General features: G+C 71.5%; 45 protein-coding genes, 1 tRNA gene, 1 rRNA gene and 1 pseudogene. 33 read left to right on the top strand and 15 right to left on the bottom strand.

Translation table 11 applies throughout. The annotated features are described in order from the left end of the window. Window positions 1-6 precede the first annotated feature (6 nt). The 12 genes from rrf to ACRDSK_RS07005 all read left to right on the top strand — a co-directional run bounded on the left by rrf (window position 7) and on the right by ACRDSK_RS07005 (window position 13,480). Window positions 7-123: ribosomal RNA gene (gene rrf, locus ACRDSK_RS06950) — 5S ribosomal RNA — on the top strand. 1,981 nt (window positions 124-2,104) lie between these two features. Beyond that, window positions 2,105-2,989, top strand: coding sequence for a hypothetical protein (locus tag ACRDSK_RS06955; protein ID WP_431439114.1), 885 nt, complete (start codon window positions 2,105-2,107; stop codon window positions 2,987-2,989). Beyond that, complete coding sequence (locus ACRDSK_RS06960) at window positions 2,986-3,945, top strand: HAD-IIA family hydrolase (protein WP_431439115.1); 960 nt, start codon at window positions 2,986-2,988, stop codon at window positions 3,943-3,945. Before ACRDSK_RS06955 ends, ACRDSK_RS06960 begins: the two co-directional genes overlap by 4 nt. Before the next feature lie 43 nt (window positions 3,946-3,988). Next, window positions 3,989-4,114, top strand: a complete 126-nt coding sequence (locus tag ACRDSK_RS06965; protein ID WP_431439116.1) for a hypothetical protein — start codon at window positions 3,989-3,991, stop codon at window positions 4,112-4,114. Window positions 4,115-4,117: 3 nt separating this feature from the next. Continuing rightward, window positions 4,118-4,915, top strand: a complete 798-nt coding sequence (locus ACRDSK_RS06970; protein WP_431439117.1) for a TlyA family RNA methyltransferase — start codon at window positions 4,118-4,120, stop codon at window positions 4,913-4,915. Further along, a complete protein-coding gene (locus tag ACRDSK_RS06975; protein WP_431439118.1) occupies window positions 4,912-5,799 on the top strand; it encodes an NAD kinase in 888 nt (295 codons plus the stop codon). The genes ACRDSK_RS06970 and ACRDSK_RS06975 overlap by 4 nt, the downstream gene beginning before the upstream one ends. Window positions 5,800-5,874: 75 nt before the next feature. Continuing rightward, window positions 5,875-7,641 carry a DNA repair protein RecN gene (gene recN / locus ACRDSK_RS06980; RefSeq protein ID WP_431439119.1) on the top strand — a complete coding sequence of 589 codons (1,767 nt, stop codon included), beginning with the start codon at window positions 5,875-5,877 and terminating at the stop codon, window positions 7,639-7,641. A 254-nt stretch (window positions 7,642-7,895) separates the two neighbouring features. Beyond that, complete coding sequence (steA, locus tag ACRDSK_RS06985) at window positions 7,896-9,080, top strand: putative cytokinetic ring protein SteA (RefSeq protein WP_431439120.1); 1,185 nt, start codon at window positions 7,896-7,898, stop codon at window positions 9,078-9,080. Further along, the gene (locus tag ACRDSK_RS06990; RefSeq protein WP_431439121.1) at window positions 9,077-10,018 is read left to right on the top strand and encodes a copper transporter; all 942 of its coding nucleotides are present in this window, start codon (window positions 9,077-9,079) and stop codon (window positions 10,016-10,018) included. The genes steA and ACRDSK_RS06990 overlap by 4 nt, the downstream gene beginning before the upstream one ends. A 294-nt stretch (window positions 10,019-10,312) precedes the next feature. After that, the gene (locus ACRDSK_RS06995) at window positions 10,313-12,010 is read left to right on the top strand and encodes a CTP synthase (RefSeq protein WP_431439122.1); all 1,698 of its coding nucleotides are present in this window, start codon (window positions 10,313-10,315) and stop codon (window positions 12,008-12,010) included. Further along, window positions 12,007-12,633, top strand: a complete 627-nt coding sequence (locus tag ACRDSK_RS07000) for an NUDIX domain-containing protein (RefSeq protein WP_431439123.1) — start codon at window positions 12,007-12,009, stop codon at window positions 12,631-12,633. The genes ACRDSK_RS06995 and ACRDSK_RS07000 overlap by 4 nt, the downstream gene beginning before the upstream one ends. A gap of 49 nt (window positions 12,634-12,682) precedes the next feature. Next, entirely contained in the window at window positions 12,683-13,480 is a 798-nt protein-coding gene (locus ACRDSK_RS07005; protein WP_431439124.1) for a DUF1206 domain-containing protein, read from the top strand. Window positions 13,481-13,514: 34 nt separating this feature from the next. Here the strand turns inward: ACRDSK_RS07005 and eat are convergent, their stop codons facing one another. Next, entirely contained in the window at window positions 13,515-14,957 is a 1,443-nt protein-coding gene (eat, locus tag ACRDSK_RS07010) for an ethanolamine permease (RefSeq protein ID WP_431439125.1), read from the bottom strand. Between the two features lie 156 nt (window positions 14,958-15,113). Here eat and ACRDSK_RS07015 point away from each other — a divergent pair, with 156 nt between their 5' ends. From ACRDSK_RS07015 to ACRDSK_RS07035, 5 genes are read left to right on the top strand one after another with little or no spacing between them, the layout of a single operon-like run. Next, window positions 15,114-16,478, top strand: a complete 1,365-nt coding sequence (locus ACRDSK_RS07015; RefSeq protein WP_431439126.1) for a glutamine synthetase family protein — start codon at window positions 15,114-15,116, stop codon at window positions 16,476-16,478. Further along, window positions 16,459-17,169 (top strand): gamma-glutamyl-gamma-aminobutyrate hydrolase family protein, encoded by a 711-nt coding sequence (locus tag ACRDSK_RS07020; RefSeq protein ID WP_431439127.1) that lies wholly within the window; start codon window positions 16,459-16,461, stop codon window positions 17,167-17,169. Before ACRDSK_RS07015 ends, ACRDSK_RS07020 begins: the two co-directional genes overlap by 20 nt. After that, window positions 17,166-18,521, top strand: coding sequence for an aldehyde dehydrogenase family protein (locus ACRDSK_RS07025; RefSeq protein WP_431439128.1), 1,356 nt, complete (start codon window positions 17,166-17,168; stop codon window positions 18,519-18,521). Before ACRDSK_RS07020 ends, ACRDSK_RS07025 begins: the two co-directional genes overlap by 4 nt. Window positions 18,522-18,523: 2 nt before the next feature. After that, window positions 18,524-19,288, top strand: coding sequence for a 3-oxoacyl-ACP reductase (locus ACRDSK_RS07030; RefSeq protein ID WP_431439129.1), 765 nt, complete (start codon window positions 18,524-18,526; stop codon window positions 19,286-19,288). 4 nt (window positions 19,289-19,292) lie between these two features. Continuing rightward, window positions 19,293-20,009 (top strand): FadR/GntR family transcriptional regulator, encoded by a 717-nt coding sequence (locus ACRDSK_RS07035; protein WP_431439130.1) that lies wholly within the window; start codon window positions 19,293-19,295, stop codon window positions 20,007-20,009. Window positions 20,010-20,022: 13 nt separating this feature from the next. On the opposite strand, the gene ACRDSK_RS07040 is transcribed toward ACRDSK_RS07035, so the two are convergent. Continuing rightward, on the bottom strand, window positions 20,023-20,514 hold the full coding sequence (locus tag ACRDSK_RS07040; RefSeq protein ID WP_431439131.1) for a DUF1707 domain-containing protein: 492 nt from the start codon (window positions 20,512-20,514) through the stop codon (window positions 20,023-20,025). Window positions 20,515-20,609: 95 nt separating this feature from the next. Between ACRDSK_RS07040 and xerD the strand changes: the two genes are divergently transcribed. Further along, on the top strand, window positions 20,610-21,545 hold the full coding sequence (xerD, locus tag ACRDSK_RS07045) for a site-specific tyrosine recombinase XerD (RefSeq protein WP_431439132.1): 936 nt from the start codon (window positions 20,610-20,612) through the stop codon (window positions 21,543-21,545). 345 nt (window positions 21,546-21,890) lie between these two features. On the opposite strand, the gene ACRDSK_RS07050 is transcribed toward xerD, so the two are convergent. After that, window positions 21,891-22,277, bottom strand: coding sequence for a VOC family protein (locus ACRDSK_RS07050; protein WP_431439133.1), 387 nt, complete (start codon window positions 22,275-22,277; stop codon window positions 21,891-21,893). A gap of 106 nt (window positions 22,278-22,383) precedes the next feature. Between ACRDSK_RS07050 and ACRDSK_RS07055 the strand changes: the two genes are divergently transcribed. The 6 genes from ACRDSK_RS07055 (at window position 22,384) to ACRDSK_RS07080 (ending at window position 27,820) form a co-directional block, all read left to right on the top strand. Beyond that, window positions 22,384-23,316, top strand: coding sequence for a ParA family protein (locus ACRDSK_RS07055; protein WP_431439134.1), 933 nt, complete (start codon window positions 22,384-22,386; stop codon window positions 23,314-23,316). Next, window positions 23,313-23,660, top strand: a complete 348-nt coding sequence (locus ACRDSK_RS07060) for a hypothetical protein (RefSeq protein ID WP_431439135.1) — start codon at window positions 23,313-23,315, stop codon at window positions 23,658-23,660. The genes ACRDSK_RS07055 and ACRDSK_RS07060 overlap by 4 nt, the downstream gene beginning before the upstream one ends. A gap of 6 nt (window positions 23,661-23,666) precedes the next feature. Continuing rightward, window positions 23,667-24,497, top strand: coding sequence for a segregation and condensation protein A (locus ACRDSK_RS07065; RefSeq protein WP_431439136.1), 831 nt, complete (start codon window positions 23,667-23,669; stop codon window positions 24,495-24,497). 470 nt (window positions 24,498-24,967) lie between these two features. Further along, entirely contained in the window at window positions 24,968-25,942 is a 975-nt protein-coding gene (gene scpB, locus ACRDSK_RS07070; protein WP_431439157.1) for an SMC-Scp complex subunit ScpB, read from the top strand. Then, complete coding sequence (locus tag ACRDSK_RS07075) at window positions 25,932-26,666, top strand: pseudouridine synthase (protein ID WP_431439137.1); 735 nt, start codon at window positions 25,932-25,934, stop codon at window positions 26,664-26,666. The genes scpB and ACRDSK_RS07075 overlap by 11 nt, the downstream gene beginning before the upstream one ends. After that, entirely contained in the window at window positions 26,663-27,820 is a 1,158-nt protein-coding gene (locus ACRDSK_RS07080) for a DUF1015 family protein (RefSeq protein ID WP_431439138.1), read from the top strand. Before ACRDSK_RS07075 ends, ACRDSK_RS07080 begins: the two co-directional genes overlap by 4 nt. Here the strand turns inward: ACRDSK_RS07080 and ACRDSK_RS07085 are convergent. Then, window positions 27,800-28,978, bottom strand: coding sequence for a cation:proton antiporter (locus ACRDSK_RS07085; protein ID WP_431439139.1), 1,179 nt, complete (start codon window positions 28,976-28,978; stop codon window positions 27,800-27,802). The two genes, ACRDSK_RS07080 and ACRDSK_RS07085, sit on opposite strands and share 21 nt — an antisense overlap. Before the next feature lies 1 nt (window position 28,979). Then, window positions 28,980-29,462 (bottom strand): cation:proton antiporter regulatory subunit, encoded by a 483-nt coding sequence (locus tag ACRDSK_RS07090; protein ID WP_431439140.1) that lies wholly within the window; start codon window positions 29,460-29,462, stop codon window positions 28,980-28,982. A 91-nt stretch (window positions 29,463-29,553) separates the two neighbouring features. Here ACRDSK_RS07090 and ACRDSK_RS07095 point away from each other — a divergent pair, with 91 nt between their 5' ends. After that, a complete protein-coding gene (locus tag ACRDSK_RS07095; protein ID WP_431439141.1) occupies window positions 29,554-30,912 on the top strand; it encodes a TrpB-like pyridoxal phosphate-dependent enzyme in 1,359 nt (452 codons plus the stop codon). Between the two features lie 210 nt (window positions 30,913-31,122). Here the strand turns inward: ACRDSK_RS07095 and ACRDSK_RS07100 are convergent, their stop codons facing one another. From ACRDSK_RS07100 to ACRDSK_RS07135, 8 genes are all read right to left on the bottom strand, one after another. Then, a complete protein-coding gene (locus tag ACRDSK_RS07100) occupies window positions 31,123-32,208 on the bottom strand; it encodes an acyl-CoA dehydrogenase family protein (RefSeq protein ID WP_431439158.1) in 1,086 nt (361 codons plus the stop codon). Between the two features lie 8 nt (window positions 32,209-32,216). After that, window positions 32,217-32,615 carry a RidA family protein gene (locus tag ACRDSK_RS07105; protein WP_431439142.1) on the bottom strand — a complete coding sequence of 133 codons (399 nt, stop codon included), beginning with the start codon at window positions 32,613-32,615 and terminating at the stop codon, window positions 32,217-32,219. Then, window positions 32,612-33,439, bottom strand: coding sequence for an enoyl-CoA hydratase family protein (locus ACRDSK_RS07110; protein WP_431439143.1), 828 nt, complete (start codon window positions 33,437-33,439; stop codon window positions 32,612-32,614). The genes ACRDSK_RS07105 and ACRDSK_RS07110 overlap by 4 nt, the downstream gene beginning before the upstream one ends. Continuing rightward, entirely contained in the window at window positions 33,436-34,128 is a 693-nt protein-coding gene (locus ACRDSK_RS07115) for an SDR family NAD(P)-dependent oxidoreductase (protein WP_431439144.1), read from the bottom strand. The genes ACRDSK_RS07110 and ACRDSK_RS07115 overlap by 4 nt, the downstream gene beginning before the upstream one ends. A 5-nt stretch (window positions 34,129-34,133) precedes the next feature. Beyond that, window positions 34,134-35,666 carry a benzoate-CoA ligase family protein gene (locus ACRDSK_RS07120; RefSeq protein ID WP_431439145.1) on the bottom strand — a complete coding sequence of 511 codons (1,533 nt, stop codon included), beginning with the start codon at window positions 35,664-35,666 and terminating at the stop codon, window positions 34,134-34,136. Then, window positions 35,666-36,406 (bottom strand): creatininase family protein, encoded by a 741-nt coding sequence (locus tag ACRDSK_RS07125; RefSeq protein ID WP_431439146.1) that lies wholly within the window; start codon window positions 36,404-36,406, stop codon window positions 35,666-35,668. Before ACRDSK_RS07125 ends, ACRDSK_RS07120 begins: the two co-directional genes overlap by 1 nt. Window positions 36,407-36,995: 589 nt before the next feature. Further along, a complete protein-coding gene (locus tag ACRDSK_RS07130; RefSeq protein WP_431439147.1) occupies window positions 36,996-39,074 on the bottom strand; it encodes an FAD-dependent monooxygenase in 2,079 nt (692 codons plus the stop codon). Continuing rightward, window positions 39,074-39,901, bottom strand: a complete 828-nt coding sequence (locus ACRDSK_RS07135; protein ID WP_431439148.1) for an LLM class flavin-dependent oxidoreductase — start codon at window positions 39,899-39,901, stop codon at window positions 39,074-39,076. The genes ACRDSK_RS07130 and ACRDSK_RS07135 overlap by 1 nt, the downstream gene beginning before the upstream one ends. A gap of 51 nt (window positions 39,902-39,952) precedes the next feature. Here ACRDSK_RS07135 and ACRDSK_RS07140 point away from each other — a divergent pair, with 51 nt between their 5' ends. From ACRDSK_RS07140 to ACRDSK_RS07150, 3 genes are read left to right on the top strand one after another with little or no spacing between them, the layout of a single operon-like run. Further along, window positions 39,953-40,777, top strand: coding sequence for a PaaX family transcriptional regulator (locus ACRDSK_RS07140; RefSeq protein ID WP_431439149.1), 825 nt, complete (start codon window positions 39,953-39,955; stop codon window positions 40,775-40,777). After that, window positions 40,774-41,580: a tryptophan 2,3-dioxygenase gene (locus ACRDSK_RS07145; RefSeq protein WP_431439150.1), complete on the top strand. Its 807-nt coding sequence runs from the start codon at window positions 40,774-40,776 to the stop codon at window positions 41,578-41,580. Before ACRDSK_RS07140 ends, ACRDSK_RS07145 begins: the two co-directional genes overlap by 4 nt. Continuing rightward, the gene (locus ACRDSK_RS07150) at window positions 41,577-42,761 is read left to right on the top strand and encodes a kynureninase (RefSeq protein ID WP_431439151.1); all 1,185 of its coding nucleotides are present in this window, start codon (window positions 41,577-41,579) and stop codon (window positions 42,759-42,761) included. Before ACRDSK_RS07145 ends, ACRDSK_RS07150 begins: the two co-directional genes overlap by 4 nt. 77 nt (window positions 42,762-42,838) lie before the next feature. On the opposite strand, the gene ACRDSK_RS07155 is transcribed toward ACRDSK_RS07150, so the two are convergent. Continuing rightward, window positions 42,839-43,408: a snapalysin family zinc-dependent metalloprotease gene (locus ACRDSK_RS07155; protein ID WP_431439152.1), complete on the bottom strand. Its 570-nt coding sequence runs from the start codon at window positions 43,406-43,408 to the stop codon at window positions 42,839-42,841. Window positions 43,409-43,584: 176 nt separating this feature from the next. Between ACRDSK_RS07155 and cmk the strand changes: the two genes are divergently transcribed. The 5 genes from cmk (at window position 43,585) to ACRDSK_RS07180 (ending at window position 47,347) form a co-directional block, all read left to right on the top strand. Then, the gene (cmk, locus tag ACRDSK_RS07160) at window positions 43,585-44,313 is read left to right on the top strand and encodes a (d)CMP kinase (RefSeq protein WP_431439153.1); all 729 of its coding nucleotides are present in this window, start codon (window positions 43,585-43,587) and stop codon (window positions 44,311-44,313) included. 6 nt (window positions 44,314-44,319) lie between these two features. Next, window positions 44,320-44,955, top strand: coding sequence for a lysophospholipid acyltransferase family protein (locus tag ACRDSK_RS07165; RefSeq protein WP_431439154.1), 636 nt, complete (start codon window positions 44,320-44,322; stop codon window positions 44,953-44,955). 11 nt (window positions 44,956-44,966) lie between these two features. Continuing rightward, the gene (gene der, locus ACRDSK_RS07170) at window positions 44,967-46,379 is read left to right on the top strand and encodes a ribosome biogenesis GTPase Der (RefSeq protein WP_431439155.1); all 1,413 of its coding nucleotides are present in this window, start codon (window positions 44,967-44,969) and stop codon (window positions 46,377-46,379) included. 50 nt (window positions 46,380-46,429) lie between these two features. Further along, window positions 46,430-46,503, top strand: a tRNA-Pro gene (locus ACRDSK_RS07175). A gap of 115 nt (window positions 46,504-46,618) precedes the next feature. Continuing rightward, a complete protein-coding gene (locus tag ACRDSK_RS07180; protein WP_431439156.1) occupies window positions 46,619-47,347 on the top strand; it encodes a tyrosine-type recombinase/integrase in 729 nt (242 codons plus the stop codon). Here the strand turns inward: ACRDSK_RS07180 and ACRDSK_RS07185 are convergent. Beyond that, window positions 47,317-47,427: pseudogene (locus ACRDSK_RS07185) on the bottom strand (IS5/IS1182 family transposase); the annotation flags it as partial. The gene ACRDSK_RS07180 and the pseudogene ACRDSK_RS07185 overlap by 31 nt on opposite strands.

Here is a 47,427-nt window from a genome sequence, read left to right on the forward strand (position 1 = left end):
TAGAGTTTCGGCGGCCATAGCGGTGGGGAAACGCCCGGTCCCATTCCGAACCCGGAAGCTAAGCCCACCAGCGCCGATGGTACTGCACTCGACAGGGTGTGGGAGAGTAGGACACCGCCGAGCATTCATTCCCGAAGAGCCCTCCGATACCCGGAGGGCTCTTCGGCGTGTTGAATGGTGGTCGGTGTGCATGTCCCAATCGGTGGAGGTTCAGGTGTCGCAACCCAACGACCCACGCGACGAGCGTGGTCGGGACGAGCGGCCGCGCCCTGAGCGAGGCAGTGGCTTCGGCCGCGCCCCGAGGCCCGCCGCCGGCGCCCCTGACAGGTCGGACCGCGACGCCCCCACCCAGCCGGGCCGCGGCGGCTCGGACCGTCGAACCCCCAGGTCAACGGGCCGTGACCGCGACAGCCAGCCCGGCTCGGGCCGAAGCTACCAACGCGGCAGCGACCGCAACCGAGACGCTTCGCGCCAGCCTTACCGAGGCGGCGACGACCGCAACCGCGACTCCCGTCCCCGCTACCGAGACGACAACGACCGCTCTCGCGACACCTCGAGCCGAGACCACCGCAACCGCGACGAATCGCGCCAGGGCTACCGAGGTGGCTCCCGCGACGACTCACGTCGGAACTTCCGGGGCGACGACCGCGGCCGCGATGACTCCCGCCAGGGCTACCGGAGCGGTTCCCGGGACGACTCTCGCGGGAACTACCGAGGTGGCGGCGACCGCGGCCGTGACGACTCGCGCCAGGGCTACCGGGGCGGTTCCCGAGATGATTCTCGCCGGGACTACCGGGGCAACGACCGCGGCCGTGATGACTCGCGCCAGGGGCACCGAAGTGGTTCCCGGGACGACTCTCGCCGGGACTTCCGAGGTGGCGACCGCGGCCGCGATGACTCCCGCCAGGGCTACCGGAGCGGTTCCCGGGACGACTCACGTGGCAACTACCGAGCTGGCGGCGACTCGCGCCAGGGCTACCGGGGCGGCTCGCGTGACGATTCTCGTCGTGACTTCCCGAGTGGCGACCGCAATCGCGATGACTCGCGCCAGGGGTACCGGGGCGGTTCCCGGGACGACTCTCGCCGGGACTACCGAGGTCGCAACGACCGCGATCGCGATGACTCGCGTCAGGGCCGAGGTGGCGACGGCCGCAACCGTGGCGATTCGCGGCCGAGCTACCGAAGCGGTTCTCGCGATGACTCGCAGCGGGGTTACCGCGGCGATGATCGCTCGAGCGGCGGGTCGCAGGGCTACCGCCGCGGCGACTCGCGGCCGAACCATCGGGGCGGCGAGGATCGTTCTCGCGATGACTCACGTCGAGACTTCCGGAGTGGCGGCCGCGACCGCGACGACTCGCGCCAAGGCTACCGAGGCGACTCGGGCCGAGGCTACGGACGTGGCGAGGAGCGCTCCGGCGACAACCGCCCCTCGCGCGACGACTCGAGCCGCGGCGGCTACCGAGACCGCCGCGGACCTCGAGACGACTCCGACCGACGTGGCTACGGTCGTCCCCGCGACGATGCCGACAGGCGCCGACCACGCGACGACTCCGATCGACGCAGGTCCGCTGCCCCGAACCGCCGCCACGATGGCGACCGCAAGCCTCCCGCCGACCGGCGGAACTCCAGGGACCGTCACGACGCGGGAGCCTCGCCGTACCGCGAGGTCACCAAGGCACCTGACGAAGCCACGAGGCACGCGACCGTCGACCCGACGACCGACTCGGTGACGGCACAGCCGATCCCCGAACGTCCCGACGAGCTGGCGGCCGACCAGGCCACTGTCCAGTCAGTTCCCGACCAGGTGGCCGCGGCACCAACGCCCGCCCGCCCCGCCGAACTCCACTCCGAGGACGACACTCGACCGGCACCAGCCGACGGCTCGACCGACCAAACGCGGGAGTCCGTGCCAGCGGCCCCCGATCCGGTGGAGCCCACCCCCGATCACATCGAGCCGGCGACCGACGAGGCTGAACTCGCGGCCGTCCAGTCCGAACTCGCATCTGCCGAGCCCGCACCCGACGCCGACCATGACCAGCCTGTGGCCAACCCGGCCGAGCCCGGACCGGACGCATCCGAACCCGGCGCCGGCCAGGCTCAGCCCGTGGTCAGTCTGGCGGAGCCTCGGTCCGGCGAACCCGATGGTGGCCAGGCCCGGCTCGGAGCCAACGCATCCGAACTCGCGTCCGAAGGGCCCAGCGCCGACCACGTCCTGCCTGGGGACAGCTCGGCTGAGCTCGCGTCCGGGGAGTCGACGGTCGGCGATTCTGAGGCCGCCTCCGAATCCGAGACCGAGCCGGACCGTGACGAGCGACGGAACCCCAGCGGCGAGCCCGAGCTCCCCGAGGACGTCCAGTTCTCCGACCTCGACGCCGATGCCCGCCGCGAGCTGCGCAGCCTCACCAAGTCGACCGCCGAGCTCGTCGGGCTGCATCTGGTCGCCGCGGGGCGGTTGATCGACGACGAGCCGGAGCTGGCCCTCGAGCACGCCCGCTTCGCTCGTTCCCGCGCCGCCCGGGTCGCGCTCGTTCGCGAGGCCGCCGGGCTCGCCGCCTACCACGCCGGCCACTGGGCCGAGGCTCTCGGCGAGCTGCGGGCCGCCCGCCGCATGAGCGGCGGGCAGGGCCACCTCCCCGTCATGGCCGACTGCGAGCGCGCTCTCGGCCGGCCCGAGCGCGCCCTCGAGCTGGCGGCCGAGGCGAAGGACCTGGACAAGGAGACCGCCGTCGAGCTCAAGATCGTCACGGCCGGCGCCCGGCGGGACATGGGACAGCTCGACGCCGCGGTCGTCGGCCTCCAGGGGCCTGACCTCGACCCCGCGATCCGCCGGCCCTGGAGCCCCCGCCTCTTCTACGCCTACGCCGACAACCTCGAGGCCGCCGGCCGCACCGACGACGCCATTCGCTGGTTCCTCAACGCCGCCGAGGCCGACCTCGACGAGGAGACCGACGCCGCCGAGCGGGCGTTCGCCCTGAGAGAAGCAGAATGACCCTTCTCGACCGCTACGACGCCTTCCTGTTCGACCTCGACGGCACCGTCTACCGCGGCGAGCACGCCATCGACGGCGCGGCCGAGGCGGTCGAGGCCGTGCGCGGCAGAACAGTCCGATTCGTCACCAACAACGCCTCCCGAGGGCCCGACGAGGTCGCCGCCCATCTCACCGAGATCGGCATCCGCGCGGCATCCGACGAGGTCAGCACCAGCGCGCAGGCCGCCGCGGCGGTCCTGGCCGAGAAGGTCGCCGAGAAGAGCACCGTCCTCGTGGTCGGCTCACCGGCACTCGAGCGCGAGGTCGAACTGGTCGGCCTCACCGCGACGCGCACGGCCGACGACGACGTGACGGCCGTCGTCCAAGGCCTGTCGAAGCAGACCAACTGGCAGGACCTCGCGGAAGCCACCGTCGCGCTCAACAGAGGCATGCTCTGGGTCGCCTGCAACGTCGACCCCACGCTGCCCACCGAGCGCGGCATGCTGCCCGGCAACGGATCGTTCGTCGCCGCGCTGCGGACGGCCACCGGTCGCGAGCCGATCGTCGCCGGCAAGCCCGCGACCCCACTGATGGACCAGGCCGTCCGCGCCGCGCACGCCACCCACGCCCTCGCGATCGGCGACCGGCTCGACACCGACATCGCCGGCGCCGTCGCGGCGGGGCTCGACTCGCTGCTCGTCTTCACCGGCGTGACCACGCCGGCCGAGCTCCTCGCGAGCGACATCAAGCCGACCTACCTCGCTGCGGACGTCCGCGCGGTCACCGAGGACCCAGAGCGGCTCGCGATCGGCGAGAAGCCCGGCTGGAAGATCGACAACGGCGTGGTCAGCGGTGACGGCGACCCGCTCGACCTGCTCCGCGCCCTCTGCGCGGTGGAACACAGAGACGCGAAAGCCGGTGACGACAACGCGGCCGCCGCACTTCGCCACCTCGGCCTCCCGCATGGGCTAGCGTGACGGAGTGCAGTTGGACGGCATGAATCCCCAGGATCCGACGGCCGTGATTGACGATGCCGTGGCCCAGACCGAGGCACTCGACGAGGTCCCACTCGCCGAGCACGTCGCCCGGTTCGACGCGGTCCACGGCGCGCTCAACGACGCGCTCTCGCGCATCGACACGGACTGAGCGGTGCCCCGCCGGACCCGGCTGGACGCGGAGCTTGTTCGCCGCGGCCTGGCCCGATCTCGCGAGCACGCTTCGCAACTCATCGCCGACGGCCGGGTGACCGTCCGCGGCACCGTCGCCGGCAAGGCGGCCACCGCTGTCGAGACCGACGCGCCGGTCGTCGTCCGCGAGCGTGCCGGCGACGACTGGGCCTCCCGCGGCGCACACAAGCTGATCGGCGCGCTCGAGGTGTTCGGCCTCGACGTCACGGGTCGACGGGTGCTCGACGCCGGCGCCTCGACCGGCGGCTTCACCGACGTCCTGCTGCGCCGCGGCGCCCGCGAGGTCGTCGCCGCCGACGTCGGGCGCGGGCTGCTGGTCTGGCGGCTGCAGACCGACGACCGGGTCCTCGTGCTCGACCGCACCAACGTCCGCTCGCTGACGCCGGAGCAGACCCGGGGACCGGTCGACCTCGTCGTCGCCGACCTGTCGTTCATCTCGTTGCGCCTGGTCCTGCCGGCGCTGCTCGCATGCGCGACGGCCGACGCCGACCTGGTGCCGATGGTCAAGCCGCAGTTCGAGGTCGGCAAGGAGCGGCTCGGCTCCGGCGGCGTCGTCCGCGATCCTGAACTCCGCGCGGCCGCCATCCGTAGTGTGATCATGGAGGCCGCCGGGCTCGGCCTGCGCGTGCACGGAGTGACCGCCAGCCCACTTCCCGGCCCATCCGGGAATGTCGAATACTTCGTGTGGTTGCGTCGCGGCGAACCCGGCGCCGACGTGGATGCACTCGTCGAGACCGCCGTGCTGGAGGGGCCGCGATGACCGGACGTGAGGTGCTCCTCGTCGTACACACCGGTCGGGCCGACACCCGGCACACGGCCGAGAAGGTCGCCGGCTGGTTCGCCGCGGCCGACGTCAAGCTCCGCGTGCTCGCCGACGAGGCGCCGCAGCTCGACAGCGCCTGCTACCAGAACGTCGTGCGCGGCGGGCCGGACGCGGCGGAGGGCACCGAGCTGGTGTTCGTCCTGGGCGGGGACGGCACGCTGCTGCGCGCCGCCGAGCTGGCGCGCCCGGCGGGCGTGCCGGTGCTCGCGGTGAACATGGGCCGGGTCGGGTTTCTCGCCGAGGCCGACACGGACGTCCTCGAGCAGGCGGTCGCACAGGTCATCGCGCAGAACTACGAGGTCGACGACCGGATGACCGTCGACGTCACCGCCTCGCTCGGCGGCCGGCAGCTCGCGCACACGTGGGCGCTCAACGAGGCCAGCGTGGAGAAGAGCAGCCGAGACCGCATCCTCGACGTGCGGATCGAGGTCGACGGCCGGCCGGTGTCGGCGTTCGGCTGCGACGGCGTGCTGTGCGCGACGCCGACCGGCTCGACGGCCTACGCGTTCTCCGCCGGCGGGCCGGTGGTGTGGCCGGACGTGCAGGCGCTGCTGGTGGTGCCGAGCAACGCGCACGCGATGTTCTCCCGGCCGCTCGTCGTGTCGCCGGGTTCGGTGGTGGCGGTCGAGGTCGACCCGGACGGGCACCCCGCCGTGCTGTGTTGCGACGGCCGGCGGACGTTCGTGCTGCCGCCGGGGGCGCGCGTCGAGGTGGTCGGCGGGACGAAGCCGACCCGGCTCGTGCGGCTGCGCGAGGAGCCGTTCACCGACCGGCTGGTGCACAAGTTCGAGCTGCCGGTGCAGAGCTGGCGCGATCGCTGAGCACTTTCTCAGCCAATCGAACACACGGTCGTTAGTTACGGGATTTAGTCGGTGCGAGCCGATAAGGTGCGCGCTGTGTTGGCCGAAATGCGCATCGAGGGCCTCGGCGTAATCGACGAGGCCACGCTCGAACTGGATCCGGGTCTCACCGTCGTCACCGGTGAGACCGGCGCGGGCAAGACCATGGTCGTCACGGGACTGCACCTGTTATCGGGTGGCCGGGCCGAGGCGTCCCGAGTGCGCAGTGGCGCACAGAGAGCGGTGGTCGAGGGCCGCTTCGACGCGCCGCCGGGCAGTCCCGCGGCCAAGGTCGCGGCGGACGCGGGCGCCGATCCGGACGAGGACGGCGCGCTCATCGCGCTGCGCACGGTCGGCACGGACGGGCGGTCCCGGGCACACCTGGGTGGCCGGTCGGTGCCGGTCGGTGTGCTGTCGGAGCTGTCCGAGCAGCTCATCGCGGTGCACGGGCAGAACGACCAGCTGCGGCTGCTGCGTCCCGCCGAGCAGCGGGCCGTGCTCGACCGGTTCGCCGGCGAGGAGCTGCTGAACGCGCTGTCGGAGTACCGGCGGGTGCGCGAGGAGTGGCACGCGGTCAGCACCGAGCTCGCCGACCGCACCGCGCGGTCGCGGGAGCTGGCCCGGGAGGCCGACCTGCTGCGGCACGGCCTCGCGGAGATCGAGGCCGTCGACCCGCAGCCGGGCGAGGACGACGAGCTGGTGGCCAAGGCCCGCCGGCTGGCCGACGCCGACCAGCTCCGGGAGGCCGCGACCGGTGCGACGTTCGCGGTCACCGGCTCCGCCGAGGGCGACCCGGACGCGCCGGGCGCGCTCGGCATGGTCGCCGACGCGCGCAACCGGCTCGCGTCGTCGGAGGATCCGCGACTGCGGGATCTCGCACCGCGGCTGGCCGAGGCGGAGGCGTTGCTGTCGGACGTCGGCAGCGAGCTCAGCGGCTACCTCGAGTCGCTGGACGCGGATCCGGCCGTGCTCGAGCAGGTGCTGGCCCGGCAGGCCGAGCTGAAGGGGCTGACCAGGAAGTACGCCGCCGACGTCGACGGGGTGCTGGCGTGGGCGAAGGACGCCCAGGAGCGGCTGGCCGGGCTCGACACGTCCGAGGAGGCGCTGGCCGAGCTCGACCGCCGGCGCGGCGAGCTGGCCGAGCAGCTGGCCGAGCAGGCGCGGGTGCTGACGTCGCTGCGGGTGAAGGCGGCCGACTGGTTCGCCCAGGCGGTCACGACCGAGCTGGGCGGCCTGGCGATGGGCCAGGCGAGTGTCGAGCTGGTGGTGAGTACCCGGTGGGCCGAGCCGGGCGACGCGCACGCGCTGCGGGTGGCCGGCGGTGGCGGTGGGGACGCGCTCGTGCACGCGGGTCCGGACGGCATCGACGAGGTCGAGCTGCGGATGTCCGCGCACGACGGCGCCCAGCCGCTCCCGGTGCACAAGGCCGCGTCCGGCGGCGAGCTGTCCCGGGTGATGCTCGCGATCGAGGTCGTGCTGGCCCACTCCGACCCGGTGCCCACGCTGGTGTTCGACGAGGTCGACGCGGGCGTCGGCGGCCGCGCGGCGGTGGAGATCGGCCGCCGCCTGGCCCGGCTGGCGACGAGCCATCAGGTCATCGTGGTCACGCACCTGCCGCAGGTGGCCGCGTTCGCGGACCGGCACCTGGTGGTCGACAAGTCCGCCAAGGGCGGCGTCACGCGCAGCGACGTGCGGATGGTCGCGGATCGGGACCGGGTCGTGGAGTTGGCTCGGATGTTGGCGGGCATGGACTCGACCGAAACCGGGCGGGCTCACGCGGAGGAGTTGTTGGAGGTCGCCAAGAAGGACAAGCGGAAGCGCTGACGGCTGGGGTGAGGTTGGGGCTCCGGGGGAGCGGAGGGGGTGGGGTGCGTGGGGGCGGGCCGGATTTGTTGGTGGTTCTGTTTGGGGTTGCCGGGTGCGGTTGGGCCGGGCGTTCGGCGGGGTCGGTTTCGTTGATGGTTCTGTTCCATCAAGCCAACCGACCTCACCCAGCACCTTCCTCAATTTGGTCATCCCGCGTTTCTTGACGGCGTGGCGGAGCGGAATTCCTCTGTCCATTTGTCACCATCAGTCTCATGAAGCTCACCGGCCTCCTGCTGCGACCAAATCGGAGTCGGCCTGGGATCACCGGGGTGGCCAGGGTTGACCGTCGAACCGGCGATTTGTTGCGTCGGGTCGACGTCGGAGAGATCGTCGTGCTCGATCAGGTCGATCTTGATCGGGCCACGGCCGATGCGCTCGTCGAGGCAGAGGTGGCGGGCGTGGTGAACGCATCGCCGTCGATCTCCGGGCGGTTTCCCAATCTCGGGCCCGAGATCGTCGTCGGTGCGGGGATCGTGCTCGTCGACGACGTGGGGCCCGAGGTGCTGCGCGCCGTCAAGGAGGGCAGCAAGGTCCGGCTGCACGAGGGCGGCGTCTACCTCGGCGAGAAGGAGGTCGGGCGCGGGACGGAACAGACCGTCGAGTCGATCGCCGACCTCATGATCGAGGCCAAGGCCGGCATGTCCGCCCAGCTCGAGGCGTTCTCCGCGAACACGATCGAGTTCCTTCGCCGCGAGCGCACGCTCATCCTCGACGGCATCGGCGTCCCGGAGCTGCGCAAGAGCCTCCACCAGCGCCAAGTGCTGATCGTCGCCCCCGGTCACGGGCACGCCGAGGACCTCGCGAGCCTCAAGCGCTACATCGCCGAGCACCGGCCCGTGCTCGTCGGCGTCGACGCCGGCGCGGACACCCTGCACGAACGCGGCTACCGCCCAGACCTGATCGTCGGCGACCCGGACCGGCTGTCGACCGACACCCTGCGCTGTGGCGGCGAGGTCGTCGTCCCCGCGTACCTGGACGGGCACGCCCCCGGCCTGGAACGCGTCCAGGACCTCGGCATCGGCGCGGTAACCTTTCCCGCCTCCGGCAACGCCGAGGACCTCGCGCTACTACTGGCCGACACGCACGGCGCGAGCCTCGTCGTCACGGTCGGCTTCCAGGCCACGCTCAGCGAGTTCCTCGACCGCGGCCGCTCGGGCTCGAACCCGTCGACGTTCCTGACCCGACTCAAGCTCGGCAGCAAGATCGTGGACGGCAAGGCGGTCGCGACCCTGCACCGCAGCCGCGTCTCGCTCGGCGCGGTCGTCGTGCTCGTCCTCGCCGCGCTCGTCGCCATGGCGGTCGCGGTGGCGGTGTCCGGGGTGGGCGGCGCCTACGCCGACTGGGCGGTCGACACCTGGCACAGCTTCACCACCTGGATCGAGGGGCTCTTCTCGTGATCTCCCTGCGCTACCACGTCATCTCCATCGCCGCGGTCTTCCTCGCGCTCGCCGTCGGCGTCGTGCTCGGCTCGAGCACGCTGTCGCGCTCGCTGCTGTCCGGCCTCAGCAACGACAACGACGAGCTCGTCCGGCAGGTCCACGACCTGGAGACCCAGCGCAACGGGCAGAACGCCCGCCTGGCCGACGCGGACAGCTTCGCCACCCAGGTCGGCCCGATGGCCGTGCGCGGCCAGCTCACCCAGCGCACGGTCGTACTCGTCACCACGGCCGACGCGGACCCGGCCGACCGCGACGCGCTGAAGCAGCTGCTCACCGACGCCGGCGGCCGCGTCACCGGCGAGGTCCAGCTCACCGACGACTTCGGCAACCCGGAGAAGGCCGACCAGCTCAAGGACATCGTCACCCGCCTGCTGCCGGCCGGCGTCCAGCTGCCGACGGCGTCGGACCCCGGCACGCTCGCCGGCGGCCTGCTCGGTCCGCTGCTGTTGATCAGCAAGACCGACAACAAGCCGCAGGCCTCCGCGGCCGAGACGGCCGCCGCGTTCGCCGGGCTCACCGACGGTGGGTTCGTCAAGGCCAGCCAGGGGATCCAGCCCGCCCAGCTCGCGGTCGTGCTCACCGGCGGCGCCGCGAAGGGCGACGGCGCCGGCGACCGCGCGGCCACCATCGCCCGGTTCGCCACGCAGGTCGACCGGTCCGGCGCTGGCGCGGTGCTCGCCGGCTCCGACGGCTCGGCGGACGGCACCGGCTCGGTCGGCGTCGTGCGGGCCGACACCGCCGCGACGTCCATTCTGTCCACTGTGGACAACGTGAGCTCGCCGGCGGGCCGTGTGGTGACCGTGCTGGCGCTGCGCGAGCAGCTCGAGGGCGGCTCCGGCCGCTACGGCAGCGCCGGCAACGCACAGGGCCCGGCGCCAGGCGCACCGGCTGAGTGAGCGCGCCATCTACACCGTGAGCGAGAGCGACGGAGCGTTCGCCGTCTGGACTGAGGAGCGCGCGCAGGCGCGCCAGCGCCGAGCACGCGACGAGGGAAGACGGCGAGTAGCGCAGGAGCGAAGCGAGCCATCTACACAGCGTCATGGGTGTGGGCTGGACCGCGTGTCGGGCGAGGATCGGCCGAACAGGTGATACGGTGAAAACCCGTGGAGAGTCAGGCGGGTAGTCCCGCTGCGAACGGTATCGCCGGTGACGGTCACGGACCGAAGGTCAGTCCACGGGGAGCATCGCTGGTGCAACACTCACTCACGACGAAGTACGTGTTCGTGACAGGTGGGGTCGCCTCGTCCCTCGGCAAGGGACTCACCGCGTCCAGTCTTGGACAGCTGCTCACCGCCCGCGGGCTGTGGGTCACCATGCAGAAGCTCGACCCGTATCTCAACGTCGATCCCGGAACGATGAACCCGTTCCAGCACGGCGAGGTGTTCATCACCGAGGACGGCGCCGAGACCGACCTCGACGTCGGCCACTACGAACGCTTCCTCGACCGCGACCTCGTCGGCCGGGCGAACGTCACCACCGGCCAGGTGTACTCGACGGTGATCGCCAAGGAGCGCCGCGGCGAGTACCTCGGCGACACCGTGCAGGTCATCCCGCACATCACCGACGAGATCAAGGCGCGCATCCGCGGCATGGCCGAGCCGGGGGAGGACGGCAACGCGCCGGACGTCGTCATCACCGAGATCGGCGGCACCGTCGGCGACATCGAGTCGCTGCCCTTCCTCGAGGCCGCCCGGCAGGTGCGCCACGACGTCGGCCGGGACAACTGCTTCTTCCTGCACGTGTCGCTGGTGCCCTACCTCGCGCCGTCCGGGGAGCTCAAGACCAAGCCGACCCAGCACTCGGTGGCGGCGCTGCGCAACATCGGCATCCAGCCAGACGCCGTCGTGTGCCGGGCCGACCGAGAGGTGCCCAGCGGGCTCAAGCGCAAGATCGCGCTCATGTGCGATGTGGACCTCGACGCGGTCGTGGCCGCCCCGGACGCCCCGTCGATCTACGACATCCCGAAGGTGCTGCACAGCGAGGGCCTGGACGCCTACGTGGTGCGCCGGCTCGGGCTGCCGTTCCGCGACGTCGACTGGACCGTGTGGGGCGACCTGCTGTCTCGCGTGCACAGTCCCAAAGAGACGGTGCGGATCGCGGTCGTCGGCAAGTACGTCGACCTGCCGGACGCGTACCTGTCGGTCACCGAGGCGTTGCGCGCCGGCGGGTTCGCCCACTGGGCCAAGGTCGAGGTCGTCTGGGTCCCCTCGGACACCTGCGAGACACCGGCCGGCGCGGCCGCCCAGCTGTCCGGGTTGGACGGTGTGCTGATCCCAGGCGGCTTCGGCGTGCGCGGCATCGAGGGCAAGATCGGCGCGATCCACCACGCCCGCCTGCACGGGATCCCGGTGCTGGGTCTGTGCCTCGGCCTGCAGTGCATGGTGATCGAGACCGCGCGGAACCTGGCCGGCATCGCGGGCGCGAACTCCTCGGAGTTCGACGAGACCACCCGGCACCCGGTGATCAGCACGATGGCCGACCAGCAGGACGTGGTCGCCGGCGAGCGGGACATGGGCGGCACGATGCGCCTGGGCGCCTACCCGGCGAAGCTCACCGCCGGCTCGGTCGTGGCGCATGCGTACGGCACCCGTCAGGTGTCCGAGCGGCACCGGCACCGCTACGAGGTCAACAACGCCTACCGGGCCAAGCTCGCGAAGGCCGGCGTCGTGTTCTCCGGCCTGTCGCCCGACGAGCACCTCGTCGAGTTCGTCGAGCTGCCGCCCGAGACGCACCCGTTCTTCGTCGGCACGCAGGCGCACCCGGAGCTCAAGAGCCGCCCGACCCGCCCGCACCCGCTGTTCGCCGGCTTCGTCAAGGCGGCGTTGGCCTACCGGGCGGCCGAGCGGCTGCCGGTCGAGCTGCCGGAGCCGCTGGGGGCCCGCTCTTGAGCGTGCCGGGCCAACACGACTTCGAGGTTCTGGGCACCGAGGACGTCTACCAGGGGCGGGTCATCGCCGTGCGGGTCGACGAGGTGGCGATGCCCGGCGGTGGGCGGGCCAAGCGCGAGGTCGTCGAGCACCTCGGCGCGGTCGCGATCCTCGCGCTCGACGAGGACGACCACGTCACGCTGATCCACCAGTACCGCCACCCGATCGGCCGGCGGAACTGGGAGCTGCCCGCCGGGCTGATCGACAAGCCGGGGGAGGACCCCGTGGAGACCGCCCGGCGCGAGCTCGTCGAGGAGGTCGGGCTGGCCGCGGCGGACTGGTCGGTGCTGGTGGACGTGGCGGCGTCACCGGGGTTCACCGACGAGGTGGTGCGCGTCTACCTGGCCACCGACATCGCGGCGGTCGAGCGGCACGTCGAGGGCGACGAGGAGGCGGACCTGGTGGCTCGCCGTTTCCCGCTCGAGGAGGCGGTGCGCATGGTGCTCACCGGCGAGATCGTGAACGCCTCGTCGATCGGTGGCCTGCTCGCCGCCCACGCGGTGCGCACGCTCGGCGTGCGGCCCAGGCCCGCCGACGCGCCGTGGCGCGACCTGCCGAAGAGGATGCCGAACCGGCGCCGCTGATCATGTGTGGCGGCCAGGGCGAAGGTAACGTCCCGCTCATGGTGAAGTTGTGAGCAGGACAAGTGCGCCCCATCCCCATCAGGTCACCAAGAGCAAGCCGTTCCAGCTGCTCGCGCGCGTCGGCCTGATTACCTACGGGGTGGTTCACCTGCTCGTCGCCTGGCTCGTGGTGCAGGTGGCGACCGGCGACAGCGAGAAGGCGGACAAGACCGGCGCGCTGCAGGAGCTCGCCGGCGCGGGTGGTGCATGGCTGCTCTGGCTGCTCGCGGTCGGGCTGGGCGCGAGTGCGTTGTGGCAGCTCACCGAGGCGTTGTTCGGCAAGGGCCGGCCGACGCGGGCGCGCGTGGTGAACTTCGGTGAGGCGGTGCTGTTCGGCTACCTGGCCTACAGCGCGGGCAAGCTGGCGGCCGGCTCGGCGGCGTCGTCGACCGACTCCGCGCAGCTCGGGCTGATCGGTGAGCTGCTCAGCAAGGAGTGGGGCAAGCCAGTGGTGATCGCCATCGGGCTCGCGATCGTCCTCGCCGCCCTGTTCATCGTCCGGCACGGTCTCACCCGCCGCTTCGCCGAAGAGCACGACTACAGCAACGCGAACCCGAAGACGCGCCAAGGAGTGGTGCGGCTGGGGCAGGTCGGCTACGCCGCGCTCGGCGGTATCTACGGGATCGCCGGCGCGCTGGTCGTGGTGGCGGCCGTGCAGTCCGAGCCGGACAAGGCGACCGGCCTGGACGTCGCGCTGAAGACCCTGGCCGCGCAGCCGTACGGCCAGGTCATGCTGTTCGTGATCGCCGCCGGCCTGCTGGCCTTCGCGGTGTTCTGCTTCTTCGACGCCCGCTTCCGGCGCGCCTAGCCAGCAGGCCCAGTCGGCGAACTCAGTCGGCGAACTAGTCGGCCAGTTCGGACTCCGCCTGCTTGATCGCCGCGAACTCCTCCTCCGGGACGTTGCCCACCAGGTGGTGGCGGCTGTAGAGGAAGAAGTAGGCCAGCGCGACCAGCAGGATGCCGGCGGTGATGGCGGCCGCCAGCTCGTCGACGAAGAACGTCGCGACCACCGCGGCCACGGCCAGCACCGCGGCGACGCCCGTGGTCACCACGCCGCCCGGGGTGCGGTACGGGCGCTCCAGGCCTGGCTCGCGGATCCGCAGCACGATGTGCGACACGTTCAGCAGCACGTACGACACCGTGGCGCCGAAGACCGCGATGTTGATCAGCAGCGCGCCGTCCATCGTCGCCGTGGCGAGGATGAAGCCGATCGTGCCGGGCACGATCAGTGCCAGGTACGGCGTCTTGCGCTTGCCGGTCACCGACATCCAACGCGGCAGGTAGCCGGCCCGCGACAGCGCGAACAGCTGGCGCGAGTACGCGTAGATGATCGAGAAGAAGCTCGCGATCAGCCCGGCGAGGCCGGCGTAGTTGACGAACTGGGCCAGGAAGTTGTCTCCGCCATAGGCCGCCCGGATCGCCTCCGGCAGCGGGTTGTCCGACCCCGCGATCGCGTTGGAGCCCGCCGCCCCCGGTGCGATGAGCAGCATCAGCGCGGCGAACACCAGCAGGATCGCCATCGCGGCGATGATGCCGCGCGGAAGGTCGCGCCGCGGCTCGCCGGCCTCCTCCGCGGCGAGCGGCACGCCTTCGACCGCGAGGAAGAACCAGATGCCGTAGACGAACGCCGCGAGCACGCCCGCGACCCCGAACGGCAGGAACGTCGAACCGCCCGCCTCCGGCGCGATGTCGAACAGCTTGTCTCCGTCGAACTTGCCGACCATGCCGATCGCGAACACGATGAGCGCGACGACCGCGATGCCGGTGATCACGAACATGACCCGCAGGGCCTCCCCGACGCCCCACAGGTGCAGGCCGATGAAGATCAGGTAGCACACCAGGAACACCGGCCACCCGCTGGTCATCCCGAACAGGCCCAGCGCCTCGACGTAGCCGCCGATGAACACGGCGATCGCGGCCGGTGCGATCGCGTACTCGATGAGGATCGCGGTGCCGGTGGCGAACCCGCCGGTCGGGCCGAGCGCGCGGCGGGCGAAGCCGTAGCCCGCGCCGGCGACCGGCATCGCCGAGGCCATCTCGGCCAGGCCGAACACCATGCAGGTGTACATCACGGCCATCAGCACGGTCGCGATCATCAACCCGCCCCAGCCGCCCTCGGCGAGGCCGAAGTTCCAGCCGGCGAAGTCCCCGGAGATGACGTAGGCGACGCCCAGCCCGGCCAGCAGCACCCAGCCGGCGGCACCCTTGCGCAGCTGGCGGTGCTCGAGATAGCTCGCCTCGACCGTCTGGTACTCGACGTTCTCACGTGAATGCGGAGTCGACACGGAAACTCCTAATGGGCCGTTACCAGTCCTTTGGGTGCTGACGAGAGTGATCCTGTTCGCCTGGCGTTGTCAAGGTTCACGGGCGTTTGACACCTTCTCCGCTGGACGTGTGAAATGGCGTCAATGGGTCAGCACTGGTCCTTTGGAGGACGTCTCATGGGACACCGCGACGGCATGCTCACGCTCGAACGCCTCAGCGCGCTGGTCGAGGAGGGCACGGTGGACACCGTGCTGGTGGCGATCACCGACATGCAGGGCCGGCTGCAGGGCAAGCGGTGCGCCGCCGAGTACTTCCTCAACGAGGTCGTCCCGCACGCCACCGAGGCCTGCAACTACCTGCTCGCGGTCGACGTCGACATGAACACGGTCGACGGCTACGCGATGTCGTCCTGGGACCGGGGCTACGGCGACTTCGTGCTCCGGCCGGACATGACGACGCTTCGCCTCGTGCCGTGGCAACCCGGGACCGCGCTGGTGCTCGCCGACATCGAGTGGGTGGAGGGCGGCCCGGTACCGGCCTCGCCACGCCAGGTCCTGCGCCGCCAGCTCGACCGGCTCGCCGAGCGGGACCTCGCCGCCTACGTCGGCACCGAGCTCGAGTTCATCGTGTTCGACGACTCCTACGAGCAGGCCTGGACGAAGGCCTACCGCGACCTGACGCCCGCCAACCAGTACAACGTCGACTACTCGATGCTCGGCACCGGCCGGCTCGAGCCGTTGCTGCGCGACATTCGCAACGGCATGACCGGCGCCGGCATGTACGTCGAGTCCGCTAAGGGCGAGTGCAACCCCGGCCAGCACGAGATCGCCTTCCGCTACGCCGACGCGTTGTCCACATGCGACAACCACAGCATCTACAAGACCGGGGCCAAGGAGATCGCCTCGCGGCACGGCAAGAGCCTCACGTTCATGGCGAAGTACAACGAGCGCGAGGGCAACTCCTGCCACATCCACATCTCGCTGCGCGGCACCAACGGCTCGGCCGTGCTCGCCGGAGACGGCCCGCACGGCTTCTCGAAGCTGATGGAGCACTTCCTCGCCGGCCAGCAGGCGCTGCTGCGCGAGCTCACCTACCTCCTCGCCCCGAACGTCAACTCCTACAAGCGGTTCCAGCCCGGCAGCTTCGCGCCGACCACGGTGGCGTGGGGCATCGACAACCGCACCTGCTCGCTGCGCGTGGTGGGCCACGGCGAGTCGCTGCGGGTGGAGAACCGGGTGCCGGGCGGCGACGTGAACCCCTACCTCGCGACCGCTGCGCTCGTCGCGGCCGGGCTGCACGGCATCGAGAACGAGCTGCCGCTGGAGCCGGAGTTCACCGGCAACGCGTACGCGGCCGACAAGCCGCAGGTGCCCTCGACGCTGCGCGCGGCGGCCGAGCTGCTCGCCGAGAGCAAGCACGCCAGGGCCGCGTTCGGCGACGAGGTCGTCGACCACTACCTGAACAACGCGCGCGTGGAGCTCGCCGCCTACGACGCGGCGGTCACCGACTGGGAGAAGATCCGTGGGTTCGAGCGCCTCTAGCCCGCTGATCGGCATCAGCACCTACCTGGAGCGTAGCCGGTTCGGGGTCTGGGACGTGCCGGCCGCGGTGCTGCCGCGAGGTTACCTCGACGGGGTGGTGCACGCGGGCGGCACGCCGGTGCTGCTGCCGCCCGTCGGGGACTGGGAGTCCGGTCATCTGTCCAATCTGGACGGTCTGATAATCGCGGGCGGTGCGGACCTCGACCCGTCGTGCTACGACGCCGACCGCGACCCGGCGACCGGGCCGGCGCGGGAGGACCGGGACACCACGGAGTGGAAGCTGATCAACCTCGCGTTCAAGCTGCGCATCCCGCTGCTCGGGGTGTGTCGGGGGATGCAGCTGCTGAACGTCGTGCTGGGCGGCACTCTGCACCAGCACCTGCCGGACCGCACCGGCACCGACGCCCACCTGCCGCGGCCCGGCACGTTCGGCCGCGTGCCGGTGACCGTCGCACCGGGCAGCACGCTTTCGGCGGTCGTCGGCGAGCGGGTCGAGGTGCACTGCCACCACCACCAGTCGATCGACCAGCTCGGTGACGACCTGGTGGCCGTCGCGTGGGCGGCCGACGGGACGATCGAGGGCATCGAGCTGCCGGGAGAGCCGTTCCTCGTCGGCGTGCAGTGGCACCCGGAGGAGGACGGAGTGGACCGGCGGCTGTTCGAGGCGCTGGTCGGGGAGGGGAGAGCATGACCGAGGTGATCAACCCGGCCACCGAGCAGGTGGTCGCGACCGTGCCGGCGACGTCGGCGGCCGACACCGACGCGGCGATCGAGCGGGCGCACCGGGCGCTGCCCGCGTGGCGCGCCGTGGCCCCGGGCGACCGCGCACGGCTGCTGCGCCGGTTCGCCGACGCCGTCGACTCCGATGTGGACAATCTGGCTGCCTTGGAGGTGGCCAACTCCGGGCACACGATCGGCAACGCCCGGTGGGAGGTGGGCAACGTCCGCGACGTGCTGCACTACTACGCGGCCGCGCCGGAGCGGCTGTTCGGCCGGCAGATCCCGGTGCCGGGCGGGGTCAACATCACGTTCGCCGAGCCGTTGGGTGTGGTCGGCGTGATCGTGCCGTGGAACTTCCCGATGCCGATCGCCGGCTGGGGGTTCGCGCCCGCGCTCGCCGCCGGCAACACCGTGGTGCTCAAGCCGGCCGAGCTGACCCCGATGACCGCGGTGCGGCTCGGCGAGCTGGCCCGCGAGGCCGGCCTACCGGCGGACGTGTTCCAGGTCGTGCCCGGCAAGGGATCGGTCGTGGGGCAGCGGTTCGTCGAGAACCCGTTGGTGCGCAAGGTCGTCTTCACCGGCTCGACCGAGGTCGGTCGGCAGATCATGGCGGGCTGTGCCGCGCAGGTGAAGCGGGTGACGCTGGAGCTCGGCGGCAAGAACGCCAACGTCGTGTTCGCCGACGCAGACCTCGAGGCCGCGGCCGCGAGCGCGCCGTACGGCGTGTTCGACAACGCCGGCCAGGATTGCTGCGCCCGGTCGCGGATCCTGGTCCAGCGCAGCGTGTTCGACCGCTTCCTCGAACTGCTCGAGCCGGCCGTGCACGGCGTGGTCGTCGGCGATCCGGCCGACGAGCAGACCGAGATGGGCCCGCTCATCTCGGCGTCCCACCGCGCCTCCGTCGAGTCCTATATGGACGAGACGGTCGCCTTCCGCGGCAGTGCGCCGGCGGGTCCCGGCTTCTGGTTCCCGCCGACCGTGCTGCTGCCCCGCACGCCGACCGACCGCGCGGTCGTCGAGGAGGTGTTCGGCCCGGTCGTCACCGTGCAGGCGTTCGACGACGAGGCCGACGCCCTGCGGCTGGCCAACGACACCGAGTTCGGGCTGTCCGGCTCGATCTGGACCCGGGACGTCGGCCGGGCGATGCGGGTCGCTCGCGGCGTGGAGGCCGGGAACCTGTCGGTGAACTCGCACTCCTCGGTGCGGTACTGGACGCCGTTCGGCGGCGTGAAGCAGTCCGGGCTCGGCCGCGAGCTCGGCCCGGACGCGCTGGACGCGTTCACCGAGACCAAGAACGTCTTCATCGCGACGGAGGGGGAGTAGCCGTGGAACGACTGAAGGACCGGGTGGCCGTGGTGACCGGGGCGGCGAGCGGGATCGGGCTCGCCACCGCCCGGCGGTTCGCCGACGAGGGCGCCCGCGTGGTCGCCGTCGATATCGCCACGGACGCCATCGAGACGCTGGCCAAAGAGGTCGACGGCGACGCGATCACCTGCGACGTCACCGACGAGGCGGCCGTCGAGGCGATGTTCGACCAGGTCGTGCGGAGGCACGGCAGCGTGGACGTCGCGTTCAACAACGCCGGCATCTCCCCGCCCGAGGACGACTCGATCCTGACCACCGGCATCGACGTGTGGGAGCGGGTGCAGCGGGTCAACCTCACCTCGGTGTACCTGTGCTGCAAGTACGTGCTGCCGCACATGCGCCGGCAGGGCCGCGGGTCGATCGTCAACACCGCGTCGTTCGTGGCGGTGATGGGCGCGGCCACCTCGCAGATCGCGTACTCGGCGTCGAAGGGCGGCGTGCTGTCGATGACCCGCGAGCTCGGGGTGCAGTTCGCCCGCGAAGGGATCCGGGTGAACGCGCTGTGCCCCGGTCCGGTGAACACGCCGCTGCTGCGGGAGCTGTTCGCCTCCGATCCCGAGCGGGCGCAGCGCCGGCTGGTGCACGTCCCGATGGGACGGTTCGCGGAGGCGTCGGAGATCGCGGCCGCGGTGGCCTTCCTGGCGAGCGACGACGCCTCGTTCATCACCGCGTCGTCGTTCCTGGTGGACGGCGGCATCTCCGGTGCCTACGTCACGCCGATCTAGTGCCGTGGCCGCCACGGTGCGGTCCGCGTCAGCCGCCGTGTTCCGTCCGGTCCGCACGCGGAACGCCTTCGAGGAGACAGTCGAGCGGCTGTTGCAGGCGATCCGGTTGGGGGTGGCCGGGCCGGGGGAGCGGCTGCCCGCCGAGCGGGAGCTGGCCGGACGGCTCGGAGTCAGCCGGGTGACCCTGCGCGAGGCGATCCGCGCGGTCGCCGACGCCGGCTACTTGGAGTCCCGGCGCGGCCGCTACGGCGGGACGTTCGTGGCGGAGACGCTGCCCGGGCCGCCCCGCCACGATCCGTCCGATGTGGACTTGGAGGACGCCCTGACGCTGCGCCGGGTGCTGGAGACCGGCGCCGCCGAGACGGCCGCCGCGCGCTCGCTGGCCCCGGCCGAGCGTCAGCACCTGATGGCCGCGCTCACCGAGGTCGACGGGGTCGACCCGGCCTCGGCGCCGGAGTACCGGCGCCGCGACTCCCGGCTGCACCTGGCGATCGCGGAGGTCACCGCCGCGCCGTCGCTGACCACGGCGGTGGCCGAGGTGCGGACCAGGGTGAACGAGCTGCTGGACGCGATCCCGTTGCTGGCGACCAACATCGAGCACTCGAACGCCCAGCATCGCGCGATCGTCGCGGCCATCCTCGCCGGCGACCCCGTGGCCGCGCGCACGGCGATGGACGAGCACCTCGAGGGCACCGCGGCCCTGCTGCGCGCATTCCTCTAGATGGCGCGGTCCGCTAGATGCGCAGCGGGCGGCCGTAGGCGTCGGTGCCGCCGCCGATCAGCAGCACGATGCCGTCGATGATCGACCAGAGCACCCCGACCCCGATGAACACGGTGAACAGCTGTGCCAGGGCCACGGCGGTGTGCCCGGTGTAGAACCGGCCGGTGCCGAAGGGCAGCACGATCTGCAGCACGCCCGCGACGACGCGGTACCGGTCGGACGGCTCGTACGGCTGAACTCCCGTGTACTGCGGGTACATCGGCACCGGAACCGGCTCGACCGGACGCACGGGCGGCACCATGAAGGCTGGGTAGGGCGTCGGCAGGTCGTCGAACAGCGGGCGCAGCTCCCCGCGGGTGCGGGCCTCGACGGCCATGCCGACACGGTCCTCGTACTCGTCGACGGCGAGTCGACCCTCCGCGAAGTGGTCGCCGAGGATCCTGACCGCCTCCTCGCGCTCCGCCGTACCGATGCGGAGCTGGTCCGACCCGACCGGTTCGCCCACGAAATTCACGATACGTGAGTCGCGCCACGCCACGCCCGGTTCCGCCCCGCGGCGCGGAGACCGGAATAGGCTGGGCCGCCTCCCAGGGAGGTGCCATGATCGAGCATGCGGTCGCACCGGCACTCGCCGCCGCGGTCGCGGGGTATCTCGATCACCTCGCCGTCGAGCGCGGCACGTCGCGCAACACCCTCGACGGGTACACCCGGGACCTGCGCCGGTACGCGTCGCATCTCACGGTGTCCAGCCTGGCGGACCTGTCCGCGGTGACCGAGGAGCACGTGTCGGCGTTCCTGGCCGTTCTTCGCGAGGGCGACGAGGCGCACCCGCCGCTGGCCGCGTCGTCGGCCGCCCGGGCGCTGGTCGCGGTGCGGGGGCTGCACAAGTTCGCCGTGCGGGAGGGGCTCGTCGACCTCGACCCGGCTCGTGAGGTGCGCCCGCCCGCCGCGCCGCGCCGTCTGCCGAAGGCGCTCCCGGTCGACGACGTCGTGCGGCTGCTGGACACCCCCGGCGACGGCGCCGGGCCGTTGCGGGACCGGGCGCTGCTGGAGGTGCTGTACTCCACCGGCGCCCGCATCTCGGAGGCGGTGGGCCTCGACCTGGACGACGTCGACTCCCACGAGCGCACCGTGCGGCTGGATGGCAAAGGCGGCAAGCAGCGCCTGGTGCCGGTCGGGCGGCCCGCGCTGGACGCGCTGGACGCGTACCTGGTGCGGGCCCGTCCCGGGCTGGCCGCCCGCGGGCGCGGCACGCCGGCGGTGTTCCTGAACGTTCGCGGAGGCCGGTTGTCGAGGCAGAGCGCGTGGCAGGTGCTGAAGGTCGCCGCATCGCGGGCGGGCATCACCGCGCCGGTGTCGCCGCACACGCTGCGCCACTCGTTCGCGACGCACCTGCTGGAGGGTGGCGCGGACGTACGGGTGGTCCAGGAGCTGCTCGGTCACGCCTCGGTGACCACGACGCAGATCTACACGCTGGTCACGGTGAACACGCTGCGCGAGGTCTACGCGACGGCACACCCGCGAGCCCGCGGCTGACCAGAGGGTTCTCTCGCCGCTGATCCGCCAGCTCCTGCGCCCGCGCCGCACCCCGGCCCCTGCGCTCAGCCCCGCTGCTTGGCCGACGCCTGGGCTCCGCACCTGGCTGTGGTCGGCCTTCACGTCCGGTCAACCCCGCGCGGCCCATCCCAGCCCGGCCACCACGGCTCGGGCCCAGCACATCCGTCCGAAACGACCCGCGCGCACGCGCACGCGTGCAGAACGCAAGAAACCCAACGCCCCCACCCTCTCCGGGGGCCACCCTCGATGCCAGCCTATCGCTGAACACCGACAATCCCAGGTCAGACCGCCAGCCTGTGGACAAGCCGGCCACCTGTGGATGGGTCAGTCCATCTGGAAGAGGGTCAGTTGGAGGCCGGCCGGGCCGTTGAGACGGGCGTTCGTCGAGCGGAACGGCGTCCGGCGGGGCTCGGCCAGCACCTCGGCGCCCGCGTCCGCGAGGGCGGCCGTCACGGTCGCGGTGTCGGTGACCTCGAAGGCCACCCGGATGTGGCCGGCCACCCGGCGGCCGACCTCGACCTGGTCGATGTACTCCGCCGTCGCCGGTTCGGCGAGCTCGAGGGTGGCCTGACCTGCATCGAGGATCATCACGCGGCCGTCGGGGGACTGGACGGCATCCCGTTCACCGAGGCCGAGGACGTCGCGGTAGAAATGCACCGCCTCGTCGTAGTCGGTGGCGGTGACGACCAGGCGTAGTTGGCGGACTGGCACGACTCTCAGGATAGGTCCCGCCCTCATCGGCGAGCCTCTTTGCTGCCCGCACCAGGCAATCTCTAAGCTTCGGCGCACAGCGCGGACGACAAGGAGCTAGGTCCATATGTCGACATTTCATCCTTCGGAGCTCAGCATCGCACCGCGGGCGGCCTCCGACGAGGACGAGGCGCTCGACGAAAGCCCCAACGGCGCACTCGGACCCACCGGCCGACCGAAGCGACACATCCCGGAACCGCCCCTGCTCAACGGGCACGGCCCGGCGAAGGTGCTCGCGCTCTGCAACCAGAAGGGCGGCGTCGGCAAGACGACGTCGACGATCAACCTGGGCGCCGCGCTGACCGAGTTCGGCCGCCGCGTGCTGATCGTCGACTTCGACCCGCAGGGCGCGCTGTCCGTCGGCCTCGGCATCCCCGCCCACCAGCTCGACCGCACCATCTACAACATCATCATCGAGCGGTCCGCGAGCGTCACCGACTCCGTCATCCGGACCGGCGTCGACAACATGGACTTGCTGCCGAGCAACATCGACCTGTCGGCGGCCGAGGTGCAGCTGGTGGCCGAGGTCGGTCGTGAGCACACGCTGGTCCGCGCGCTGCGCCCGGTGGTCGCCCACTACGACTACATCCTGATCGACTGCCAGCCCTCGCTCGGCCTGCTCACGGTCAACGCGCTCGCGGCCGCCGACGGCGTGCTGATCCCGCTGGAGTGCGAGTTCTTCAGCCTGCGCGGCGTGGCCCTGCTGATCGACACCATCGAGAAGGTGCGCGAGCGGCTGAACCCGAAGCTCGAGATCACCGGCATCCTCCCGACCATGTTCGACCCGCGCACGCTGCACTCGCGCGAGGTCATCCAGCGCGTGGTCGAGCGCTTCCAGGACACGGTGTTCGACACGGTGATAAACCGGACGGTCCGGTTCCCGGAGACCACGGTCGCCGGCGCGCCGATCACCGTGTGGGCGCCGCGCTCGGCCGGTGCCAAGGCCTACCGTCAGCTGGCCCGCGAAGTGATCGCCCGCGAAGTGGCGCACGCCCGGTGAACCGTCGAGCCTCGTTGCCGGGGGCGGCGGAACTGTTCAGATCCACGGGAGGGCCGACCGACGAGGGCTGGTTCGAACGCCGGCCCAACAACCACCACGCGGCGGCCAGCCCGCGTCGCGGCACACCGCGGCAGAAGCACACCGCGAAGATCACCGTGTACGTCTCCGACGAGGAGCTTCTCGCCCTCGAGCACGCCCGACTGGCGCTGCGGGCGACGCATGGGCTGGCGGTCGACCGCGGCCGGGTGGTGCGCGAGGCCATCGCCGTCGTGCTCGCCGACCTGGAGGAGCGCGGTGAGGACTCGGTGCTGGTGCGACGATTGCGTCATGACACCGGGAAGTAGTGCTTGTTGATTTCCTCGTCCTCGGACGCTCCGGAAGAGTCGGCGCCCGCGCGGTTCACCGTGCGGTTGTCGAACTTCGAGGGCCCGTTCGACCTGCTGCTGCAGCTGATCTCCCAGCACGAGCTGGATGTCACCGAGGTTGCGCTGCACCGGGTCACGGACGACTTTATCGCCCACCTGCGCCAGGCGGGCGACGACTGGAACCTGGACGAGACCACGGAGTTCCTCGTCATCGCGTCGACGCTGCTCGACCTGAAGGCCGCGCGGTTGTTGCCAACCGGCGACGTCGAGGACGAGGACGACCTGGCACTGTTGGAGGCGCGCGACCTACTGTTCGCGCGGTTGCTGCAGTATCGGGCGTACAAGCAGGTGGCGGCGCTGTTCGCGGAGCTGGAGCAGGGTGCGCTGCGGCGGTACCCGCGGTCGGTGGCGCTGGAGGACAGGTTTGCGTCGCTGCTGCCCGAGGTCATGCTGGGCGTGAGCCCGGACCGGTTCGCGGAGATCGCCGCGGCGGTGTTCCGCCCGAAGCCGCCGCCGATGGTGTCGATCGAGCATCTGCACATGGGCAAGGTGTCGGTGCGCGAGCACGCGGCCGTGCTGCGGGTGCGGCTGGCGTCGACGGGCCGGGCGTCGTTCAGCGAACTGGTGGCCGACTGCGAGCACAGCATCGAGGTGGTGGCCCGCTTCCTGGCGCTGCTGGATCTGTACAAGGAAGACGCGGTCACGTTCCTGCAGGAGGAAGCGCTGGCGGACCTGCACGTGCAGTGGATCGGCGGCAGTGTCGAGAACGCGGCGAGCGTCGCCGAGAACGGCGGCGAGGAGGAGGAGTACGGGTGAGCCAACCGCAGGACCCGAGGCCGGAGCCGGCCCCGGTCGCGGACGCGGACCCGCCGACCGAGGCGGTCCCGGAGCCGGCGGACACGGAGAAGCCGCCCGAGTCGCCGCCGATGGAGCGGCCGGATTCGGCTGGCCAGGAGGAACTCCACGACGCGGACCCGCCGACCGCCCCGGACTCGCCGGCTGCGCTGGACGCGGATCCGCCCACCACGCCGGATACAGAGCCGGACTCGCCCGAGCCGCTGACGGAACCACCCGCCCGGTCGGAGACTGAACCGCCGGTCTCGCCGACCGCACCGATGGCGGGCTCGCCGGATGTGGCGCTGTCGGTCGAGGCAGAAACCGACTCGCCGGCCGCGCAGGTCACGGAATTGTCGGCGGACTCGCCGGCCGAGTCAGCGGCGGTGCCACCGGCCGAGCTGGAGACGAAATCGCTGGCCATGGCACCGCCCGAACCGCCCACCGCGGCGATGACGGATTCGTCAGCCGAGCAGGAGACTGAAACGCCCGAGGTGGTGGCGAAGTCGCCGACAGGGGGGACGGCGGAACCGCCCGCCGCCGCGGCGCCGCCGACGGAATCACCCGAGCCGGATGCCGAAAAGCCTGTTTCGCTGGTGACGGACTCGCCGACGGAGCTGGCGGCGGATTCTTCGGCCGCGGTGGCGGGATCGCTGGATACGCAAGGCGATCTGTCTGCCGAGTCGGCGGGGGAGTCGCCGTCCGAGTCGGAGGCCGAAATGCCTGATCGGGCGGTCGCGGAGTCGCCGGCTGCACCTGTGGCGGAAGCCGGGTCGGCGCCGGAGACCGAACCTTCGGTTGGGCCGGCTGACGCGGATCCGCCCACCGACGTCCTCGACGGCGCTGACCAGGCCGGCGAGGAGGTCGAGACCGACGAGCTGCCTGAGCTGGATGACGCCGAACTCGAGAAGGCCCTCGAAGCCCTCCTCCTCGTCGTCGACTCGCCCGTCGAGGAGGACGTGCTCGCCGGCGCCGTCGGGGCGGGGCTCGATCGTGTCGTCGCGACGCTTGGGCGGATGGCGGCCCACCTCGGCGAGCACGAGCGCGGGCTGGACCTGCGCCGCGTCGGCGGGGGCTGGCGGTTCTACACCCGCGACAAGTACGCCCCCTACGTCGAGAAGATGCTGCTCGACGGCCAGCGCGCCAAGCTCACCCGCGCCGCCCTCGAAACCCTCGCGGTCATCGCCTACCGGCAGCCCGTCACCCGGGCCCGGGTCGCGGCCGTCCGCGGCGTCAACTGCGACGGCGTCATCCGCACACTGCTCGCCCGCGGCCTGGTCGAGGAGATCGGTACCGACGTCGAGACCGGTGGCTTTCTCTACCGCACAACGGAACTGTTCCTCGAGCGTCTCGGTCTGTCCTCCTTGGAGGATCTACCGCCGATCGCGCCGCTACTGCCGGAAGTGGACTCCATCGATGACGTCTAACGAAGGAATCCGCCTCCAGAAGGTGCTCGCGCAGGCCGGCGTCGCGAGTCGCCGGGCCGCTGAGGAGCTGATCGCCGCGGGGCGGGTCAGCGTGAACGGCACGGTGGTCAGCGAGTTCGGCCGCCGCGTCGACCCGGAGACCGCGGTGATCCACGTGGACGGCGTCCGCGTCGTTGTCCGTACCGATCTCGTCTACCTCGCGCTCAACAAACCGCGCGGCGTGCACACCACGATGTCCGACGACCGCGGCCGGCCCTGCGTCGGCGACTACGTCCGCGACCGCAGGGAACGCCTCTTCCACGTCGGCCGCCTCGACGCCGACACCGAGGGCCTGCTGCTGCTCACCAACGACGGCGACCTCGCGCACCGCCTCATGCATCCGTCCTTCGTCGTGCTCAAGACCTACCTCGCCGAGGTGCCCGGACCCGTCGGACGCACGGTCGGCCGCCAGCTGCGTAACGGCGTCGAGCTCGACGACGGCCCGGCCAAGGTCGACGGCTTCCGCGTGGTCGACACCAACGGCGGCAAGGCGCTCGTCGAGGTGGTGCTGCACGAGGGCCGCAACCACATCGTGCGCCGGATGCTGGCCGAGGTCGGCCACCCGGTCCGCAAGCTCGTCCGCACCCAGGTCGCCGACGTCCGCCTCGGCAGCCAGCGCTCCGGCACGCTGCGCGGGCTCACCCGAGCCGAGATCGGCTCGCTCTTCGCGGCCGTCGGCCTGTGACCGGCTGGGTTGGACCGATCGAGCGCGGCTGGGTGGTGCGCAGCGAGGTGCCCGGCCCGGACGTAGACGAGTTCGCCGAGCCGGACCGGATCGTCGCCGCGTTGCGCCGGGCCAACTCGCGCACGTTGCTCGCGATCCAGCACCCGCACCGCACCCCGGCCGCGCGCGCTCGCGGCCTCGGGCTGCTCGACGCCCTGCCCGACGCCCGCAACACACTCGCCGTACTGCTGCGCACCGACTACCGCGCGGTCACCGACGTCGTCGCGCCGTACGAAGTGGACGGTCCGGACGGGACGGCGTGCGGACTGCTGTGCATGGTCGACCCGGCCGCGGTGGACGCCGAGGGGATCGGCCGGGTGCGGCACAGCGAGGAGGTCTACCCGGAGGTCGTCGCCGAGCGGGCCGAGGCGCTGACCGGGCTGGGCTACGCGACGAGCGCGGCGATGCTCGTGCCGGTCGGGCGGCAGGACGACCTCACCGCGGCCGTCCGCCGGGTGACGACGGGCACGGACGCCGCGGTATCGACTGTGGACTCCAGCGGCCGGCGGCACCGGCTGTGGCTGCTCGGTCCCGGTGCGGAACGTGAGCGGATCCTCGCCGTGGTCGCGGCGAACCCACTGATGGTGGCCGACGGCAACCACCGCGTCGCCGCCGCGGCGGCGGCCGGGCTGACCGGGATGCTGGCGCTGGTCACCGCCGGCCCGGCGCTGCGGATCGGCGCCTTCCACCGCGTGCTCACCGGGACCGGCCGCACGCTCGCCGACCTCGAGCGGGCCTGGCGCGAGCTGGGTCTCGACGTCGAGCGCACCAGCCTCGCGGACCCGCCGCAGCGCACCGGCACGCTGGTGGCCCGCTGTCCACAAGGGACGCTCATGGTCGGGCTGCCCGACGGGATGGACCACGCCGTGGTGGAGGAGCAGCTGATCCGCGAGGCACTCGGCGTCGACCCGGAGGGCTCGCACGTCCGCCCTCTCGCGGGCGACCGGACCCCGCCGGCCGGCGCGGACGCCGTGCTGCTGCTCGCCCCGGTGCCGCTCGCGGACGTCCTGGCCGTGCACGCCGGCGGCGGGCGGATGCCGCGCAAGAGCACCTACTTCACCCCGAAGCCCCGCTCCGGCCTGCTCCTCGCCGACCTAGGCGGTGGCCGGCCGTAACCGCTGCGCGACCAGGCGCACGACCGGTTCGACGAGCCGCGCGGCCAGTGGTCCGGAGATGGCCATGACCAGCACGTACGCCGTCGTGAGCGCGGCCAGCTGGGCGTCGACGGCGCCGGCGGACACCGCGAGCCCGGCGATGACGATCGAGAACTCGCCGCGCGCCACCAGCGCCGCGCCGGCCCGCGCCCGGCCCATCCGCCCGATGCCCTGCCGCTTCGCCGCCCACCAGCCCGTCACGAGCTTCGTGACCGTCGTGACCAGCGCCAGCAGCACGGCCGCGCCCAGCACCGGCGGGATGGTCGACGGCACCGTGTTCAGCCCGAACACCACGAAGAACATCGCCGCGAACAGGTCCCGCAGCGGCTCCAGCATCCGGGTGGCGTTCTCCGCGGTCGACCCGGAGATCGCGATGCCGAGCAGGAACGCGCCGACCGCGGCCGACACCTGCAGCTGCTGTGCCACACCCGCGACCAGCAGGGCGGCGCCCAGCACGCGCAGCAGGAACACCTCGGGGCTCTTGCTGTCCACGACGGCCGACACGTACCGGCCGAACCGGAGCGCGAGCACCAGCACCAGCGTGACGACCACGAGCGAGATCCCGGTCGCGGTCAGCCCGCCGAGCAGCGTCGCGCCGGCCAGCACGGCGGTGAGGATCGGCAGGTAGACGGCCATCGCGAGGTCCTCGAAGACGAGGATCGACAGCACGACCGGGGTCTCCCGGTTGCCCAGCCGGCCGAGGTCGCCGAGCACCTTGGCGATGATCCCGGACGACGAGATGTAGGTGACGCCGGCCATCGCGAGCGCGCCGACCGGCCCCCAGCCGAGCAGCAGCGCGACCGCCGCGCCGGGTGCCGCGTTCAGCACGAGGTCCACCAGCCCGGCCAGCCACGACCGGCGCAGGCCGGTGACGAGCTCGGCCGCCGAGTACTCCAGGCCGAGCAGCAGGAGCAGGAGGATCACGCCGATCTCGCCGGCCAGCGTGGTGAACTCCTCGATGCCGGAGAGCGGCACGAGCCCGCCGCTGCCGAACGCGAGCCCGCCGAGCAGGTAGAACGGGATGGGCGAGATGCCGATCTTCCACGCCACCCGGCCGAGGATGCCGAGCCCGAAGAAGATCGCGCCCAGCTCGATCAGCGCGACCGCGGATTCGTGCACGTCACCCCCGGTCGAGCACGTCGGCCGCCTTGGCCAGGCCCTCGCCCGTGCCGACGGCGACCAGCGAGTCGCCACCGCCGAGCATGAAGTCCGGCCGAGGCGACGGGTGCACGGTGCCCGCGCGCACGACCGCCACCACGGAGACCGCGGTGCGGGTGCGTAGCTGGGTGTCGCCGAGCGTGCGGCCGTCGTAGGGCGAGCCGTGCAGCAGCGACAGGTGCTTGGTGTGCACGCCGGCCAGGTCCTCGTTCTCCCGGCGCAGGTCGGCGACCAGCTGTGGCGCGCCGAGCAGGCCGGCGAGCGCGCTCGCCTCCTCGACGGACAGCGGGATCGACGCGGTACAGGTGTCCGGGTCGTCCTCCCGGGAGACGATCAGCTCGAAGCGGCCGTCGCGGTAGGTGATCACGCCGATGCGGCGTCCCGCGCGAGACACGAAATCCTGGCGCGTGCCGATGCCTGGTAAGGGGGTCACCTCGACGTTCACCACGTCAGGGTAACCGCGTGTACCCGAGCTTTCTTCCCGGCACAAGCGGTCCTAACGTGGTGTGGATCTAGTTGCCGATCAAGGAGCCACCATGTCCGGACGTACCAAGTTCGTCCTCGATGAAGCCGACATGCCAACCCAGTGGTACAACGTGGTGGCCGACCTGCCCGAGCCGCCGCCCCCGCCGCTGCACCCGGGCACCGGCGAGCCGGTCGGGCCCGATGACCTGGCGCCGCTGTTCCCGATGGCGCTGATCCAGCAGGAGGTCAGCGGCGAGCGGTACATCCCGATTCCGGACGAGGTCCAGGAGGTCTACCGGCTGTGGCGGCCCTCGCCGCTGTTCCGGGCGCATCGGCTGGAGAAGGCGCTGGGCACGCCGGCGCGGATCTACTACAAGTACGAGGGCGTCAGCCCGGTCGGCTCGCACAAGCCGAACACCGCCGTGCCGCAGGCGTTCTACAACGCCGCCGAGGGCGTCACCAAGCTGACGACGGAGACCGGTGCCGGCCAGTGGGGGAGCGCGCTGGCGTTCGCGTGCGCGCAGTTCGGCCTGGAGTGCGAGGTCTGGCAGGTGCGCGCGTCGTACGACCAGAAGCCGTACCGCAAGATCATGATGGAGACCTTCGGCGCGACCGTGCACCCGAGCCCGTCGGACCTGACGAACTCCGGGCGGGCGGTGCTCAAGGAGCACCCGGACTCGACGGGCTCGCTGGGCATCGCGATCAGCGAGGCCGTCGAGATGGCCGCCGCCGATCCTGCCGCGAGGTATGCGCTCGGCAGCGTGCTCAACCACGTGCTGATGCACCAGACGATCATCGGCGAGGAGGCGTTGCGGCAGTTCGAGCTGGCCGGTGACACTCCCGATGTGATCGTCGGCTGCACCGGCGGCGGGTCGAACTTCGGTGGACTCGCGTTCCCGTTCCTGCGGGAGAAGCTCGCGGGCCGCATCTCGCCGTCGATCCGCGCGGTCGAGCCCGCCGCGTGCCCGTCGCTGACCCGCGGCACGTACACGTACGACTTCGGTGACACCGCGGGGCTGACGCCGCTGCTGAAGATGCACACGCTGGGCCACGACTTCATCCCGGACCCGATCCACGCCGGCGGGCTGCGGTACCACGGGATGTCGCCGCTGCTGTCGCACATCGTGTCGCTGGGCCTGGTCGACGCCGTGGCGGTCGGCCAGAACGAGTGCTTCGCGGCGGGGGTGCGCTTCGCGCGGGCGGAGGGCATCGTCCCGGCCCCCGAGCCGACGCACGCGCTGGCCGAGTGTGTGCGGGAGGCGTTGCGCTGCAAGGAGACGGGTGAGGAGAAGGTCATCCTGACCGCGCTGTGCGGGCACGCGCACCTGGACCTGCCGGCGTACGAGAGCTACCTGGCGGGCGACATGGTGGACCGAGAGCTCACGGACGAGGAACTACAGACCGCCATGTCGACGATCCCGGCCCGCTGACCCGCCGGCTCATCGCTCGGTGGCGAGTTGTCCACAACCGACCTGGTTGTCCACAGCTCGCCGCCGAGCCCCCGATCCCGTCGGTGCTCGCGACTAGGCTGAAACCAGGGGTCCCCCAGGGCGAGACGGGTACGTCTGAGCAGCAACGTTTGCATGTGCACTCGCCCGCCCACGATCCGCCGGGCTCGAGGGCCGGCCGTCGGTGTGGGATCAGCGGTACAGGTGGCGGGCGATGATCTCCCGTTGGATCTCGCTCGCGCCCTCATAGATTCGGGGTGCGCGGACCTCCCGGTACAGATGCTCCAGCAGGTGCCCGCGCTCCAGCGCACGCGCGCCGTGCACCTGGATCGCCACGTCCACGGCCTGCTGCGCGGTCTCCGTCGCGAACAGCTTCGCCATCGCCGACAGGTGGCCCGTTCGGCCGCCGCCGTCGTAGGCCGCCGCCGCGTCGTGGACCAACAAGCGGGCGGCGTGCAGCCGGGTCGCCACGTCGGCCAACTGGTGGGACACGGCCTGGAACTCGCGCAGCGGACGCCCGAACGCCTGCCGCGAAGCGGTGTGCGCCACCGCCGCGTCGAGCGCCGCCTGCCCCATCCCCAGCGCGAACGCCCCCACGCTCGGCCGGAACATGTCCAGCGTCCGCATCGCGACCCGCCAACCTTCGTCGACCGAGCCGAGCACCGCGGACGACGGCACGAAGACGTCGGCGAACACCAGCCGACCGATCGGGTGCGGCGACACCATCTCCTGCCGCGAACCGGTCAGGCCGCCCGCCGAACCAGGCACGGCGAACGCCGTGATGCCCCGCGAGCCCGCGTCCGACGTGCGCGCGAACACCGAGTACACCGCCGCGTCCGGCGCGTTCGAGATGAACGCCTTCTCGCCGGACAGCCGGAACCCGCCCTCGACGGGCTCGGCCGCGAGTGCGAGGGAACCGGCGTCCGAGCCGGCGTCCGGCTCGGTGAGCGCGAACCCCACCGCGACCTCGCCCGCCGCGATCCGCGGGATCCATTCGTCCACAATAGACACAGAACCGGCAAGCAGGATCGGGTACGCGCCCAGCCCCTGCAACGCGAACGCCGTCTCCGCCTCCGTGCAGTGCCGGGCCAGCCCCTCGCGGATCAGGCAGAGCGCCATCGCCGACGTCGGCTCGTAGCCGGGGCCGGACCGTCGGAAGATCTCGTCGAGCAACCCCGAGGAAGCCAGCGCCGACAGCAGCTCCCGGTTCACCCGCCCGGGCTCGCCGGCCTCGGCGACCGGCGGCAGCGTGCGCGCGACCTCCTCGGTCCGCGCCATCAGGTTGGTCACGCCGGGATCACCGCCGTCCCGACCAGCTCGACCTTCGCGTCGTCGTCGAACAGGGCGGCCACGCCGAGCAGCGCGACCGCGGGGTAGTGGCGGCCGAAATGCCTGCGCCACACCGGTCCCAGCTCGCCCAACGACGCCCGGTACTCGGCCACATCGGTCGTGTAGATGATCAGCGACACCAGCTGGTCCGGCTTGGCGCCGGCGGCGGTCAACGCGGTCACCACGTTGCCGGCGGCCACGTCGAACTGCTCGACCATCGTCGCGCCGACGATCGCGCCGTCTCGGCCCTGCGCGGTCTGCCCGCCCAGGTACACCGTGTCGCCCGGCCGGGCGACCACGGCGTGTGCGAACCCGACCGGCTCGGCGAGCCCCGGCGCGTTGACGATTCGGTTCACTTGCCACTCCATTGTGGACGACGGCCGGCGGCCCACGCCGCGTAGAACTCCGCGTGGTCGTCGCTCTTCATGAGCAGGGCCTGCGTCATCGCCTCCAGCTCGATCGCGCTGCCCAGGTCCATGTCGAGCTCCCGGGTCAGCAGCACCTTCGTCGTCGAGTACGCGAGCGCCGGCCCGTCCGCCAGTCGCCGCGCAAGCGTCGCGGTGGCCGAGGGCAGCTCGTCGTCCGGCACCACGGAGGTGGCCAGCCCGATCGCGTCCGCCCGCTCCGCGGTGACCTTGTCCCCTAGCACCAGCAGTTCGGTGGCCCGGCCGAGCCCGACCAGCCGGGGCAGCAGGTACGCCGAACCCATGTCCGCGCCGGCCAACCCGACCCTGGTGAACAGGAACGCGAACGACGCCGACGAGGCCAGCAGCCGGAAGTCCGACGCCAGCGCGATCACCGAACCCGCGCCGGCCGCGACCCCGTTGATCGACGCGATCACCGGCAGCGGGCACTCGCGCAGCGCCTTCACCACCGCGCCGGTCATCCGGGTGAACTCGAGCAGCTGTGCGGGCGCCATCTTCTGCAGCTCGCCGATGATCTCCTCGACGTCGCCGCCGGAACAGAACCCGCGGCCCTGCCCGGTCAGCACGACCGCCCGCACGTCGCCGCGGTGCGGCAGCTCGGCCAGCACGTCGCGCAGGTCGGCGTAGACGTCGAAGGTGAGCGCGTTCAGCTTCTCCGGCCGGGAGAACGTCACCGTGGCGACCCCGTCGACCACCGCGAAGTCGAAGTGCTCCCACTTGTCGGTGAAACCGGGCGACGCCCGGAATGGACTCATGCCTGTATGCCTCCTCCGTCGAGGACGATCGTCTGGCCGTTGATCGCGCCCGCTTCTGGTGCGGCGAGGAAGGCCACCGCGAACGCTACCTCCTCGGGTTCGAGCAGCCGGCCCAGTGGCGAGAGCCCGGCGATCGACGCCTCACTGTCCTGCTCGGACTTGCCGGTCCGCTCGGCGATCCGCGCCACGGTGCGGGCGGTCATCTCGGTGCGCACGAACGTCGGGCAGACGGCGTTCGCGGTCACACCGCTGCCGGCGACCTCGGCCGCGACCGTCCTCATCAGACCAACGGCCGCGTGCTTCGACGCCGTGTAGCCGGCGGTGTACGGGGCGCCGAGGTGCGCGGCGGTCGAGGCGACCGTGACGATGCGGCCGCGGTCGCGCGCCCGCATGCCCGGCAGTACTGCCCGCGTGCACAGGAACGCGCCGGTCGCGTTCACCTCCAGCTGCGTTCGCCAGACCGCCAGGCTGGTGCGGTGCACCGGCGCGCTGGCGGACACGCCGGCGTTGTTGACCAGCACGGCGACGTCGCCGAGCGAACCGAGCACCTCGGACACCGCGGCCTCGTCGGTGACATCGAGGTCGGCCCGGCCGAGCGCCACGACCTTGTCGCCGGCGTCGGCGAACCGCCGGGCGACCGCCGCGCCGATCCCCTTGGTCCCGCCGGTGACCACGACCAGTCGGCGCACGCCGCTCACAGGGCCCTCAGCGCACGCCGGTCCAGCTTGCCGTTGCTCGTACGCGGCAGCTCGGTGACGAAGACGACCTCGTGCGGCCGCTTGTGCCCGGACAGCCGCTCGCCCACGTACTCCCGCAGGGCCTCACCCTCCGGGGCGGCGCCCTCGCGCAGCACCACGTACGCGCGCGTGCGCACGAGCCCCTCGGACTCCTGGCCGACCACGCCGCACTCCACGACGTCCGGGTGGCCGATCAGGCAGTGCTCGATCTCGCCCGGCGCCACCCAGATGCCGCCGACCTTCAGCAGGTCGTCGGCGCGGCCGTGGTAGGTGAAGAAACCGTCGGCGTCGCGGCTGAACATGTCTCCCGTGTGGACGGTGTCGCCGCGGAAGGTCGTCGCCGACTTCGCCGCGTCCTGGTAGTACTCCCGCGCGATCGTGCCGCCGGTGACCTCGAGCGTGCCGACGTCGCCGTCCGGCAGCTCCTTGCCGTCCTCGTCGACGATCCGCGCGGCGTAGCCGGGAACGGCCTGCCCGCAGGTGCCCCGGCGAGCCGCGCCGGGCCGGTTGGAGATGTAGATGTGGTAGGCCTCCGAGGAGCCGATGCCGTCGACGACCTCGACGCCGAACGCCGCGTCCCACTTGCGGTGCAGCTCGGCCGGCAGCGCCTCCCCGGCCGACGTGCATACTCGCAGGCAGCTGAGGTCCTGTGTGGACGCTTCGGGGTGGGCGACCATCGCACTCATCATCGTCGGCACGTTCACCAGGATCGTGGGGCGGTGCCGGGCGATCAGCTCGAAGATCCGCTCCGCGGTGGTGCGCTCGGGGAACGCGATGCCCGCGCCGCCGACGCCGAACGGGTAGAGCGCGGCGAGGTCGCGGGCGTAGCCGAAGAACAGCTTCGGCACCGGCAGCACGATGTCGTCCGCGCCGATGTCCAGCACGTCGCGGGCGTAGCAGTGGTGGCTGAGCACCGGGCTCGCCACCGGGTGCACGCACGCCTTGGGCGCGCCGGTACTGCCGGTGGTGAACTTCCAGATCGCGACGTCGTCTCTGGTGGTCGGCGCGGCGTCGAGGGTGTCGGGCGCCTGCTTGGCGAGCGCGGCGAGGTCGTGCTCGTTCGAACGCGGCTCGGCGTCGCCGACGACGAGCAGGCGGTGCCGACCACCGGAGGCCTCGCGCATCCGCTCGAGCGTCACCGGGTCGACCACGACGACGTTCGCGCCGGTGTAGTCGAGGAAGTAGCGGTAGTCCTTCGCCGGCAGGAAGGTGTACACCTCGGCGGTGACCGCGCCGATCTTCTGCGCCGCGTACCAGGTGGCGACGAACTCGACGCCGTCCGAGAGCGCCAGCAGGACCCGGTCGCCGCGCCGGACGCCGAGCTCGAGCAGGACGTTGCCGATCCGGTTCACGAGGGCGGCGAGCTCGGCGTAGGTCGTGGGGCCGGCGGCGGTGAGCAGGGCTTGCCGGTCGCCGCGGCCGTCGGCGAGGTTGCGGTCGACGAAGTAGTCGGCGACGTTGAGCCGCTCGGGGAGGTCCTCGTACCGCATCAGGCGCGCCCCACTTCCCGGATGAGTTCGACGAGCAGGTCGGTCAGCGTGTCGAAAGTGGACTTTCCCTCGGCGGCCGTGGCGCCGGCCGGGGTGCCGCAGTAGGCGGCGTCCATGCCCATCTCGACGAAGTCCTTGTGCCCGGCGGACATCGCCGCGGGCATGTCGACGAGGACCGGTGGCAGCTCGCGCTGTACCGCGGTGTCGACCAGCTCGGGCCGGTCGGCGAGGACGAGCGAGGTCTCGTACTGCCCGGCGTGGCAGGAGCCGGACCGGAACTCGTCGGTCAGCCGCGCGACGTTGGCCCGGCGCAGCAGGTCGAGGTAGGCCACGCCGGCGTCCTTCGTGGCGGTTCGCAGGGCGGTCACGTGCGCGGGCTCGTAGTGGTTGTTGACGACGACGATCCGGTCGAGTCCTTGCCGTTTCAGTGATGCGCACACGTCCTTGATGAGCGCGCACAGGGTTTCGGGGCTGATCGAGATGACGCCGGGGAAGGAGGCGCCCATGTCGGTGACGCCGTAGTCGAGGGCGGGCAGGACGAGGACGCGGAGGTCGTCGTCGCCGGCGAGCCGGTCGGCGGCGCGCTGGCACATGCCGGCGGAGATGAGCAGGTCGGTGGCGAGCGGCGCGTGCGGCCCGTGCGGCTCGACCGCGCCGACCGGCAGCAGGAGGACGGGCTTGCGCGGCCCGTCTCGCAACTCGGCGATCTGGGGCGAGGTGAGCTCGGCGAAGGCGGTCATGGTCGGCCTCCGGCCCCCGTTTTCCAGCCTAGCGCCGAGAACCGACTGTTTCTCGTGCCGCGGGGCGGGGCTGTGGACAGGTGGCGGCCAGGACGCCGGGGCCGGCTCGGTTCGTCGATCACGCCCGATTCTCGCGCTTCGAGGCACAACGCGGAATCTCGCGATGTGCTGAGTAGCGCGCCGAACCGTCCGGCCGGGCCCACGACTGCTTGTCGCAGAATGCGGAATCGCTCAGCCTGGCGCGCATCCAGTTGTCCACAGGCCGACATCCGGCCCCCGGAAACCGTCAGCCCTCGCAAATAGACTGGAAAGCGGGGGGCCCCCGCGAGCCCGGGGTTGTCCACAGGCAGGCTTCGAGCGGCCGGGATCGTCGGTGCTCGTCGGTAGGCTGGAATGCGGGGGGCCCCCGCGACTCCGGAGTTGTCCACAGGCTGGCGCGGAGTGGGCGGGATCGTCGGTGCTCGTCGGTAAAGTGGAAATCGGGGGGCCCCCGCGCGGCCGGGATCGAAGTTCGGGGCGAACGCTGCGAGCGACGCCTGGTTGGGAGCCTCGGCGAGGCGCCGGCGAAGCGACGCCGGGCTGGCCGGCCTCACAGCGCCGCCTCCAGCGGGCTCCTCGGCGGGTCGAACAGGCACAGGTCCGCACGGCCCGCGGCGACGATCGTGTTCATCTCGTCCGGGGTGGTCAGGTAGCCGCCGACCAGGGTGGGCACGCCGGCCTCGTTGCGCACCCGGTCGGACAGCGTCGTCAGGTACCCGCGCCGGTACTCCGGGCGCGAACTCGCCGTCGTGTGTCCGGCCCGCACGTGCACCAGGTCCACGCCGTGCGCTGCCAGCGCCCCTGCATGCGCGATGCCGTCCTCGACCGTCAGTCCGCCGCGCGCCCAGTCGGTCACCGTCAGCCGCGCCACCAGCAGGCGGTCGGCCGGCCACGCTGCGCGGACCGCGTCCACCACCGACAGCGGGAACCGCAGCCGGTCCGTGCCGAAGGCGTCGGTGCGCCGGTTCGTCAGCGGCGACAGGAAGCTCGCCAACAGATACCCGTCCGCCAGGTCCAGCTCCAGCGCGTCGAAGCCGGCCGAACGTGCCTGCGTCGCCGCCGCGACGAACTCCGACCGCACCTGCTCCATGTCCGCCGCCGACATCTCCCGCGGCACCGGCCCGAACGGCGCGTACCGCAGCGGCGACGCGGACAGCAGCGGCCACCCGTCCCGCAGCGGAACGTCCACACCGGACTCCCGGACCGCGCCGCGCCGGCCTGCGTGCCCGAGTCGCACGCCCACGAGCGCACCCGCGTCGTGCACGGTGTCGACCAGCTTGCCCACCACCGGCGCCCACGACTCGTCGAGCACCGGGCACGACGGCGTGGTCCGGCCGGCTGCCGACACGGCCACGAACCCGGTCAGCACCAGGCCGGCACCCGTCCGCGCGGCATCCGCCAGGTCGCCGCCCGCGCGCACCACCCGGTTCCGCGTGGTCAGCCCGCCGATCCGCAGCGGCGCGAACGTCGGCGGAGCGGCCACCGAGCCGGGCGCGGCCGACGAACCGCCCGCGGTCGCGGCGAACCACGAGTCCAGCACCCGGATCAGGTGCGGGTCGCGCTGGGTCAGGTTCGCGTGGCTGATCCGACCGCTGCGGGTCAGCAGGTTGAACGCGAACTGGATCGGCTCGAGCCCCGTGTAGTGGCTGACCCGGCTGAAGTACGCCGCGCTGTCACCCGCGGCCTGCTGGAACCGCTCGACAATCGGCTGGCGCTCCAGCTCGTAGTCGGTGAGCGCCTGCTCGACGCTCGACGGATGCCGCACGAAGCTGTTGGCCAGCGCGATCGCGTCCTCCATCGCGAGCTTGGTGCCCGAGCCGATCGAGAAGTGCGCGGTGTGCGCCGAGTCGCCGACGAGCACCACGTTGCGGTCATGCCAGGAAGCGTTGCGCACCAAGGGAAAGTCCAGCCAGGCCGACTTGTTCGACATCAGCCGGTGCTCGCCCAGCTCGTCGGCGAACAGCTTGCGGCAGAACGCGATGCTCTCCTCCTCCGACATCGCGTCCAGCCCGGCCCGCCGCCAGGTCTCCTCGGTCGTCTCCACGATGAAAGTGCTGGTGTGCTCGTCGAACGGGTACGCGTGCACCTGGAACAGCCCGTGCTCGGTCTGCTTGAAGATGAACGTGAACGCGTCGAACACGAGGTCCGTGCCGAACCACACGTACTTGCAGCCCTGCGGCCGCGAGGTGGTCCCGAAGTCACCGGCGCGCCGCAACACGCTGTTCGCCCCGTCCGCGGCCACCACCAGGTCGGCCGGCGACGGCGAGGAGACCTCGACACCGAACTTCAACGTCACGCCCAGCGCGCGGGCCCGGCGCTGCAGGATGTCCAGCAGGTGGGTGCGCTTGATCGCCGAGAACGTGTGACCCGTCGAGCGCAGCACCTGCCCGCGGTAGTGGATGTCGATCGAGGTCCACCGCGCGAACGAGTCGGTGATCTCCAGGTAGGTGGCGTAGTCGGCGTCCCGCAGCGCACCCAGCGTCTCCTCGGAGAACACCACGCCCCAGCCGAACGTCGCGTCCGGCGCGTTGCGCTCCACCACGGTGACCTCGTGCGCGGCGTCGGCCCGCTTCAGCAGGATCGCCAGGTACAGCCCCGCCGGCCCCGCGCCCACCACCTCGACGCGCACTACGAAAGCACCTCGGCGAGCCGGTCCAAATCGTCCAGGTCGGCGACCGTGGGGTAGAGGATCAGCTCGTCGCAGCCCTCCGCCTCGTAGCCGCGCACGAAGTCCTTCACCTCGCGCGCCGAGATCAGGATGCCGGCCGCGATCCGCTCCGCGAACGGGCCGGTGAACGCGTAGTAGTCGCGCACGTAGTCACGCCCGCGTTCCGGGTCGCCGAACACGAAGTAGCCCTGGCCCCACAGCGTCGGCTCGCCTGGCCGCTCCAGGTCCCGCCACGCGGCACGGGCCCGCGTCGCCGCCGAGCCGAACGCCCGCGGCGGGCCGCCGCCGTGCGCGTAGCCGTCTGCGTAGCGGGCCATCCGGGCGAACGCCGGCCCGCTCGATCCGCCGACGAGCAGCCCGATGTCCTTCCGGGACGGACCGATGCCCGAGCCGTCTAGCTGGCCGCGCAGGTAGGCGAGCTGCTCGGAGAGCGCCGCCCCCCGGGTGCGCCGGTCCACGCCTGCCGCGTCGTAGTCGTCCTGGCGGGCGCCGACGCCCAGGCCGAGCGTGAACCGCCCGTCCGAGATCGCGTCGACCGACACCGCCTGCTTGGCGAGCATCGCCGGGCCGCGGAGCGGGCCGATCGCGATGTTGGTCGCCAGGCCGACGCGGGAGGTGACCGCCGCGGCCGCGGACAGCGCGGCGAACGGCTCGATGCTGTCGTAGACCAGCCGGTCGAGCACCGCGGCCGTGGAGAACGGGCCGGCGTCGGCGCGCCGAGCCCATTCCACGAGCAACGCGCCCGAAGCGCCGGGAATCGTGTTGGGGAGCCCGATGCCGACCTTCACCCGCGAAACATTACGGTTGACCCCGATAAGGCGTCAACTATGCTCCCGGGCATGACCGACCTGCTGCGAGGGTTCGAGCCGGCCCCGCAGGGTCTCGTGCTGAGCCTGCTCGGCGCCCACCACGTCCCGCGCGAGCGCGGTGTGGTGTGGTCGGGCGGACTGGTGCGGCTGCTCGGGGAGTTCGGCTTCTCGCCCGGCGCCGCGCGCGTCGCGCTGAACCGGCTGGTCGGTCGCGAGCTGCTGGCCAGCAGTCGGGACGGCCGGCACGTCTACTACGCGTTCACTCCGCGCACGGTCGCCGTGCTCGCCGAGGGCGACCGCCGGATCTTCTCGCTCGGCGAGAGCCCGCGCACCGAGGTCACGTGGACAGTCCTGTGGCACTCGATCCCGAAGGACCGCAGGCTCGCCCGCACCCGGCTGGTGCGCCGGCTGCGCTTCCTCGGCTTCGGCTCGGTGCAGGACGGGACATGGCTCGCCCCGCACGACCGGGAGGCCGAGGTCGGCAAGCTCCTCGACGAGCTGGACGTCGCGACGCACGCGGGCGTCATGCTCGGCCGGCCGGCGGTCGCGATCGACTTCGGGGTGTTCGTCGCCCGGGTCTGGGATCTCGACGAGCTGGCCGAGCGGTACCGCGCGTTCGCCGAGCACTTCCGCGACCAGCGGGCCGGCGGGACCCTCGACGACCGGCAGGCCCTGCTGCTGCGCACCCGGCTGGTGCACAGCTTCCGCGAGTTTCCCTTCCTGGATCCCGAGCTACCCGAGGACCTGGTGCCCGCACCCAAGCACCGAGCCGAGGCCGTGCGGCTTTTCCACGACCTGTACCCGGCGCTGGCCCCGGCGGCCCAGCGATACTTCGACGAGGTGACCATGCCATGACCGACCAAGGCCCGAATGGACAGTCAGCCGCGCTGACGTACACGTCCTACCTGGCGCTCGACGAGGTCCTCGCCGCGCAGCGGCCGCGGTCCGACGAGCACGACGAGATGCTGTTCATCGTCATCCACCAGGTCTACGAGCTGTGGTTCAAGCAGCTGCTGCACGAGCTCGCGCACCTGCAGTACATGCTGGAGAAGGTCGACACGGCGCACTCGGTCCGCACCCTGCGTCGGGCGCTGACGATCCTCAAGGTCGTGGTCGCGCAGATCGACGTGCTCGAGACGATGACCCCGCGCCAGTTCACCAGCTTCCGCGCGCGGCTCGACGCGGCCAGCGGGTTCCAGTCCGGCCAGTTCCGCGAGCTCGAGGCAGTGCTCGGCCGCCGCGACGAGCGAATGCTCCAGCCGTACGCGAAGGGCAGCGAGGCCCGCGACCGGATCACCGCGGCGATGTCCCGGCGGTCGATCTTCGACTCGTTCCTGGCCTACCTGGCCGGCAGCGGCTACGACATCCCGTCCAGCCACCTCAACCGGGACCTGCGGCTGCCCTGGGAGGCCGCGCAGGACGTGCAGCGCGTGCTGGTACAGGTGTACGGCGACGACGCCGGCCCGTCCACCGTGGCCGACCTGCTCGTCGACCTGGACGAGGGCATGCAGGAGTGGCGGTACCGGCACGTGAAGATGGTGGAGCGCACGATCGGGTCCAAGGCGGGCACCGGCGGCTCGGCCGGCGTCGCGTACCTGCAGCGGACGCTGTTCCAGGCCGTGTTCCCCGACCTGTGGGCCGTACGGAGCGAGCTGTGACCACATTGGACGATCTGCGCCGCGCCCCCAACGCCCTCGCGCGCCACTACGGCCGCTTCGACGTCGCCAACCGGCTGCTGCTGACCGGCCACTCCCACCAGGCGTGGCCGGACGTCGCGCTGCACGGCCAGATCGAGGCGTTCACCGACGCGGCCGCCGCCGCGGACCAGAAGTGGGAGCTGGCCTTCGCCAAGGCCGATTGGGTACGTGAGGGCTTCCGGACGCTGCTGGACGATCCCGGCGCGGACATCGCGCTCGCCGGTTCGACGCACGATCTGGTCATCCGCTTTCTGTCCAGTGTGGACCTTCGGCGGCGGCCGCGGCTGGTGACCACCGACGGCGAGTTCCACACGCTGCGCCGCCAGCTCGCCCGGCTCGCCGAGGAGGGCGTCGAGGTCGTCCGGCTACCCGCGGCCCCGGTCGACACGCTCGCCGAACGGCTCGCGGCCGAGGTGGACGGGCGGACCGCCGCCGTGCTCGTGTCCGCCGTGCTGTTCGAGACCTCGCGGATTGTGCCCGACCTCGGTTCGCTGGCGCGGGCCTGCGAGGCCGGGGGAACGGAGTTGCTGGTGGACGCCTACCACGCGCTGGGCGTGGTGCCGCTGTCCGTGCGTTCGTCAGGGCTCGGCTCGGCCTGGGTCACCGGGGGCGGCTACAAGTACCTCCAGCTCGGGGAGGGCAACTGCTTCCTGCGGCTGCCCCCGCACGCCTCGTCGCTGCGGCCGGTCGTCACCGGGTGGTTCGCGGAGTTCGACGAGCTGACGGCGAAGGCGTCCGGACAGGTCGGCTACGCGCCCGGCGGGGACCGGTTCGCGGGCTCCACCTACGACCCGACGAGCCACTACCGCGCGGCGCGGGTGCTCGAGTTCTTCGCCGAACAGGGGCTGACCTCTGCGTTCCTGCGGGAGGTGTCGCAGCACCAGAACGGGCTGCTGGCCGACCTGTTCGACGCGCTCGACGCGCCACCGGAGGCCATCACGCGCGACCGGTCGGCGCCGCGGTCGGCCTACGGCGGGTTCCTCGCGCTGGAGTCGCCGCGGGCCGGGGTGCTACAGAAGGAGCTCGCCGAGCGTGGCGTGCTCACCGACAGCAGGGGTAAATTTCTCCGGTTTGGCCCCGCCCCGTACATGTCGGATGAGCAGCTGGAGAAGGCGATCGCCACGCTCGGCGAGCTGCTTTGAGAGCACAGTTCGAAACACTCCTGATCAGCAGCCTCATGGCTCGTCGCTGACCTGTTTCGAACTGTGCTCTGTTCTGGCTAGCTGTCCTGCCAGCCGATGATCACTCGGTGCTGCTCCTTCTTGGGCGCGTTCGCGGCACCGTTCGCGTAGTTCGCCTCGACCTCGGCGATCTCCTCGGCGTTCGGCTGTGCGTTCGTGCAGTCCACGCCGCCCGTGCTGCCGGACATCAGGCTCTCGCACGGTCCGGGCTTCACGTCGGGCAGGCCCAGACTGTGGCCGAACTCGTGCGCGGCGATCCGGATGACGTTGTAACCCTCGTCGACGGCCTGCTTGCCCATCCAGATGGTGCCGTTGTCACCAGGGAACATCGGGCCCAGCTCGGCCTGCGGCCAGCCGTCGAAGGACTCGAAGGTGACCTCGGCCGGCTGACCAGACTGGGCCTTGACGATCTCGACGTTGTTCACCGAGTCGTTCCAGATCTGGATGGCCTGGGTGATCTCGTTGGTGTACTCCGGGGCCAGGCTGTCGTCGTAGCTGATGGTGACGGCCGCGGGCGCGACGTCGTCGGCCATCGCGTTCGGTACGACGAATCCGCCGACCAGCGCGGACGAGACGGCGACCAGGCCGATGACTGTGCGTTTGAGCATCGTTACCTCCTGTATCTGCCTTTGCGATGCTAGGTCGGCTTCGGCCGCGTGGGGACCCGCTGATGGTCGGGGAGATGGCTGTCACCAGTTGCCAGCTACCCGGGTCCTGATCGCCACGGTTCGGAGGCACCAGGCACAATGGAGGAAGGGCGGGTCGGATGGAGGAGGCAACCGCGGTGGTTGAGGGCGAGCTGCGTGGCGTGATCGCGCTGGACGGCCCGTCGGGAACCGGGAAGTCCACGGTGGCGCGCCGACTCGCGGCCCACCTGGGTGCCGGTTATCTGGACACCGGCGCGATGTACCGGACCGTGACGCTCGCCGTGCTGCGAGCCGGCGTGGCGCCGTCCGACGAGGCCGCCGTCACGCGGGTCGCGGAGCGGGTGACGCTGAGCATCAGCACCGACCCGGCGCACCAGGAGGTGCGGCTGGGCGAGGAGAGCGTGGGCATCGAGATCCGCGGCCAGGTGGTGACCGGCGCGGTGTCGGCCGTGTCCGCGGTGCCGCGGGTGCGCGAGCTGCTGCGGATCCAGCAGCAGGAGCTGATCGCCGGGGCGTGCGACTCGTACGGCGGGATCGTCGTGGAGGGCCGCGACATCGGCACGGCGATCGCCCCGGACGCGGCGTTGAAGATCTTCCTCACCGCGTCGTCGGACGCCCGCGCGCAGCGGCGGACCAGTCAGGACGCGGCCGAGGGCCGGACGTCGACGCTGGACGCGACCAAGCAGGACGTGGACCGGCGCGACCGACTGGACTCCTCGCGGGCGGCCTCGCCGTTGCAGGCGGCGGACGACGCGGTGCGGCTGGACACCACGCACCTGGACGTCGCGGGCGTGCTGGACCAGATCCTGGAGTTGGTGGACGAGCGCGAGCTGCGTGGGGTGGCTGCCAGCCCTGGCAGGTGGTGACCTTCCGTGTTGCCCGAGGGTGCCCGGCCGCGCCTGCACGACCTCGCCCGGTGGATCGCGCGCTGGCTGTACCGCCCGGCCTACCGGGTGCGCGTGCGGGGTCGGTCGCGGGTTCCGTTGACCGGGCCGGTTGTCCTGGTGGCGAACCACAGCACGCTGATCGAGCCGCCGGTGATCTTCGGAATGCTGCCGCGCCGGTCGGTGTTCCTGGTGAAGAGTGAGTTGGCCACCGGCGCTATGGGTTGGGGTCTCAAGCGGATCGGGCAGCTGATGGTCCGCCGCGGTGAGGCCGACCGGGCCGCGCTGCTGGGTGCGGTACAGGTGCTGCGCGCCGGTGGCGTGCTCGGCGTCTTTCCCGAAGGGACAAGGGGTTCCGGCGACGTGGCGCGGGCCGAGCAGGGCGCGGCGTGGCTCGTGCGGACCACCGGCGCGGTCGTGCTGCCGGTGGCGACGCGCGGCACGCTGCGGCCGTCCGGGAGCGGCCGGCGGTTCCGACCGCGGCTGGACGTCCTGGTCGGCGAGCCGTTCCAGCTGACCGTCCCACGAGGACGGTCCGGCCTGGTGGCGGCGACCGAGGAGCTCCGCGGGCGCCTGGCCGACCTGGTGCACGAACTGGACGAGCAGCGCGCCGCCGCTGCCTGATGAGGACTGTGATGACCGATCTGGATGGAACGTGGGCCACGGAGTCCGAGTGGACGGCCGTGGACGAGGAGTTCGGCCACGGCGACGAGGACGGCGGTCAGCCGCCACAGCCGGTGCTGGCCGTCGTCGGGCGGCCGAACGTGGGCAAGTCGACGCTGGTGAACCGCATCATCGGGCGGCGCGAGGCGGTGGTGCAGGACAAGCCGGGCGTGACCCGGGACCGGGTGGCGTACGACGCGCTGTGGAACGGTCGGCGGTTCACCGTCGTGGACACCGGCGGGTGGGACCCGAAGGCAGAGGGTCTGCAGGCGTCGGTGACCGAGCAGGCCGAGCTGGCCATGATGACTGCGGACGCTGTGTTGTTGGTGGTCGACGCGACGGTAGGTGCGACCGGGACCGACGAGGCGGCCGCCAGGGTGCTGCGTCGCTCGAAGAAGCCGGTCCTGCTGGCCGCGAACAAGGTCGACGACGAGCGGTTGCTCGCCGACACGGCGGCGCTGTGGTCGCTGGGTCTCGGCGAGCCGCACCCGGTGTCGGCGCTGCACGGCCGCAACTCGGGCGACCTCCTCGATGCGGTCCTGCATGCGCTGCCCGCGACGCCCCGCGAGTCCTTCGACACCGCGCGGGGCCCGCGTCGCGTGGCGCTGGTCGGCAAGCCGAACGTGGGTAAGTCGTCGCTGCTGAACCGCCTGACCGGCTCGGCCCGAGCCGTCGTCGACCCGGTGGCCGGCACCACGGTCGATCCGGTCGACTCGCTGGTGGAGCTGGATGACGAGACGTGGCAGTTCGTGGACACGGCCGGCCTGCGCAAGCGAGTGAAGACGGCGTCCGGCATGGAGTACTACGCGTCGCTGCGCACTCGCGCCGCCATCGAGGCGGCCGAGGTGGCGATCGTGCTGCTCGACGCGTCCGAACCGATCACCGAGCAGGACCTACGAGTCCTGACGATGGTGGTCGACGCCGGCCGCGCCTGCGTCCTGGCCCTGAACAAGTGGGACCTGGTGGACGAGGATCGTCGCCACCAGCTCACCAGGGAGCTCGAGCGTGGCCTGGTCCGTGTCCCCTGGGCGGACCGCGTGAACGTGTCCGCGCTGACCGGCCGGTCGGTCCGCAAGCTGGCGCCGGCGCTGCGGACCGCGCTGACCTCGTGGGACCAGCGAGTATCGACAGGCCAGCTGAACTCCTGGCTGGCTGAGTTGATCGCCGCCACCCCACCCCCCGTCCGCAGCGGCAAGCAGCCGAAGGTCCTGTTCGCGACCCAGGCACAGACCCGACCGCCCACCCTGGTCCTCTTCACGAGCGGCTTCCTGGAGGCGGGCTACCGCAGGTTCGTGGAACGCCGCTTCCGAGAGGCGTTCGGTTTCGCCGGCACCCCGGTCCGCATCTCGGTCCGGGTCCGGGAGAAGCGCCCCCGTAAGTCCTGAGGCTGCTGGTTGCGTTAGGCTGTGCGGGCACCTCCTCACGGAGGTGTGGCCGGGCTGTGGCGCAGTTTGGTAGCGCACTTGACTGGGGGTCAAGGGGTCGCAGGTTCGAATCCTGTCAGCCCGACGGTGAAGCGGGTTCTCGCAGCTCAGAGGCTGTGAGGACCCGCTTTTTGTTGATCTTGGGTCGTTCGTCCAGTTGAGCACAGCGGTTGGTGACAACTTGACTGGAGGATGTTCCCATGAAGGGGGATTTGACTGAACAGCGTCTACCGCGGCCCGTTGGTGCGATCTGGCGGACCTACGTAGAGGACTGGGACCGGTCCATGCGGGCGGCCAACAAGCCGTTGACGACTCGCTACAACTACGAATTGGCGGTCACGCAGCTGGCCGGCTTTCTCGATGGCGGCGACACGACGACGTTCCTGGCCAACTCGGGCAGGAACGTCGGAGAGGACATGTCGGATGCTGCGGAGGATCCAACCGATGTGCAGAAGGGGCATATCGAGTGGTTCCTCGCCTGGATGATCGAGACGAGGTCGGCCGCCACGGCACTGAACAAGTACAAGGCACTGCAGCAATTCTTCAAATACTTGGAGTACGAGGAGGAGATCAGTCGGCATCCGATGCAGCGGATCCCGCAGCCTAAACCCGGAACGAAGCTGATCCCGGTCGTGGCGGACGATGAGATGGCCGCGCTGCTGGCCACGTGCGCGGGAAAGTCCTTCCTCGACCGCCGCGACACAGCGATCATTCGCCTACTGTTTGACACTGGTGGACGGCTGACGGAGACGGCGATGCTCGACCTCGACGATCTGAATATGCGGCGTGACCTGATCAAGGTTGACGGCAAGGGGAACAAGGAGCGTGCGATACCGTTCGGGGAGAAGACCGGCCAGGCTCTTGCCCGCTACCTCCGAATTCGCGCTAAGACGGTGTCTCATGTGGCCGTTTTGCGGAGTTTCTTGTAGCAGGTGAGGGCGGCGGCGAGGGTGAGGAAGGCGCTGAAGTGGTTGGCGTAGCGGTCATATCGGGTGGCGAGCCGGTGGTA

The organism is Actinophytocola sp. (assembly GCF_050699915.1).
Classification (GTDB): Bacteria; Actinomycetota; Actinomycetes; order Mycobacteriales; family Pseudonocardiaceae; genus Actinophytocola.

What these genes read in the sequence shown, in the direction of transcription:
- ACRDSK_RS06960 (WP_431439115.1), top strand. Translation starts at nt 2,986, where the DNA reads ATGACCCTTCTCGACCGCTACGACGCCTTCCTGTTCGACCTCGACGGC.
- ACRDSK_RS06975 (WP_431439118.1), top strand. Translation starts at nt 4,912, where the DNA reads ATGACCGGACGTGAGGTGCTCCTCGTCGTACACACCGGTCGGGCCGAC.
- steA (WP_431439120.1), top strand. Translation starts at nt 7,896, where the DNA reads ATGAAGCTCACCGGCCTCCTGCTGCGACCAAATCGGAGTCGGCCTGGG.
- ACRDSK_RS07015 (WP_431439126.1), top strand. Translation starts at nt 15,114, where the DNA reads ATGGGACACCGCGACGGCATGCTCACGCTCGAACGCCTCAGCGCGCTG.
- ACRDSK_RS07025 (WP_431439128.1), top strand. Translation starts at nt 17,166, where the DNA reads ATGACCGAGGTGATCAACCCGGCCACCGAGCAGGTGGTCGCGACCGTG.
- xerD (WP_431439132.1), top strand. Translation starts at nt 20,610, where the DNA reads ATGATCGAGCATGCGGTCGCACCGGCACTCGCCGCCGCGGTCGCGGGG.
- ACRDSK_RS07055 (WP_431439134.1), top strand. Translation starts at nt 22,384, where the DNA reads ATGTCGACATTTCATCCTTCGGAGCTCAGCATCGCACCGCGGGCGGCC.
- scpB (WP_431439157.1), top strand. Translation starts at nt 24,968, where the DNA reads ATGACGGATTCGTCAGCCGAGCAGGAGACTGAAACGCCCGAGGTGGTG.
- ACRDSK_RS07075 (WP_431439137.1), top strand. Translation starts at nt 25,932, where the DNA reads ATGACGTCTAACGAAGGAATCCGCCTCCAGAAGGTGCTCGCGCAGGCC.
- ACRDSK_RS07095 (WP_431439141.1), top strand. Translation starts at nt 29,554, where the DNA reads ATGTCCGGACGTACCAAGTTCGTCCTCGATGAAGCCGACATGCCAACC.
- ACRDSK_RS07100 (WP_431439158.1), bottom strand. Translation starts at nt 32,208, where the DNA reads ATGGCGCGGACCGAGGAGGTCGCGCGCACGCTGCCGCCGGTCGCCGAG.
- ACRDSK_RS07110 (WP_431439143.1), bottom strand. Translation starts at nt 33,439, where the DNA reads ATGAGTCCATTCCGGGCGTCGCCCGGTTTCACCGACAAGTGGGAGCAC.
- ACRDSK_RS07120 (WP_431439145.1), bottom strand. Translation starts at nt 35,666, where the DNA reads ATGCGGTACGAGGACCTCCCCGAGCGGCTCAACGTCGCCGACTACTTC.
- ACRDSK_RS07125 (WP_431439146.1), bottom strand. Translation starts at nt 36,406, where the DNA reads ATGACCGCCTTCGCCGAGCTCACCTCGCCCCAGATCGCCGAGTTGCGA.
- ACRDSK_RS07140 (WP_431439149.1), top strand. Translation starts at nt 39,953, where the DNA reads ATGACCGACCTGCTGCGAGGGTTCGAGCCGGCCCCGCAGGGTCTCGTG.
- ACRDSK_RS07145 (WP_431439150.1), top strand. Translation starts at nt 40,774, where the DNA reads ATGACCGACCAAGGCCCGAATGGACAGTCAGCCGCGCTGACGTACACG.
- ACRDSK_RS07155 (WP_431439152.1), bottom strand. Translation starts at nt 43,408, where the DNA reads ATGCTCAAACGCACAGTCATCGGCCTGGTCGCCGTCTCGTCCGCGCTG.
- der (WP_431439155.1), top strand. Translation starts at nt 44,967, where the DNA reads ATGACCGATCTGGATGGAACGTGGGCCACGGAGTCCGAGTGGACGGCC.
- ACRDSK_RS07180 (WP_431439156.1), top strand. Translation starts at nt 46,619, where the DNA reads ATGAAGGGGGATTTGACTGAACAGCGTCTACCGCGGCCCGTTGGTGCG.